The following is a 55128-nucleotide window of genomic DNA, read 5'->3' as shown; positions in this document are numbered from 1 at the left end:
CGTTGATCGAGGACGTCCGCGTGTTTGACGAATTCATCGGCGGCAGTGTGGGTGAGGGCAAGAAGTCACTGGCCATCACCGTACGCTTGCAGCCTTCGGATGCGACCCTGAAGGAAAAAGATATCGAGGCTGTAGCCGAGAAGATCATCGCCAAGGTCTCCAAGGCCACCGGTGGCGTTTTGCGCGGATAATCACACGCAGTATTCGAGTTGAACGCGCCTTTGGGCGCGTTTTTCATTTGGACAGAAACTCGGTCAGCAGATCAAAGACCAGCCGGATTCGGCGGCTGGTGTGCAGCTCGCGATGGGTGGTCAGCCAGACCGGGAACATGATGGCCTCCATCCCGGGAAGAACGCGTTCGACGCCGGGTGTCGCGTCACCCACTTCTTGCGACATGGGGGCAACGCCAAATCCTTGCCTGGCGTATTCCCAGGCGACAATTCCGTTTTGCGAGCCGAGTCGGAAGTTGTCTTCGCTCAGATGAATGCCGAGTGGTTTCAGATAAGTGATCATCTGAGCGGTGTCGCCAAAGCTGATGAACTCGTGCTGCGACAGGTCGCGTTTGGTTTTGGGGCGACCTGCGCGGTTCAGATATTCGGTTGTGGCATAGAAATGACCCGACGCTTCCTGAACCAGTTTGGTGATCAGGTCAGGCTGATCCGGGCGAACGTGGCGGATCGCGATATCTGCCTCGCGCCGCATCAGATCTCGGATGTCATTCGAGGCGATCACGTCAATTCGCAGACGCGGGGCCTGCACCCGGACCTCGCGCAGTAGATCGGGCAGAATATACGCCGACATGACGTCGCTTGCGGTGATGCGGACCAGCCCCTCGATAGACTGCGCCTGTCCCGACGCGGTCAGCGCGATGCGGTTGGCGGCCTCGCCCATGGTCCGGGTATGATCCAGTAACTCCACCCCCGCCTGCGTGATTTCCAGAGAGCGGCCAACGCGCTCGAATAGCATCACGCCCAAGTCGGCCTCGAGCGCGGCGATCTGGCGGCTGAGCGTGGGCTGTGTCTGACCCAATTGCCTGGCAGCGGCAGAAAGCGAGCCCGCTTCGGCTGTCGCCAGAAATGCGCGGATATGGTTCCAGTCGAAATCACCAAGATAAGTCATACGAATATGTATAAGAAACCTGCAAATTTCGGCAATTCCTATTCGATCTACGCATGATTAATTTGGGCCTAAAGGAGATCGCCCATGACGGCTACTGCAAAATTCTGGGACGGTGTGGCTGAGAAGTACGCCCGATCACCCATCAAGGATATGGCATCGTATGAGCATACGCTTGAGCGCTCGGCCTCTTATCTGAAGAAGACGGATGACGTCCTGGAGCTGGGCTGTGGCACCGGCATGAGCGCTTTACGACTGTCGGGTTTTGTCAGGTCGATCACAGCCACTGACGTTTCATCCGGCATGTTGGCAGTGGGTCGGAAACATGCTTCCGAACAGAATATCTCCAGCGTGACATTCGTTCGGGCCGATGCAAACACGCCACCAGAGGGGCCCTTTGACGTCGCCTTGGCATATAATCTGCTGCATCTGGTCGAGGATCTGGAAGGCAGTCTCTTGCGGATAAACTCAGTTCTAAAACCGGGCGGGTTGTTCATCTCAAAGACGTTTTGCCCGCCGTCGCACGGCGCAAGTTGGCGTTTTCGTGCCATTCGGCTGGTTTTGCCGGTCATGCAACTGTTGGGTAAGGCTCCGTTCGTGCGGTTTCTGTCCGAGGCAGATTTGGATAACGCGGTTCAACAGGCTGGGTTTGAACTGGTCGAGCAGGATAGCTTTCCCGCTCGTGATGCCCGTCGCTATCTGGTTGCCCGCAAAATCTGATCAATGCCTGAACAGCAAACGTTCATTTCACGTTGGGCTTTAACCGATCGCAGTTTAAGTAACCTGTGAAACAATTGCGGAGGTTGCTATGGGCTTGAACGTTTATCTGTCCGGAGAAATTCACACCGATTGGCGCGAACAGATCATCGAAGGATCAAAGGGGTTGGATGTGACGTTCAACAGCCCGGTGACCGATCACGATGCCAGTGATGATTGCGGGGTTGCAATTCTGGGCGCTGAGCCGAACAAATATTGGCACGACCACAAAGGCGCGATGGTCAATGCGATCCGCACCCGCAAGGGCATAGTGGATGCAGACATTGTAGTGGTTCGGTTCGGCGAAAAATACAAACAGTGGAACGCGGCCTTTGACGCAGGATATGCGGCCGCGCTGGGCAAGTCGATCATCGTGCTGCATGGCCCGGATCATCAGCATGCCCTGAAAGAGGTTGATGCAGCAGCCCTCGCCGTCACCGAGGAGCCACGTCAGGTGGTTGAAGTCCTGCGCTACGTTCTGACTGGAAAGCTTCCGGGCTGAATTGACCAGTGGATGCAGGTGCCTGCATCCACTACTTTGCTTTGCCGTTCAATCTCGCGCCGGGATCGAAAGGCCCCTTTGCACGGCAGGGCGCTCGAGAAAGCGCCCGAGATACGCTGCGACATGTGGATAGTTGTCCCATCCCAGCAAGTCTTTCGCATCGTAGTAGTCCAGCCCGCGCAGCCAAGGTGCGATTGCGATATCGGCAATCGAGTAATCCCCGATGATCCATTCCTGCCCGTCCAGTTGCGTGTTCAGGACATTCAGCAGACGTTTCGCCTCGGCAACATATCGGTCGCGAGGGCGGGGATCTTCAATTTCGCTGCCGGCGAATTTGTGAAAATAACCCAGCTGACCGAACATCGGACCAACGCCACCCATCTGAAACATCAGCCATTGGGTTACGCGGTATTTGTCAGATTTGGACCGGCCAAGAAACTTGCCGGACTTTTCGGCGAGATACAGCAAGATCGCCCCGCTTTCGAACAGCGTCAACGGAGCTCCATCAGGGCCATTCGGGTCAATAATCGCCGGGATTTTGTTGTTGGGATTCAGTGACAGAAATTCGGGGCTTTTGACATCTGCATCCGCCAGAGTCACCAGGTGGGGTTCATAGGGCAGGCCGGTTTCTTCCAGCATGATCGAGGCTTTGACGCCGTTGGGTGTGGGATAGGAGTAAAGTTGAATCCGATCAGGTGACTGGGGCGGCCATTTGGCCATGATCGGAAACGAGGTGGTATCCAGCATGTGGGGCTCCTTGATCGGTCTGATGTTCGCCACTCTGCCAAGTTCGGACCATGTTGTCAGGTCCGGGAGTGTGCATGGCCGGTCAGCTGCTGTTTACTGAAGAACAAGAGGGGGAAAAGTGAGGAAACACGCACCTAGACCCGGTCGAAAATTTGGCTCAAAATACCTTGATCCCCGCGCTAAAAGCGCGGGTTTGCTTTTGGTGCAGAGGAGACGTTCGTGGAAGACGTTGTAACGCAGGTGGGTGCGTATAGCCCACTGATTATTAGCGCAGTCAAAGCGTTGATCGTTCTGGTGCTGGGTTGGATTGTGGCCGGTGCGATCAGTGGGATGTTGCGCCGCCGGATTAATGCGACGCCGCATATTGATCCCACTCTGGGCAATTTTGTCGCCAGTTTGGTCAAGTGGGTACTACTGGCGATCGTGTTTGTCGCGGTTCTTGGCATTTTTGGGATCCAGGCAACCAGTATCGTGGCGATCCTTGGTGCGGCTTCGCTGGCCATCGGTCTCGCCCTGCAAGGTACGCTGAGTGATCTGGCTGCCGGTGTCATGCTGGTTGTGTTCCGCCCTTATAAGCTGGGACAATATGTCGATATTGGTGGCACCGCCGGGACGGTCAAAGACCTGAACCTGTTCACAACTGAACTGGTCACTCCGGACAACGTGCAGATCATTGTGCCGAACGGCCAATCTTGGGGATCGATCATCACCAACTATTCGGCGCATGAAACGCGCCGGGTCGATCTGGTGTTTGGTATTGATTACGGGGACAGCGCAGATCAGGCGATGCAGATCATCCTGGACGTCGCCAAGGCGGAGGAGCGCATCATGAGTGATCCCGAGCCTTGGGTGAGGGTCACCAATCTGGGTGACAGCTCGGTAGATCTGACGGCTCGTTTGTGGTGCGTCGCAGACGACTATTGGGATTTGAAGTTCGAACTGACAAAGGCAGTGAAAGAAGCCTTTGACGCCAACGGCATATCCATTCCCTATCCCCATTCTGTCGAGATCCAGAGAAAGGGCTGATAGCTCCCGCCCCCCGAGCGGGCAAAGGAAATGCCCTTCTCCGGTTGGGTCTGGCGCCGCGCAAATCGCGCGGCGCCTTTTTTTTGAGTCTGAAGGGAAGCCCCGCACCTCGCTATTTGCGCGGCGCGGGGCCCAACTCTGCGCTATACTCGCTTAAAACGGCGCTTTGAGAGCCGAGAAGTTTTAAGACTTGATGACTACGGCCGGCGAAACAACGTCGATTCCCAGGGCCTTACCAACAGCATAGTAGGTCAATTGGCCTGCGTGGACGTTCAGCCCGGCCAAAAGGTGCGGATCGTCCTGACAAGCCTGTTTCCAGCCCTTATCGGCAAGAGCCAGCAGGAAAGGCATCGTCGCGTTGCCAAGTGCAATGGTCGATGTGCGTGCTACGGCGCCTGGCATATTTGCCACGCAGTAGTGCATGATGCCGTCGACTTCGTAGATCGGATCAGCATGCGTGGTCGCCTTGGAGGTTTCAAAGCAACCGCCCTGATCGATGGCGACGTCTACCAGAACCGCACCGGGTTTCATGGTAGATAGCTGTTCGCGCGTGACCAGCTTGGGTGCAGCCGCACCGGGGATCAGGACCGCGCCGATGACCATGTCCGCGTCACGGATCAGTTCGGCTGTGGCACCTGCGGTCGAGTACTGATTCTTGAACTGTCCGCCAAACACATCATCCAGATAACGCAGTCGGGGCAGTGAACGGTCCAGCACAGTGACGTCTGCACCCATGCCCGCCGCGATCTTCGCCGCATGAGTACCGACAACACCTCCGCCGATCACAACAACTTTGGCTGGTCCGACGCCTGGAACGCCACCCATCAGAACACCGCGCCCGCCGTTGGCCTTTTGAAGTGTCCACGATCCGACCTGTGGTGCCAGACGGCCAGCCACTTCGGACATAGGTGCCAGAAGTGGTAGCCCGCCATTGGCGTCCGTGACGGTTTCGTAAGCAATCGCCGTGCAACCGGATTCCAACAGGTCGTGAGTCTGATCCGGATCGGGCGCCAGGTGCAGATAGGTGAACAGCAGCTGGTCTTCGCGCAGCATCTTACGCTCGACGGCTTGCGGTTCCTTGACCTTGACGATCATGTCTGCCGTAGCAAAAACCTCGTCAGCCGTATCTACGATACGGGCGCCGGCAGCAATATAAGAGTCATTGTCAAAGCCAGACCCCATGCCGGCCCCGGTCTCGATAATGACCTCGTGACCACGCGCAACGGCTTCTTGCGCGGCATTCGGCGTCATGCCGACACGGAACTCCTGAGGTTTGATTTCCTTGGGGCAACCGATTTTCATGTGTCTCTCCGTACATAAACTGCCTAAATTATGGGCATTCCGCGGCGCAATTTCTGTGAAACCCTGCTTGCCAAAGCGTGATTTAGTGGGAGAATATTCGACAAATTCCAATTCACACGCAACGGATGTGCGCAGATGAGTATTGATGCAACTGATCGAAAGATTCTGGCGGCCCTTCAGCGCAAGGGGCGGTTGTCGAATGCAGAACTGTCCGATCAGGTGAATCTGTCCCCGTCAGCCTGTCATCGGCGCGTGCAACGGCTCGAGGCGGATGGCTATATCAAGGACTATGTCGCCTTGCTGGACGCCCGGAAGATGAACGTTCCGACCACGGTTTTCGTCGAGATCACATTGCAAGGCCAAGCCGAAGAGGTGCTGGATGCCTTTGAAAAGGCCGTGGCTCGCATCCCGGACGTATTGGAATGCCACCTGATGGCGGGCACAGCGGATTACATCCTGAAGGTTGTCGCTGAAAATACCGAGGATTTCGCCCGTATACATCGGCAATACCTGTCGCGCCTGCCGGGCGTGGCACAGATGCAAAGTTCGTTTGCTCTGCGTACCGTATTCAAAACAACGGCTCTTCCGGTTTGAGCCTATTCAGGCCGGGCCGGGATAAGTGAACAGAGTCAGATGCAGGAAATTGAACGCGAAATGCATCAGGACTGGCACCCACAAGCGACCTGTTGCGAGATACCCCAACCCGCATGCCAACCCAAGCAGAGCGGCATACCCCATTAGGACAAGGCCACCGCCCATATGGGCTGCGCCGAACAAAACACTGGTCACGACCAATCCGGCCGACGGCCCCAGCCGCCCGCTAATCACAGATTGTAAGTAGCCGCGGAAGAAAGCTTCTTCCGCGAGGCAGGTCAGGAACAAGTTCGATACAGCGAAGACCAACCACCAGTGTGGCAGGCTGAATTCGGGACGCACCGCCCCTGACACCACGCCCAATAGCAACAGGGAGGGCAATAAGATCAAGCCAGCCACAAGCGGCCAAACTCTGATAGACGTGCTATGGGTCAACATAACGGGCCACGCCAGCAGCACCGCGAAAAAGACCATCGGTTTGTCCAGATTGAAATACAGCGTGAATGGCGCGCTACCCGGTCCTGCCTGAACCTGATCCAGAACCAAAAGATTATGAACCCCTGGCAGCAGGTGCGCACCCAGAATGACGCTCCAGACAATCAGCGCAATATGTCCGATGAACGCTGCAGTGCCATGCAGCCTTGGAATGTAGGCCGCGCCCAAAAGCCCAAGACCGACGATCAAAACGGCCACGCCGGAGGTCAAGCCTGTGGTCAGCGCCATCATGGCAAAGACACTGACCAACCCTGCGGTGAGGGCGCGGTTTCTGGTCAACGCGGCGACTTGAGCGACGATCAGGATCAGCCACGGCCAAATTGTTGGCAGCAATGAGAAAAAGAATGCCACAATGACCTCCTGTTTGCCCGGGCATAGATGCAGGAGTAGCGAGCGCAATTGCAAGCGCCTGTTTTAGGACGCAAGATGTGGCCTTGCGTCAATTCCGCCGCTTGTATCCCACGCCGGACCGGGTCACATTCAGGTTTTGCAGCATATATATTTGTCAGATGGCAGTCCGGGATTCAGGCACCATCTGCGGGCACGGTGACATCTGCCGGTTACACCGCCCGGATACGGTGCGAGCCCGAAGAAAGATAAGGAGCAGACCTTGGCACACTACGTGAATGACGCCCCGAAAGATTGGCTGGAAGCCGAGCTGGAAGATACGCTGGACGAAGATTTCGAAATCGAATTCAGCGAGCCGATGCTGTCGATGGAGGTCCGCAAGATCTACAAAGATCAGCATCCGAATATGCTGGATCGCAAAGTCTATTTTCGTAATCTACTGCGTTTGCAAGCCGAATTGATCAAGGTTCAGGATTGGGTTCAGCACACCGGTGCCAAGGTGTGCATCCTGTTTGAAGGGCGCGATAGCGCGGGCAAGGGCGGCGTGATCAAGAGGATCACGCAGCGCTTGAATCCTCGGGTGGCCCGCGTGGTTGCATTGCCAGCACCCAGCCGTCGTGAGCAGAGCCAGTGGTATTTCCAGCGTTATGTTCCGCACCTGCCTGCGGCCGGTGAAATCGTGTTTTTCGACCGTTCCTGGTACAACCGCGCCGGGGTCGAGCGTGTGATGGGCTTCGCCAACGAAGACCAGGTTGAACAGTTCTTTCAGGACGTTCCCGAATTCGAACGCATGCTGGTCCGTTCGGGGATCATTTTGTTGAAATACTGGTTCTCGATTACGGACGAAGAACAGCAGTTGCGATTCCTCATGCGCATCCATGACCCGATGAAGCAATGGAAACTGTCACCCATGGATCTGGAATCGCGCATCCGCTGGGAAGCTTACACAAAAGCCAAAGAGGATATGTTCTTCCGCACCAACATCCCCGAGGCACCTTGGTATATCGTCGAGGGAAATGACAAGAAACGCGAGCGTTTGAATTGTATCGAACACCTGTTGACTAAAATCCCCTACGATGACGTTCCCCAGGACAAGGTCAATTTGCCAGATCGTCGTTACAACCCGGAATATGAACGCCGCATTCTGCCCGACGAGTTGTACGTACCTAAGATTTATTGAGGTCCGGAATCGGATGTGCGGGGGCAAACAAGCCCCCGCACAATATTGGTTAGGCGACATCCATCATGCACGTCGTCTGAAAATAGACGAAACCACAGAAATCATCCGGGGTCATATCGACTTCGTCTGAGACGGTGGTGATGTCCTCGTCATCTGCTCCGGTGTCAGTCACCAGTTCAAAATCGTCCGCCTCGGGTTCGGGCTGATAGGGATTGTCCCAATCGAACTGATCAAGGCTGGCCTGCAGGAACTCCACGAACTCCTGAATCTCATTCAGGAAGGCCTGAACATCAAAGCAGTCTGCATCGGGTGTCGCCGTGTCGGGTGTTTCCACTTCGGCCACGTCGTCACCAGGTGTTTCTACATCGACGTCCGGATCGTCGGTTTCCGCGACCGGAGTTTCCACTTCGGGAGTTTCATCGTCGGGTGTTTCCACATCGACAACCTCTTCTCCGGGAGTTTCTTCGTCGACTTCCGGATCATCAGTTTCCGCGACCGGGGTTTCTACTTCAGGATCTTCATCGTCTGGAGTTTCCACTTCGGCAACGGGCTCATCTGTGTCCGTTCCCGGCTCCTCACTATCCGTAACGTCCGGTGCTGGGGTCTCATCCACGGGTGTCACGGGGGCGGTAACGTCCGGATCGGGTACCTCGGTTTCTGGGTCTACGGGCTGTGCCACGTCTTCGTCGGTAGGGGGTTGCGGTGATTGGGGCGACCCGTTGTCCAACAGAACGGCCGCGTCGGTCTTGGCAAAGTTTTGCGTGACCATCACGGCATCGAATCCCTGCATGTCACCGGTCTCGATACCAATGCCAATATACTTGAATTCGGGGTTCAGAATGTTGGCGCGGTGGCCGGGGCTGTTCATCAGGTTTTGGTGCAATTGCGCGACATCATCGCTGATGCCGGGTGCGCCGCGTTCGGATTGCCAGGCAATATTCTCACCCGACCGCCAATTGCCCGAGAAATCGAACCCGGCCGCTTCCATGCGCTGTGTTGCGGAAGATCCGCCCGATCCGGTGTGGCTGAACCTGTCGGTATCCAGCATCCACATGCTGTGATCTTCGGACGAGTCGTTCAGTTGCGTCTCAAGTTGCAAAGGGTTTAGCCCGCGGGACGTGCGCTCTTGGTTGATCAGCGCGAGCATTTCCTGCTCGACCGTGCTTGCTGTAGACATGTTTTGCCTCCGTATATTGTTATGTCTGAGTGGACGGCATCAGTTACCGAGCAACACCAAACACTGAACAGAGGGGTGGAAGCGCCAGGCGTATTTCGGCGACGGAATGCAACTGGACGGGGATTCGCTGTGCTGTAATACGCCGACCAAACCGGTGGGCCTGCGATCGGCAGGTTGCCGCGTTACATATCCGGATAACCGGCAAATTCTGACTTACCCAGAAACGACAAACCCCCGGGCGATGCCTCGGGGGTCGTCAAATAGTGTCATCCAAAGCTGGACGAGTCAGGCAGCTATTAGAGCAAACCTTCGCGCTGTGCTTTCTTACGTGCCAGTTTACGGGCACGGCGGATCGCTTCAGCTTTCTCGCGCGCTTTTTTCTCGGACGGTTTCTCGAAATGTTGCTTCAGCTTCATTTCACGGAACACGCCTTCGCGCTGCAGCTTTTTCTTCAGGGCACGAAGCGCCTGATCGACGTTATTGTCGCGAACACTAACCTGCATGTGGTTGTCACCACCTTTCTAGATAGAGTTGCAAGGAAATTGCAGGAATTGGCCGTATAGCAAAGCGCTCCTAACTTGTCTAGTACTGGGCCCGAGAACCGGAGAACCGTCATGACCGTGACCTATGAAGATGCGAAACAGCAGTTGTTGAATGCCATGCTGGACCATGTGCCGTTTGACGGTTGGTCCGAAACCAGTTTTCGCGAGGCGATTGCCGACAGTGGTCTGGACGACGGGTTGGCGCGCGCCATCTGCCCGCGTGGCGCTGTAGACTTGGCGCTCGCCTTTCACGCGCGCGGTGACGCGATGATGCTGGAGCGAATCGAATCCGAGGATCTGAGCGGTTTGAAATTCCGCGACAAGATCGCCGCTGCGGTCCGCTTCCGCTTGCAGGCTGTTCAGGACAAAGAGGCCGTGCGCCGCGGCGTGACGCTGTTTGCACTGCCGATGTATGCGGCTGATGGGGCAAAAGCAGTCTGGGGAACGTGTGATCTTATCTGGAACGCGCTGGGCGACACGTCGGACGATGTGAACTGGTACACGAAACGTGCCACGCTGTCCGGCGTGTATTCCTCGACCCTGTTGTATTGGCTGGGGGACGACAGCGCTGATCAGCAGGCCACGTGGGAGTTTCTGGACCGGCGCATCGAAGGCGTTATGCAGTTTGAAAAGTTCAAGGCGCAGGTTAACAGCAATCCACTGCTGAAACCGTTTCTTGCCGCTCCCAACTGGCTGGCGGGTCAGGTCAAAGCGCCGGCCAAGACTGGTGCGGGCTTGCCGGGATCGCTCACCCCCAGAAAATGACCTGAAAATGCGGCTGGGCCTTTGAACCGATGCCTGCTAGGCAACGGACAAAGGAGACCTGCCAATGACCCAGATGATGCGCGCCGTTGAAATCACTACGCCGGGTGGTCCGGACGTATTGCAGTTGGCCGAGCGGCCTGTGCCAGAGCCCGGAAACGGTCAGGTTGTCCTGAAGGTCGCATATGCCGGTGTGAACCGCCCGGATGCCCTGCAACGCGCCGGGGCTTACAACCCACCTCCGGGTGCGAGCGAATTGCCGGGGCTCGAGGCGTCAGGTGAAGTGGTTGCTGTCGGCTCTGGGGTCGAAGGCATATCGGTTGGCGATCTGGTTTGCGCTTTGCTCCCGGGCGGCGGTTATGCAGAATATGTCGCAACGCCTGCCGCTCACTGTCTGCCGGTTCCTGCCGGAATGGGCATGAAAGGGGCCGCGTGTCTGCCGGAAACCTTTTTCACCGTCTGGTCCAATGTCTTCACCCGTGGTGGTCTGAAAGCGGGCGAGAGGTTTCTTGTCCATGGAGGTTCCAGCGGGATTGGTACCACGGCCATTCAGCTGGCAAGTGCTTTTGGCGCCCGCGTCTTTGCCACTGCCGGATCGGATGAGAAATGCGCGGCCTGTGTTGATCTTGGGGCCGAAAAGGCCATCAACTATCGTGATGAAGATTTTGTGGCCGCCATGCGGGCTGAAGGCGGTGCCAACCTGATCCTGGACATGGTTGGTGGCGACTATATCCCCCGTAACGTCAAAGCCTTGGCTGAAGATGGGCGTCTTGTACAGATTGCCTTTTTGCAAGGCCCGGTGGTCGAGCTGAACTTTGCCCTGATGATGGTCAAACGCCTGACCCTGACCGGCAGCACGCTGCGCCCGCAAAGCGATCTGGCCAAGGCGAAAATTGCGCAGGACCTGCGCGAGGCCGTCTGGCCTCTGCTTGAAGCCGGAAAGGTTGCGCCGGTCATGGATAGCGAGTTTGACCTGGCTGACGCCGCTGCCGCCCATGCGCGTATGGAAAGCTCGGGCCATATCGGAAAGATTGTCCTGAAAGTTGCGGGTTAATGAGATTGCGCGCGAGCTGATCTCGCGCGCCGTCCAAAGTCAGGCGACAGCCCGACGATACAGATGCCAAGTTGCGTGTCCAAGCACAGGCATGACAACGATCAGCCCCAGCAACATCGGGATTGCGCCCAGCGCCAGCAGCGCGGCGACGATGAAACCCCATGTCAGGATGACTCCGGGATTGTGCCGCAGAACGCGCACCGAGGTAACCACTGCCACCGGTAGTCCCACCTTTCTGTCCAGAAGCAGGGGAAAACTGACGACGCTGATGGCCAATGCGACCAGGGCAAACAAAAATCCGATAGCCGTTCCGACAATGATCATGGTCCATCCCGCACCGGTGGTGAAGACATCTGCGGCAAATGCGCTGAGCGAGGCCGGAGACTCGGGGCCAAGTGTCATAACATAGACGCCCTGCGCGACCAGCAGCCAGACCAGCAGCAGCATGACAAGGTAGAACCCAAGCGCCAGAATTGCGCCGAAGGACGGAGACTGAAAGACGCCGAACGCGTCCAGCCAATGGACTGCGCCTCCCTGTTCCCGCTTTCGGCTGATTTCATATAGCCCTACGGCGGCGACAGGACCGACCAGGGCAAACCCGGCGATCAGTGGAGCCAGCAAGGGGACCATGTCCATATTCATCCCGATACCGAACATCAACAGACCGGCAATCGGATAGATCAGCACGATGAAAATCGCATCGGCACGGGTCTCGAGGAAATCCTGATACCCGGCCTGCAAACAGGCACGCAAATCCTGCATGGTCAATGTTTGCACCATCGGTAGCTGTTGCGTGTCCGAACTGCCAATGGTGGATACGCTTTCGGCCACATGATCGCTGGTCGCGCCGAGATGGCGTGCGACCCAGCTGATAGGATTACCGATCGTCTTGTCCATCATCATCCCCTTCCCGGATTTGGGTACGAAGCGGGATGCATCCGGCATACGAATTGTCCGTGACCGGATGATCCGGCAACGCCTGAAACAACCGTAGCACAATTTCCGTTATTTGTCTGCTCATTGATGCGTGACCGAGTGCATTGCTCTGTCGTGCAGGCGTGTTAGCTTTGCCTCGAGCCAGAAGGGAGAGCATGATGCAGCAAACGGCGAGAACCGTAGTTATCCATGAAACCGGCGGTCCTGAGGTCTTGCAGGTCGAAGACCGTATGGTTGGCGATCCAGGACCGGGCGAAGTGCGTATTCGGCATTACGCTTGCGGGCTGAATTTCATTGATGTTTATCAACGCAGCGGCCTGTATGCGATGGACTTGCCCCATGCGTTGGGGATGGAGGCTGCCGGTGTGATCGAAGCCGTCGGCGAAGGCGTCACGCATCTGGTGCCGGGCCAGCGCGCAGCTTATGCCGCTGCACCGCCGGGCGCTTATTCGCAGGCTCGCGTAATGCCGGCCGCGCAGGTTTGTCCATTGCCTGAAAGCATTTCCTTTCGAACGGCTGCTGCGATGATGCTGAAAGGGATGACCGTCGAATACCTGTTTCACCGCACGACACCCCTGAAGCGCGGCGATACGGTTCTGTTTCACGCTGCGGCAGGTGGCGTGGGCCTAATTGCCTGCCAATGGGCCAAATCCGAAGGCATCACTCTGATCGGCACCGCCGGAACGGACGAAAAGTGCAGTCAGGCCCAATTCAACGGTGCCTCGCATTGCATCAATTACCGAACAGAGAACTTTGTCGAGCGCGTGGCCGAGATTACTGGCGGCAAGGGCGTTGACGCAGTGATGGACTCGGTCGGAGCTGACACGTTTCAGGGCTCGCTGGATTGTCTGAAACCCCTCGGCATGATGATTTCGTTCGGTAATGCCTCGGGTCCGGTGCCGCCGCTGGATATCGGGGTTTTAGCGCAAAAAGGTTCGCTCAGGCTGACGCGGCCGACCCTGTTTACGCATATTTCCGACCCCAGCGTCTGTCAGGCTATGGCCCGGCGCCTGTTCGGCAAGGTGGACGGGCGCGAAGTCAAGATTCATGTCGAACAGACATTCCCGCTGGAACAGGTTGCAGACGCGCATCGCGCTCTTGAGGCACGTCAGACCACTGGCAGCACGATCCTCGAACCATGACTGATACGGCCCCGGCGGCCTGCGCCGGGGCCGTCTATTTCAGTTAGAAACGGTATGCTGCCCGAATCTGGAATGTGGTTGCGTCTACATCCACTCCAGTGGAATTGAAATTGTCGAATTCGTGGTACAGAATCTCCCCGGCGATGCTGACATTTGGTGCTACGAATTGCTCATAGCCAGCACCGATGAACCAGCCATCGTCACTGCCCAGTGTATCAGTATCTGCATCGGCATAGCCGGCCGTTCCGTACAGCAGACCTTGCGGATTGATCTTATAGCCGGCGCGCGCTTTGAGGCGCCATACATTTTCGACAGTGGCCGCGCCAGACAGATCAACATCGGTCCAATCATAGTCGAAGCCACCGCCGACAACCCAATCGCCCAGGTCATAATCGTAACCCAGAATGATACCGCCGATCACATCATCGCCATCAACACCAGAGATGTTGGTGTCGATATCCGCATATCCGATTTGCGCACCGCCGTAAAAGCCGGTCCAATTATCAGACGATTGTGCCATTGCCGAACCGGCCGTCAAAGTTGCGACAACCGTGGCCAGAGCCAATTTTCCTGTCATCTTGTTTTCCTTCCGATCTAAAATCGGCTGCGGCGCCAATCCGGCGACAGCCTTGTGTTTAGGCATACGGTCTGGCCCTGAGACCAGATCACTGATTTTTTTGTATTCCGACCCGTATGTGCGTGACCCGTTACTTTGGCGACGCTGGCCCATTGCAATTGGATCCTTATCTGGCAGTACAGATAGGTCCCGGGCCTCATGTCTTCAAATGATAGACGGCGGCGGATACGATCCGCCGCCGACCTACTGGAATTATTCAGCGGATTATTGCTGTTGCAGTTCCGCAGGTGTTTTTTCGGCGATGGTTTCCCAGTTTGTGCTGGCCTGCTCGATAAAGCCCGGGATGTCGCCTTCCCAGCGTTTCTGAATGCCCTCGGACAGGTTCAGATACAGCTTGTTGTCGACGATCTTCCAGTAGTTCGGATCGCCGTCAAACTTAAAGCCCATCGCGGCGCCAAATGCACAGTATCCGCCGTATGCAGGCAGGTAAGCTTCGGGGTTTTCTTCAAACGCGGCTTTGTTTTCCTCGTTGGCAAAACGGTACATTGCGTCGTCGTGGATCGAGGTGATTTGCCAGTCGCCTTTGGTCGGCGAGCCTTCGGTAAAATAGGCAACAGGGTCATAGCCCTGCAACGCCAGACCAGTGGTTGAGGTGTTGAGTTCAACACCAGCGGCCAGAGCCGAGCTTGCGATTGCGACGGACAGCGCCACGCCACCGAGGATGGATTTGATCTTGTTCATGACTTCACCTTTCGTGAACAGGGCCGCTTGAAAGCAACTGAATTTTGCCCGGGCGGCCCGGATTTGTTTTCTGCGCCGCCGGTAATTGGCGATCACAAATCCCCAATTGGGCAGCGACCCGTTCACGTTCAAAGCAATCAATTGTGAATGTGCGGCAGTGAATATCCGGTGTTCATTTCCGCACGTCGGTCTGTAAGGCCATCACAAAGTCGACAACCTTTTCAGCAGACATTTCACAGGGCCGCAGTAAGGCCCTGCCGCTCTGAGTCAGATACAGGTTGAGGCTGATATAGTCCGAACCGCCCAACTCGTGCGCCACCAGTTTGTGCGACCTGCCGTCCACCTGAGACGTACGCGTTGCGATATATCGCCGAGATCCGGCATGCCCGGTGAATGTTCCCTGCGGCAAGGTAAAAAAGGCGCTTAGAAACCGGTCTGATGCCGTCACGAATTGCCGATCTTGGGCTCTGTTCCGGCCTTGATCCGGGCCAGATTTGCGCTGTGCCGCCAATAAACCAAAGCGGTCAGGAGAAGACCAAGAACAAATGTCGATCCGTTCGTAAGCACCATGACCCAGGTTGTTGACAGTGCCGCCGCCGCCAGCGCGCCCACGGACGATATTCGCCAGATCGCAGCTGCAGCCAGCCAGGTCAAGCAGCAGGTAACGCCGACGCGCCAGTCCAATGCCAACCACAGACCCAAAAAGGTTGCGACTCCTTTGCCGCCCTTGAAACCCAACCAGATCGGAAAGCAATGGCCCAGAAATGCGGTCAAAGCAGCGATCTGTGCGGCGTCTTCTCCGGCAAAGGTACGGGCCAGCAGGACCGCCGCCGCGCCCTTGGCTGCGTCACAAATCAGCGTCAGCGCGGCCGCGCCTTTGTTACCCGTGCGCAGCACATTCGTCGCACCGATATTGCCGGACCCGATGTTTCTTAGGTTACCCAGCCCCATGATCCGTGCGATGATCATCCCGAATGGGATCGAGCCCATCAGATAGCCGAAAGCGGCCCACAGGATCAGCTGTTCAGTGGTGCTGTCGAGTAAGGGCATCATGCTCTCCGGTATACTTCTTTGCCAGCGACATAGGTTGCGGTGACCTTACCTTGCATCCGCTGGCCGTCAAACGGCGTATTCTGCGACTTCGATTTCAGCGTGAAACGGTCCAGAACAAAGGGTACGTCAGGATCAAACAACACCAGATCGGCAGGCGCACCCTTGGACAATCGGCCAGTTTCCAGGCCAAGCCGTTTTGCGGGGTTCAGCGCCATTGCGCGGAACAGCGCCGGTAAATCCAAGTGTCCTGCGTGGTAGAGCCGCAAGGCCGCTGGCAACAGCGTCTCAAGTGCTACAGCACCCGAGGCAGCCTCTTCAAATGGCAGGCGTTTGCTTTCTTCGTCCTGCGGTGTGTGCATAGAACTGATCGTGTCGATCAACCCGCTGCGTACCGCTTCGATAACAGCCTGCCGGTCGTCCTCGGACCGCAACGGCGGCTTGACCTTGAAGAAGGTGCGATAGTCCGCAACATCCAGTTCATTTAAAGTCAGATGGTGGATCGATGTGCCCGCGGTAATGTCCAACCCATTCCGCTTGGCCCGTTCCAGCGCGGGTAAGGCACGGGCAGTGGTGATCTGGTCTGCGTGATAGGCGGCGCCTGTCATCTCCAGCAGTGCGATATCTCGGTCCAGCCCCATCCGCTCGGCCATCGGCGAAACTGCGGGTAATCCGCGCAAGGCGGCGAATTTACCGCTGGTTGCGGCGGCGCCGTTGCTAAGTCCGGGCTCTTGCGGGTGTGCGATGACCAAGGCCCCGCAGGAGCGGGCATACGTCAGAGCGCGAAAAAACACCTTGGTGTTGGCAACGACATGATCGCAATCGGTGAAGGCTACCGCTCCTGCGTCCTGCAGGAATCCGATCTCGGTCATCTCGCGCCCCTCACGACCTTTGGTCAACGCGGCCATGGGCAAGACATTGACCGGCGTGTCAGCTTGTGCGCGGCGGGTGACAAATTCCAGGCTTTCCGGCGTGTCGGTTGCCGGGCTGGTGTCCGGCCGCGTGACGATGGTGGTTACACCGCCAGCTGCGGCGGCGAGGCCAGCCGATTTGTAGCTTTCCTTATGCCGCTCACCGGGCTCGCAGACCTTGACACCGATGTCGACAATGCCAGGAGCGAGGCAGTGGCCACCGCAATCGACAACCGGCGCGTCTGTAGCCACATCATTCCCGTCTCCGCACGCCACAATGCGGCCCGCCTCAACTTTAAGCCAACCAATGTTGTCGGTGCCGGTTTCTGGGTCGATCAGGCGGGCGTTGGTGAAGATAAAATTGTTCATGCCATAGCCCTTTCGATTGCGGCTTTGGTGGCGGCCGGGTCCGCCTGATACTTGATCAGGTGTTTGTCGCCACTTTTGGTGACAATCTGGACAAAACTGCCGATGATCTTGACCGCCTCGATCTGGTTCAGTGGTACTTTACGCGCACCGGGGCCGCTGAGGGTGGTGTCGGTCATCTCCCAAGTGGCAACCAACTCTTCGGAGGCTAGATACCAGGCGCGAATACCAATGGCGGCAAGACCTGCGGGCGCACCTGTCCAAACGTAGGGATTTCCGATCAGCCAGAGCACGATCATCGCCCCCGCCATGGCCACAGCGGCGAGCCACGCATTGGTGCGTACATAGGCGCTTTTGTCGGCGGCGAAAATTACAGGATCAGCCACAGGGCGCCTCCTATGGCCAAAAGGATCACTAGGGCCAGGGTGGCCGAACCCAAGCGGCGCGGTTTATTGTTCTCTGGTATGGCCTGTGGCGCCGAAAACGGTTTGGCGCTTTCAGCTTGAATAACGCCGCCGGTCCAATTCGTTGCTTCTTCGGTGTACAGGCCGATCAGGCGCACCCGGCGGTCGGGTATCAACGTGGCCGCGCGCCCGCCAAAGGCAGCGCTGCGCAGGACCAAGACCCACCCTTTAATGGCCTCCAATACAGTGCGATCCAATTGATCCTTGGATACGCCGCAGCCGTCGTTGAGATAGCCGTACAAGCCGAGATCTTCGAGGTCGGAGACCGGGAAAATGTCAATCTGTTCAGGGTCCAGCCCTGCAACGCCCAGCACTTGGTCAACAGCGCCGGGTTCGCGCAGGAATTTTGCTTCTTCCGGACGCATGTCCAGTGCGAACAGGCGCAATACGCCGCGTTCATGGGGGGCGATGGTCAGATCGCTCATGCGGCCTCGCGTTGGTTGCGGGCCAGCAATTCCATTGCGGCCATGCGGACGGCGACGCCCATTTCAACCTGTTCCTGAATGACAGATCGGTTGATGTCATCGGCTAGCGTGCCATCGATCTCGACGCCACGGTTCATCGGGCCGGGGTGCATGACGATGGCATCCGGTTTGGCCAGCGCCAGCTTGGCGGCGTCCAGACCATAGCGGTGGTAGTACTCACGCTCGGAGGGGATAAAGCCGCCATCCATCCGCTCTTTCTGAAGGCGCAGCATCATGACGACGTCGACGTCCTTCAAGCCCTCGTTCATGTCGTCGTAGATCTCGGCCCCGAATTCGGCGAATTGCGATGGCACCAGCGTTGGCGGACCGATCAGGCGGATGCGGTTCTCCATCTTGCCCAACAGGATCAGGTTCGACCGGGCAACGCGGGAATGCGCGACGTCTCCGCATATTGCGATGTTCAGCCGGTGCAAGCGCCCCTTAGCCCGGCGGATGGTCAGCGCGTCCAGCAGCGCCTGCGTTGGGTGCTCGTGGCGCCCGTCGCCGGCATTTAGCACCGCGCAATTCACCTTTTGCGCCAGCAGGTCCACCGCGCCGGAATGGGGGTGCCGGACTACAAGCAGATCGGGATGCATCGCATTCAGCGTCATCGCGGTGTCGATCAGCGTTTCGCCCTTTTTGATTGAACTCGCCTGCATCGCCATGTTCATCACATCTGCGCCAAGCCGCTTGCCTGCAATTTCAAAGCTCGCCTGCGTGCGTGTCGAATTCTCGAAGAACATGTTGATCTGGGTTAAGCCTGCCAGCACATCCGAGTGTTTAGCCGCCTGCCGGTTCAGATCGACGTATTTCTCTGCCAGATCAAGAATGGCGGTAATATCGGATTGCGACAGACGCTCGATGCCAAGAAGGTGACGATGGGCGAAACGCATGGGGCGGGCTCCTGTCTGACAATCGGGCCGCTTATAGAAAGGACAGCGCGTCGAGGCAACCTAAGGTTCGGTTCCCTCGGGCAGTTTCTCGCAACCGCCTTCGGGCAGGCACTGCTCACCGGGTTTGCACCATTTGCCATATCCGCAGTCGATGGCCTTGATCGGAACGCAGCCCTGGTTTCGCGAGCACTTAAACCCCGGGCGGCATTGTGATCCGGTTTTTTCGCAGAAAAACCAGCCGGGGCGCGAACATCCACCACCCGGCAGGCACGATGATCCCGACGCGCAGGTCAGGCCACCTTCGCATCTGATGGGTGGTGCCGTGTTGAACTCGGGCGTTTGCTGTTCACATTCACCGCGCCCATTGCAGAAACTGCCGCCAGGGCAGTCAAGGCGCGAGGTGCACTTGTTCGCTCCCGCGGGTGCACAACGTGTGCCGCCTGCCACGCAGCGCTCAAACGGTCCGCACGTCCGACCACCGCCACAATAAGTATGACCCAAAGGGATGCATCGGCCGTCAAAACTGCATCTCTGACCGGCAGGGCAGCAGTTTCTGCCGCATTGCAGCTGACCCGCTGGGCATTGTCCGTTTTTGTTATGGAAATGGGCCACAACTGGCCCGCTGTTTGTCACAGCAAGCAGCAGTCCGATTAAAAGGATTCGCAAGGCCAACAACATGAATATGCTCATCGTCGGTGCGACCGAGCGACATGGCAAGGTCTATTCGCTTCCCCTCAGCCGTCAGGCGAGTAAATTGATCGTATGGAATCGGGTTTGGACTATCACACAGCGCGGGCCCTGCTGGAATGGCAGGTCGAACTGGGCGTGACCGATGCGATCGGAGACGTTCCGATTGATCGATACGCGCTTCCGGACACCGCACCGAAGGTTAAAAAGCCGACGGTCGCAGCCGCGGCGCCTCCCAAACCCAAAAAAGTTGATTCTGCGGCGCTTGCCCAGCAGGTTGCGAAATCAGCGGGATCATTGCCTGAGTTGCGCGATGCACTGGACGCGTTCGATCTCTGCGAGTTGAAACGCGGCGCGCGGCAACTGGTTTTCGCTGACGGCACGCCGGGTGCCCGGGTGATGATCATTGGCGAGGCACCCGGCCGCGACGAGGATCGTGAAGGAAAGCCATTTGTCGGCCGTGCCGGTCAGCTTTTGGACCGGATGCTGGCAGCGATTGATCTGGATCGCGGTCAAAATGTCTATATCACCAATGTCTTGCCCTGGCGGCCCCCTCAGAATCGTGATCCCAAACCTGAAGAGATCGGGATGATGAAACCGTTTCTGGAACGGCACATTGCGCTGGCAAAGCCCGAAGTTCTGGTGGTGATGGGAAATATCAGCTGTCAGGCTGTTCTGGGCAAACGTGGAATAACGCGTCTGCGCGGGCAATGGGATCAGGCCTTGAACCTGCCAGTGATCCCAATGTTCCACCCTGCCTATCTGCTGCGCCAACCGCAGATGAAGCGGCAGGCGTGGGCCGATCTTCTGGAGCTGAAAGCAAGGTTGGAGACCATCGCATGAGGATTTTGGCTTTTTCAGACCTGCACATGGCACGCAACCGGGCTGCGGATCTGGTCGCCGCAAGTGTCGAAGCGGATCTGGTGATCGGAGCCGGGGATTATTGCAACATGCGTCAGGGTCTGGACGAGGCGATGATCATGCTCTCAGGCATTTCGGCTCCGTTGGTGTTGGTGCCCGGCAATGCCGAAAGCGCTGGTGAGCTGACCGAGGCCGCACCCGAAGGGGTGCATGTCCTGCATGGCTCGGGCATGACAGTGGATGGGCTGCGCCTGTTCGGATTGGGTTATGGTGTACCGGTTACGCCATTCGGAGATTGGTCCTGTGACCTGACCGAGTCAGAGGCTGCTGAGATGTTAGAACGTTGTGATGCTGCAGACATTCTGATCGCCCATTCACCGCCCAAAGGGTATGGCGATACGACATCACAGGGCTTATCCGTAGGTTCCGTCGCGGTGAGGAATGCAGTTGAGCGGATACAGCCGCTTTACGCTTTCTGCGGCCATATTCACGACAGCTGGGGCTACAGCGGTATGATCGGGCGTACACAGGTGACCAATCTGGGGCCGACAATAAATTGGTTTAAGGTCGACCTATGATCGAAACTGTAACGTTGCTGGCCTTTGTGCCGGCCACCGTTGTCCTGAACTTAACTCCCGGGGCGGACATGATGTTCTGTGTCGGGCAAGGGCTGAAGTCCGGGGCCAGACCTGCTCTGTTGGCCAGTGCCGGTATAGCAGTCGGTTCGCTTGTGCATGTCCTGTTGGCCGGGCTTGGCTTGGGTGCGGCGGTTTCCACAATGCCATGGTTGTTTGATGTCATTCGCTGGTTGGGAGTCGTTTACCTGCTGTATCTGGCGTGGGGCGCAATCCGGAACGGTGCAGTGTCGGCTGATGGTCAGGCCAGGCCAAGCCGGTTCGCCTTCCGCGATGGATTTGTGGTGAACCTGACCAACCCCAAGGTCATCCTGTTTGTTCTGGCCTTCATCCCGCAATTTGTCGATCCGACACAGGGTTCGATCCTGTTACAGTTTCTGATTTTCGGAGCCGTCATTTCGCTGGGTGGTTTGGTAGTGAACGGGCTGGCCGGTGTCTTTGCCGGGGGTGCGGGTAAAGCGCTGATCTCAAACCCCCGTGCGTCACGTATAATCGGTTGGGTCTCCGGCGGTATTTTCACCGCTTTGGCGATCCGGCTTGCCATCATGGAAAGGGCCTGATGCCACATGTCGCGTATTGATGAAACCATGGACTTCATACCCGTCCGGATTGCCGTTCTGACTGTATCGGACACAAGGTCGATTGAGGATGATCGCTCGGGCCAGACGCTGGCGGACCGGATTGAGCGTGCGGGGCATGTGCTGGCGGATCGTCAGATCATTCAGGATGAACGCACGGAAATTGCGGCTCAGCTGCGCCTTTGGATCGCGGACCCGGATATTGACGTGGTGATTTCCACCGGCGGGACCGGTCTGACCGGCCGCGACGTGACGGTAGAAGCGCACAGAGACGTCTATGAAAAAGAAATCGAAGCCTTTGGAACCGTTTTCACCATCGTGTCGATGGAAAAGATCGGTACTTCGGCCGTGCAATCCCGCGCCACGGGCGGCGTGGCCGGAGGGACCTATCTGTTTGCTCTTCCCGGCAGCCCCGGCGCTTGTAAAGACGCGTGGGACGCAATCCTTGAAAAACAGTTTGATTACCGTCATCGCCCCTGCAATTTTGTGGAAATAATGCCCCGATTGGACGAACATCTGCGACGGAAGTAGACTGTTCCAGCGTTTAACGCATCATAACCGCTTTGTGGCTTGGCATTTTTTGCCACCCGGCTACCATTTGAGCAAGCCAGCGTTTTGCGACCGGAGTAAGTGATCGATGCGATTTCTGCGACAGAGCCTAGTAGGCGTTTTCCTGGCGTTTATGACACTGGGATTGTTGCTCGTGGCCGCTCAAATGATCGTCGGAGCGGTGCAGGATGTATTAACGCGTGACACTCAGCAACCTGATGCGCGAGAACGAGTTTTTGCTGTCGTGGTTCAAACTGCTGAACCTGAAACGGTTACACCCTACCTTGAGGCTTTTGGTCAGATCCAAAGTCGGCGCAGGCTGGAGCTGCGCGCCGCCTTGGGCGGACGCGTCGTGTCTTTGGCCGAGGATTTTGAAGATGGGGGTACGGTCTCGGCCGGCGAATTGCTGGTCGAACTCGATCCGGCGGATATGCAGTCGGCGCTGGATCGCGCTAAGTCTGATTTGCTGGACGCACAATTTGAAGAACGTGACGCCGAACGCTCGTTGCTTTTGGCTCAGGACGAGTTGAAATCTGCTGAAGCACAGGCTGAGCTGCGGGAACGTGCCCTGCAGCGCCAGCGCGACTTGCAATCGCGCGGTGTCGGAGCCGCAGCCAGTGTTGAAGAGGCTGAACTGGCCGCAACCTCTGCTCAGCAAGCTGTATTGTCCAGTCGTATCAATTTGGCGCAGGCGGAGTCGCGCGTTGATCAGGCGACTACACTTCTTGCCCGTGCTCGGATCGCGCTGGACGGGGCCGAGCGCGATCTGGATGACATGACCATTCACGCGCGCTTTGCCGGTACTTTGACCGGTGTAACTCTTGTCGAAGGGCGGCTTGTTTCGGCCAATGAAAAGCTGGCAGAGCTGGTCGATCCAAGTGCGCTTGAGGTCGCCTTCCGGGTTTCAACCGCGCAGTTCGTGCGATTGTTGGACGATGAGGGCGATCTGATCCCCGCGCCGGTTACCGTTTCGTTGGAAGTGACCGGTACTGATTTGGTAACCAAGGGTCGAATCAGCCGTGACAGTGGTTCGGCTGGTGAAGGGCAGACCGGACGTCTGATTTATGCGCGCCTGGAGGAAGCGCCGGGCTTCAAGCCAGGAGATTTTGTTACCGTTTCAGTGGAAGAGAAGGCGTTGGACAACGTAGTGCGACTGCCTTCGTCGGTGCTGGACGCGTCGAGCAGTGTGCTGGTGCTGGGACCGGATGACCGGCTGGAGCCCCTGCCGGTTCAGCTGATCCGCCGGCAAGGTGACGAGGTTTTGTTGCGAGGGGAGGGGCTGGCCGGTCGCGAAGTCGTGGTTGGCCGCACACCCTTGCTCGGTTCGGGTGTGAGGGTACGCCCGCTGCGGGTTGAAGCCAGTGCTGATCCTGATCCGGACATGGTCGAGCTTTCAGACGAAAAACGCGCTCAGTTGATGGCGCAGGTAGAGGCCAGCGATGCCATGCCGCAGGCCGATAAGGACAGGGTTCTGGGGCAACTTCGCGAAACCAGCGTTCCCGCAACGCTTGTACGGCGTCTTGAAACCCGGGCTGGGGGATAGCGGCCATGATCCGCGAAATTCCCGGAGCGGCGGGAGGCATACTCAGTTATTTCACCCGCCATCGTACAGTGGCCAACTTGCTACTGCTTGTCATGTTGGTGTTGGGCGCCGCAGCCATTCCGAACATGCGCGCGCAGTTCTTTCCGGATGTGATCCTGGAACGGGTTAACGTGAATATCCAATGGGACGGTGCAGGTCCTGAGGATGTGGACAACGGCATTATTCAATTGTTGGAGCCCGCTCTTCTTGCGGTCGAAGGGGTTTCGAGAACCGAGTCGACCTCGCGTGAAGGCTCAGCTGGTATCGAACTGGAATTCGAACCCAACTGGGATATGGCCCGCGCGGTTGAAGAGGTCCGGACCGCAATCGACAGCGTGACCAACTTGCCCGATGACGTTGAAGAGCCAACCATTCGGCGGGCGGCTTGGCGGGATCGTGTAACAGACGTGATCATCACAGGGCCAATTGAATCGGAACAGCTGGCGAAATTCACCGATGAGCTGATCAATCGCCTGTTCGAAGCCGGTGTGACACGGACGACTATTCGTGGCCTAGCGGCCCCACGTATCGTTGTAGAAGTGCCCACCGTTCAATTGATAGCCAATGACATTACGATGTCCGAGATTTCTTCGGCCATCGCCGCCGAAGTTACGGCTAGCCCAGCCGGGGATGTGACCGGCGCAAACGCACGCATTCGGACCGGCACCGAGAAACGTACACCTGAAGAATTGGAAGGGGTTGCGCTGCGTACATTCCCCGACGGCTCGAAACTTGTTGTGGGTGATGTCGCGCAAATCCGTGTTGAAGGGGTCACCCGCAACAGAAGCTATTTTGTCGGCGACAACCCGGCCATGTCTATTCGCGTGGACAGATCCAATCTGGGGGATGCAATCGGCATTCAGCACACAGTTGAAGACGTTGTTCTGGACATGCAGGCCAGCCTTCCCGAAGGAATAACGGTCGAGTTGATCCGGACCCGGGCGCAGGCCATCACCGATCGTCTTGATATTCTGATCGACAATGGCCTGGTTGGTTTGGGGCTGGTTGTCTGCCTTCTGTTCCTGTTTTTAAACGCGCGCATTGCCTTCTGGGTGGCGGCGGGTATTCCAGTGGCCATGTCCGCCGCAATTGCTCTGATGTATCTGGGTGGGCTGTCGATCAACATGGTGTCTTTGTTTGGCCTGATCATCACGTTGGGCATCGTGGTGGACGATGCCATCGTTGTGGGCGAACACGCCGATTTCCGCGCCCGCCGTTTGGGCGAAGCGCCAATGGTTGCCGCTGAACGTGCTGCGCGCCGTATGGCGATGCCAGTTTTCGCCGCAACCCTGACCACCGTAATCGCCTTTTTTGGCCTGACGGCAATTGGCGGGCGGTTTGGGGAACTGATCCGCGATATTCCGTATACAGTGATTGCTGTTCTGATTGCCTCGTTGATCGAATGCTTTCTGATTTTGCCAAACCACATGGCCCACGCCATTGCGCATTCGACCAAGGAACACTGGTACGACCTGCCCAATCGGGTGGTGAACAGGGGCTTTCGCTGGGGGCGCGATAACCTGTTCCGCCCGTTGGTCGCCTGGGTTGTCTGGGCACGCTATGTCGTTGTTGCGATTATGTTGGTGATCCTCGCCAGTCAGATTTCTCTGTTCATCAAAGGCGAAGTGAACTGGCGGTTCTTCAATGCGCCCGAACGCGGTTCGGTCACCGGCAATTTCATCATGGTCGAAGGGGCAACGCGCACGGAAACGCTGGAAATGATGCGCATGGTCCAGCGTGCAACCGAAGAACTGGGCCAGATTTACGAAGACCGCCATGGTCGCAATCCCATTGACTATGTCTTGGCTGAAGTTGGCGGATCCGCTGGATGGGGTCTGGCCGCAGCTGATGGAAAGGATGCTGACCTGTTGGGTGGCATCTCGATCGAGCTGATCGACGCCGATCTGCGGCCTTATTCCAGCTTTGAGTTCGTGGGTGAACTTCAGGATTTTGTGCCCCGCCACCCCAAGGTAGAATTACTCAGCTTCCGGGGCTGGCGCTCGGGTCCGGGTGGCGATGCAATTGATGTTCAGTTCTACGGCGCGGATGTGAACACGCTGAAATCCGCGTCCGAGGATTTGCAAGCCGCGCTATCTAAATACCCCGAGGTTTCTGCGCTCGAGGACAACCTGGCCTATGACAAGGAAGAGTTCATTCTGGACCTGACTGCTCAGGGCGAGGCGCTGGGTTTCCGGATAGAAACGCTGGGTCGCGTGTTGCGGGATCGTCTGAACGGAATTGAGGCTGCAACCTTCCCCGACGGACCGCGCAGCACCGAAATCCGGGTGGAACTGCCCGAGGATGAGCTGACCGCAGATTTCCTGGAGCGAACCCTGATGCGCTCGCCCGATGGGGTGTATGTCCCGCTGGCCGATATTGTCGCGGTAGAGCGTAAGTCGGGCTTTTCGTCAGTCCGTCGCGAGAATGGATTGCGGATGATAGGAGTGAACGGCGACATTTCCGAAGATGACCCGGCTCAGGCCGCAGAAATCGCACGGGCTCTGCAGGAGGAAATCCTGCCCAACATTGCGGCAGAGCGACAAGTCGAATGGCGTATGGAGGGGTTGAGCGAGCAGGAGGACGAATTTCTTTCGGAGGCGCGCACCGGGCTGATACTGTGTTTGACCGGCATATATCTGGTATTGGCCTGGGTGTTTGCCAGCTGGACTAGGCCACTGGTGGTGATGGCGATTATCCCCTTTGGCCTGGTGGGGGCGATTTGGGGGCATTACCTGTGGGACGTCCCGCTCAGTATGTTCACCGTTGTCGGCCTGCTGGGAATGACGGGTATCGTCATCAACGATTCGATCGTTTTGGTGACAACCATTGACGCATATCAACAGGAGCGCGGGCTGGTGCCTTCGATTATCGAAGGCACTGCGGATCGGTTGCGCCCGGTCATGTTAACCACCCTGACTACGGTCTTGGGCCTGACGCCACTGATGTACGAAAGCTCGCAACAGGCCCAATTTCTCAAACCTACGGTGATCACGCTGGTTTACGGGCTTGGTTTTGGAATGCTCTTGGTGTTGCTTCTGGTTCCTGCGCTGCTAGCCATTCTGAATGATGTCTCGCGGCCAATGACCGCCATGCGCCGCGCAATGCGGGCGCCAGACCAGGTTGTGCGAGGTGCGGTGACAGCCACCGGTTTCGCGTTGGCAATCTGGTTGGGTGTGTCGATGGTTTGGCCCGCATTTACCGGTGTTCCATTCGCTCCGCTCGCAGAGTTTTATCCTGGCGAAGATGGGCTAAACGCGTTGAAGATGGGGTTTGGTGTCTTCGCCGCCGGGGCGGCGGTGATCCTGGTGGTAGGGGTTGCGGCGTCGGGGCTGCTTTACGCGCGCTTGTCCGGGCGGGCCAAAGTCTGATCAAACCGTAACGCCGTTTCCAGAAGTTCCGGGACACGGGCGCTCATCGGTATACTGTTGCGCAGAATTTGCTCGGTCGGAAACCACCGGGCGTCGCGCGCATCGTCACCTGCCATAGGTGTCCCTGACTGGTACTGACAAGCGACACCAACCAGCAGGTAATGCGTACGCACCGCTCCTTTTTCGTCGTGATGCAGCAGGTCGAGATTGTCGAGATAAGACAAAGGGCGGGCCGCAATGCCGGTTTCCTCACGCAATTCACGTACCGCCGCCTGTTTCACTGTTTCACCCCATTCGACATGGCCGCCCGGAAAGCCCCAGAGACCTGCGTCAGGTTGCTTTCCACGCTGTACCAGCAATACCTGGTTTTGATGCACAACAACGGCCAATGCACCGATTTTTGGGGTTTGGCTCATATCGTCAGCCGGCACTGCACCCGAGTATGTCCACGGCGTGCTTGGTACCCAATATTGTGATCCGCACTTCTGACCGATCCAATGCAAACGGTGCGCCTGAGGCATTGATGACCTCGGTTCGGGCAATCAGTGTGCTGCCTCGCCGTTCAGCGTCAGATTGCGATGCCCAGAGTGTTGGGTTGCCGGGTTCGATGACGGCAACTTCGGTGCCGCCTGCCGATGGCATCGTAATATGTGCTTCTATCTGCATTCCGTCTTTCGTGGGTGTCAAATGACATGCAGCCCCGGCAACCCCGGCCTCGCGCGCAGAATAGGGCCGTTGCGCCAGAGCAGCGGCAATTGCCGGATTACGGTTTGCCTCGGGGTCCAGCGTGTGATCGAATCCCAACCGACCTGGTACACAGACATCCTTGCAGACGCCCAAATCCATTTCTCCGCGCAACCTTACCGGCTTGGCCGGGTTATTCGGTGTGATTTCTACAGGCAGCACCAGTTGGTCTTCATACCCGATGGAGCGCAGCCCATTTTGGTCAAACACATGCGGAGCGGGCCAGGTGATCGCGATATCGCCTACATTGCGGGAACGGCTCCAGTCGAATTGCGGGGGAATGCCTGCATCTCCCGGCGCGCGCCAATACGTCTTCCAGCCGTCCTTCAACGTCAGGCGCAACGCCCCCTGGTAGGTGCCATTGACGGTTTTGCCGCCATCCAGAACCTCAAGCTGCACGAGGTTATCCACGCCCTGACCAAACGAAGGAAAGGCCAGACTCAGGCTGGCGATCAGGGTGGCTGCGGCGGGTTTCCAGAGCGTCATCATAGCTTATAAATGCGCCTTACAGGCCGAATTGCCAAGTCACGTTCGGGTCACTGTAGTGAAATCCAAAGGAATCGCCTCTGATCCCTTGCCAATACCCATCGCACGGGGCCATTGTTGTGGGGTAACAGACCCAAGAGTTGTCTCCTTATGGACCTGACCGGAAAACTGTTAATTGCGATGCCCGGCATGGGTGATCCACGTTTCGAACACTCGGTGGTTTATGTTTGTAGCCACGAGGATGACGGGGCGATGGGGTTGATTGTCAACAAACCGTCAGATTTGCGAATCAAGACGCTGTTGGAACAGCTCAACATTGCGTGCCGTATTCCGGTTGTTGGCGAAAGGCTGGTGCATTTCGGCGGCCCGGTCGAAATGTCGCGCGGCTTTGTCCTACATTCCGCGGATTACGAAGCCAATCTGCACTCGATGCAGATCAGCGACGATTTCAGCATGACTGCAACCATGGATGTACTTGAAGATCTGGCCTCGGGCCGAGGGCCGCTGAATTCGATGGTGACGCTGGGCTATTCGGGTTGGGGACCCGGTCAGCTTGAGGACGAGATCGCCCTGAACGGCTGGCTCACGACGGAATCTGACCCGAAATTGGTCTTTGACTTGCCCGATGACGAGAAATGGGAGGCGGCTCTGGCGACGCTTGGGGTCGACCCGCTGACACTGTCGGCGAGCGCAGGCCGCGCCTAGTTTCGAGGGGCGGCGGCTCGGCGCAGCCGGTCGTTGATTGCTGCTCCCAAACCTTTAACGGGGATTGGCGTTACGGCGATCGGGCGGCCGGATTTATCCAAATCGTGTAGGGTTGCGAACAGATTGGCCGCAGCTTCGACCAGATCACCTTTGGCAGACAGATTTACGTCACAGTCGACTGAACCGAAGCCCAGGACGATCTCATCGCCTTGCCGCGTCTCTGCATTCAAACGCACCGGAGCTTCTGGCGCGTAATGCGATTGCAACTGGCCCGGTGCGGTCAACAGATCGTGCGATTGGTGGTGATGCAGCCGAGTGTTCAGAACTTCCTCAATCTGATCCAATGCTACGCCTCCTGGGCGCAGCAGCGTCGCCTCTCCGGCCAATCCGACTATGGTTGACTCCAAACCCACCCCGCAGGGGCCGTCGTCCAGAACCGCAGCGATCCGTCCGTCCAACCCAGCGCGCACATGTTCTGCTGTAGTGGGGCTGATCCGGCCTGACGGATTGGCGGAAGGTGCCGCGACGGGGCCGTCAACAGCCTGTAACAAGGCGCGCGCCGTTGGGTGCGCAGGAACTCGAATCGCCAGCGTGTCCAGCCCGGCTGTGACCAGAGACGACACTCCATGCCCCTCAAGCAGTGGCAGAACCAGAGTCAGCGGGCCAGGCCAGAAGGTATCGGCCAGTCGCTCTGCCTGGTCGGACCACTTAACGAAACGTCGGGCGGCCTCGACCGAAGCGATATGCGCAATCAGCGGGTTGAAACTGGGTCGTCCTTTGGCGGCGTAGATTGCCGCCACCGCCTCGCCATTGAGGGCATCACCGCCCAGCCCGTAAACGGTCTCGGTCGGGAAGGCGACCAGTTGCCCCTGCCGCAGCAGATCGGCGGCCTGTGCCAGCCCGGCTGGATCGGCGGATAAATACTCGGTACGGTAGGGGATCATTGGTCGTGACGCCGCGTTTTGGTTGCTTGCAACATGAGGAAGGTTAGGTAATCGTTCCAGCCCAGATGATTACCGGTGCGGCTTGCGGATTCCAAGCCCGCACGTAAAAACCTTCAGATAACCCTCGAGGGAAGCCATGCCGTATCGCGCTCCGATTTCTGACTATCAGTTCCTGCTGGACCATGTGGTTGGCTTTGACCAAATCGCCGCGACCGAGAAGTTCTCAGAGGCGACCGGCGATGTCGTCGGCGCGATCCTGAACGAGGCGGGCAAGTTGTGTGAAGAGGTGATGGCGCCCCTGCAGGTCCCTGGCGATAAGACCCATCCCCGGCTTGAGAACGGCGTACTGCGCACTTCGCCCGGGTATTCGGAGGGGTGGAAATCCATTGCCGAAGGCGGCTGGATCGGCATGAGCGGTGATCCGGAGTATGGCGGCATGGGACTGCCGATGACAATAACCACCGCCGTGAACGAGATGATGAGCGCGGCGTGTCTGTCATTGCAACTGGCGCCGCTGATGTCGCAAGGGCAGATCGAAGCATTGGAGCATCACGCCAGCGACGCGCTAAAGCAGCTTTACCTGCCCAAGCTGATGGCGGGTGAATGGTCGGGCACCATGAATCTGACAGAAGCGCAGGCTGGTTCGGATGTGGGTGCTTTGGCTTCTAAGGCTGAACCCAATGGGGATGGAACCTATGCCGTGACCGGGCAGAAGATCTTTATCTCCTGGGGTGACAATGACTTTACCGAGAACGTCTGCCATCTGGTTCTGGCGCGTCTGCCAGACGGTGTGCCGGGGACCAAAGGGATTTCTTTGTTCTTGGTTCCGAAATACCTCCCGGATGAGAATGGTAACGCCGGTGCCGCCAATGACCTGAAGGTTGTCTCGCTGGAACACAAGATGGGCCTGCACGGCTCGCCCACGTGCGTGATGCAGTATGATGGGGCCAAAGGTTGGCTTGTGGGTGAGGAACATGGCGGCATGGCAGCCATGTTCACCATGATGAACAACGCGCGCCTTGGCGTCGGCGGGCAGGGCGTTGGAGCAGCCGAGGGAGCGTATCAACACGCGCTGGCCTATGCGCTGGAGCGTAAACAGGGAAAGACCCCTTCGGGCACGATCATCGATCACGCGGATGTTCGCCGGATGCTGATGGATATGCGAGCCGATGTTTTTGCAGCTCGGGCAATTTTGTTGGCAAACGCGGCAGCGATAGACATGGCGCAGGCCACCGGTGACGTCGAGTGGAGCACGCGTGCTGCTCTGCTGACACCGATTTGCAAAGCGTTTGGAACCCATACTGGAATGCGCGTTTCCGAAACCGGCGTTCAGGTGCATGGCGGCATGGGGTTCATCGAAGAAACCGGTGCGGCCCAATATTACCGCGATGTACGCGTTACGGCGATCTATGAAGGCACCAACGGCATTCAGGCCATGGATCTTGTGGGGCGCAAGATGATGGACAGCGGCGACGCCGCCTCGCGCCTGTTGGATGAAATCGAGGATCAGGCCGAACAGGCTCGTGCGACGCTGCCTGACCTGGCAGGGCCGGTCTGGGAAGCCACCGAGTCCTTGCGTGAAGCAACTGAATGGCTGGTGTCGCAGAGCGATATGAATACTCGCTTTGCCGGCGCGACCGCCTATCTGGCCGCGTTCGCACGTGTTCTGGGCGCGCATTACCACCTGTCTGCAGCTCTGGCTGAACCGGAAGGGCCGCGCGCCAAGCTGGCTCGGTACTACATCAATGCCTTGCTGCCCGAGCACATGGGCCTGTTGGTACAGGCGCAGAAAGGGGCGGATGACCTTTATGCGTTCACTGTTGAGGAGTTGGCAGTCTGATGGACGGTGATATGGGGCAGACCATCCGGTATCCGTGGAGCGAACCTCCGGCAACGGGCGATGCAACCGAGATTGCCGAGGGTGTATTGTGGATGCGCCTGCCGCTGCCAATGGCGCTGGACCATGTGAATGTATATGCGCTGGATGACGGAGACGGCTGGACGGTGATCGACACTGGGCTGTCGTCGAAAAAGACACGAGCCATCTGGGATAGCCTGATGGTCGGGCCGCTATCAGGTAAACCGATCAAGCGGGTCGTGGTGACGCATCACCACCCCGATCATGTCGGCAATGCAGGCTGGTTCCAGACCGAGCATGGGGCCGAGCTGGTGACGACTCGCACCGCCTGGTTGTTCGCGCGGATGCTGACGTTGGACGTGCAGGAAAACTGGCCGCAGGAAACGCTGAATTTTTACCGTAGCGCCGGTATGGCCGGGGATGTTCTGGCCAAACGAATGGCCGAGCGCCCCTTTAACTTTGCCGATGTCGTTTATCCGATGCCGCTGGGCTTTACCCGGGTCAAGCAGGGCGACGTAATCCGTATGGGCGGACGCAACTGGGATGTGCATATGGGCAACGGCCACGCCCCCGAGCATGCAACCTTCTGGAGCCGCGACGATAATCTGGTGCTGACCGGCGATCAGATTCTCAGTTCGATCAGTTCAAATCTCGGGGTCTATGCGACCGAACCCATGGCCGATCCGGTTGCTGACTGGCTGGAAGCCTGCGAACGACTGCGACCACTGGCACGTCCCGATCATCTGGTGCTGGGCGGGCACAAGCTGCCCTTTACCGGTCTGCCGATGCGGATGCGCCAACTGATCGACAACCACCATGGCGCGTTGGATCGTCTGATAAACGAACTGAACCAACCGATGACTGCCGCCGAATGCTTCACGGCTTTGTTCAAACGTTCGATCAAGGAAAGCGAATATGGCCTTGCATTGGTCGAGGCGGTTGCACACCTGAACCATCTCTACCACATTGATGCTGTAACCCGGACGCGGCGCGCGGACGGAGCGTGGGAATATCAACGCAGAGGGTAGCGAGATGCAGGATCAGATCGAAACTACGGCCGAAGCCGCCGAAGCAGCAGCTTTGCCTCGTTGCTATGAGGTGCATTCCAATCCCGAAGCGGAATCCGGCACGAAGAAACTGCCGGAGCCCTTGCAAAAGCCGGTTGCCACCAAAAGCCCTGCTCAATGGGCCTATGAGCGGCTGATCCTCTATATCCAGAATTTCGAAAAGACACTGGACGGCGATCACGAGGTCGCCATGGGTTTTACCGGTGGTGATGCTGGTGTGATGCGGATCGAAGGGATGGGATATTTCGACCCGGATATGATCACGTTCTATGGCTCCGACGGAAGCGGGGCGCGGACTCAGCTGGTGCAACATGTGAGCCAACTGAACGTAATGCTACGCGCATTACCCAAATCGATCGAAGACAAGCCTGCCAACCGCATCGGTTTTCGTCTGGCGGCGGATCTCGAGGAAAGCTGACGCTCTGACTTGCAATTCACGTTTTCGCAGCCTTGAATGAGCGGATTATTCAGGAGGCCGCCGCGTGACTCATTTCTCAGCTGTTACAGATGCCTACGCAGGTGCGTGGGCGCGGCGTCGTGTCTTTGTCCCAATCTATTTTGCGGTTAGGCTTTTGCTGATCGCGCTGATTGCACCTGGTGTCGCCGTGGTGGTGAACCTGGCTGTTTCGTTGTCGAACCAAACAGCCCTGACAGATCAGGACATCGCTATGTTCCTTCTGTCGCCGGCCGGTTTCATCGCCGGTGTTGTAATCCTGAGCCTTTTCATTCTGGCCGAAGTTTTCGTCTTTTCCGTCATGGCCGGATCGCTGCGCATGGGTGAAAGCGACCCGTGGCGCGCGGGTAGCGCTGCGATTGGGGCGATCCTGTCGCGCTTGCCCGCCTTGTTCGGGTTCGCCGTGCGACTGGTTCTTCGTGTCCTTCTGTTGGCATTGCCGTTCGTCGCCGTTGCGGCCTTGATCGCGTGGTGGACTTTGACGGAATACGACATCAACTATTACCTGACCTTTCACCCTCCGGCCTTTTGGGTTGCGGTTGTCCTGATCGGTTTGGTCGTTCTGGCCATGGCGTGGGTTCTGATCCGCAGGTTATCCGGGTGGGCACTTGGTTTGCATCTTGTGCTGTTCGAAGGTGTCGCGCCGTCCGCAGCCTTCGCTGAAAGCGACAGCCGGATGGAGGGCAAGCGTGGACGGCTCAAAATCGAATTGGTCCTGTGGCTGGCTGCGCGCGTTGCGATTGCAGCAGCCATAGCATTTGTGGCCGGGCTGTTGTTTGCGATCGTTCCTTTGCAGGACGGGGGCAACCTGAAATTTGCCCTGATGATCAGCCTGCTTGTTGCCGGTCTTTGGTCACTGGCTGGCCTCGTGTTGGCAGCGTTGGCTTTGGGTGCGTTGGCTGTCCTGTTGGATGGTTTTTTTGAACCCAGGACCAAGGCGGTGCCCCATCCTGAACCCGGTAACCTGCGTGCTCCGGTCCTTGTGACGGTTGGAGTTGCCGTGGCAGCATTATTGATCGGTCTGTGGTTCGGACAGGGATTGCTGGAGCGTGTTCAGGCGCCCGACCATGCGGATGTCATTGGGCATCGCGGCGCGGCGGCGCTGCGACCGGAAAACACGATGGCATCCGTGCTCAAGGCCATAGAAGACGGCGCCGATTGGGTCGAGATCGATGTGCAGGAAACAGCGGACGGTGCCGTGATCGTCGCCCATGACAGTGACTTCATGAAGCTGGCAGGTGTGAACCTGAAAGTTTGGGATGCCACAATGGAGGATGTTGCCGAGATTGATATCGGCAGCTGGTTCGACCCTGAATATGCCTCGGAACGAACCCCAACCCTGCATGACGTCCTGAGTGCGGCCAAAGGCAAGGCCAAGGTCATTATCGAGTTGAAATATTACGGGCACGACGTCGATCTCGAAAACCGTGTCGCAGCGATTGTCGAAGAGCTGGAGATGCAGGATGACATTGCCACCATGTCTCTGAAATACCCGGCGGTGCAAAAAATGAAGACCTTGCGCCCTGATTGGCGTGCTGGCGTTCTGGCGGCAACTGCTGTGGGAAACCTGTCGGGACTCGATGGCGATTTTCTTGCCGTAAACGCAAATATGGTCACGCCCGGCCTGATCCGTTCGGTTCATGAGGCGGGCAAGGACATCTACGTCTGGACGGTGAATGATCCGCTGCAAATGTCGGCCATGGCGTCGATGGGGGTGGATGGGTTGATCACGGACCGCCCGGCCATCGCCCAAGAGGTTTTGCGCGTGCGCGCCGAAATGGGACCGGGAGAGAGGTTGCTTCTGTGGCTGGCAACCACGTTTGGGATGTCAGTCGATACGTCGGATATGCGCGATGAGAGCCCTTAAGATCGCGGCCATACTGGCTGGTGTTACGATGCCTGCTTTTGCGCAAGACCTGATGCGCAACGTCGAGATGCCCGCACATCGCGCTTTGATGGGGAGCCGCGGAAATGCCGAGCCTATCCCGTTCGAAACGGATGGCTGTTCCGGCGGACTTTCTTCAAGTTGGCGGCTGGTGGCGGATACGTTTCCCAAGTTTGGTGCGCTTTACGAGGTGCATCCACCCTGGGAATACTGCTGTGTCACACATGACAAGGCCTACCATAATGCCGGCGGCGCGCTTGACGCCGAGGCCAGTTTTGACGCGCGCCTGTCTGCGGATGACGCGCTGCGCGCCTGCGTGAAAGAACACGGCGAAACCCATTCGGACGAATATGCCGCGCGCTATGAAATGACGCCGGATCAGGTTCTTTCGGTTCATTCGATAACGGCCGAGGCGATGTATATGGCCGTGCGGTTTGGGGGCGGGCCCTGCAGCGGGTTGCCGTGGCGTTGGGGTTTTGGCTATCCCGGATGCTCGGTCTTTGCTTCACCTGTGCGCGAATGACGTCGTGACAGGGCCGCTTTTTTGCATTATCCACCATCTTAAACACGCGAATTGGGATTCTTAGACACATGGCTGAATATAAACACGGCGAGATGGACATCACCGTTCAGACCAAAACCTTTGACGGGTTCATCAAATTCACCACATGGTGTGTGGTGGCGATCGCACTCCTCTGTCTTTTCCTGGCGGTCTTCGCTGCGTAATCTGGGCCGGGGGGTTCCGTGTTCAGGATTCTGATTGCCTGCCTGCTGGCAGCAACTGTGGCTGGCTGTGCCGGGTCAAATCGTCCCCAGGCTGATCAGACACAGATCATTTCCCGATCCTACCGTGATCCGGGACCATCGACACTGACGCTCTACACGATGATCAACACGCGCACCGGTTCCGGGGCGCACACCTCGCTTATGATTAGCGCCAGCGAGCGGGTTATCTTTGATCCGGCGGGTTCGTTCCGGGCAGACGTGGTACCGATCAAGGATGACGTTCTTTACGGCATCACGCCGGCGGTTGAGCGCGCCTATCGCAGTTCACACGCGCGCGAAACGCATTATGCGCTGGTTCAGAGGGTTGAGGTTACTCCGCAGCAGGCCGAGATTGCGTATCAGCTGGCCAAGCAGTCAGGTCCGGTACCAGGGGCGTACTGCGCCAACTCGACCGCCCGGATATTGCAGCAGGTGCCCGGGTTCGAGCAGATTGACGTCACTTTTTATCCAGTCAAACTGGCAGAGCAATTCGGGCAAATTCCTGGCGTTGTGACCTCGGAATACCGCGAGAACGATGATGCGGATCTGCAAAAGGGGCTTGCTGCGAACAACGCGCAGCTCAACCAGTTGGATGCGGTCTCAGCCAATTAAATACAAAAGGCCATAGAGCGTAGCGGCCCCTGTAAAGATGGCCGCCAACACGTTCTTTGTGACCAACCCGACAGTCAGTGCAACCGCAGCGGCCGCCATGCGCGGTACATCTGGCTGCCCTTCGGTGGCCGAAGGCCACACGACCAGCGGTGCGATCAATGCAGGCAGGATGGCCACTGCCGTGTATCGCAGGTGGCGCAGCAACCATGGTGGCATGGGGCGATCCCCAACAAAACCGATAAACACGAAACGCAAGGTAAAGCTGCCAACAGCCAGCCCCACAATGATGGTCCACATGGTGGTCGGATCGACTGGGGTCATAGTTTGGCCTTTCTGCGTTCCATAAACAGTTCCGCCTGGGCACCTGCCATCATTCCGGCACAACCGGCGATCAGTAGACCCAAATTGTAGGGAATGGCGACCATAAGAAGTGATACGATGATCGCAACCAATGCTGCCGCTACATGGGCCAAGGTCCGCATCATCGGCCCAATCATCGCCAGAAACGTGATCGGCAGCGCAAAGTCCAGCGCCCAACTTTCAGGGATTTGCGTGCCCAGAACCGCTCCCAAATAAGTGGCCAGGATCCAGAGCGGCGTAATCGGCGTTACCGAGCCAAAAAAGTATGCCATGCGCTGCGGTATTGTCAGGTCAGGCTCTTTCTCAAATTGGACAATCGAACAGGCGTAGGACTGATCCACAGTCAGATAGGCAGCTATGGCGCGTTGCCACATTGGTGCGGCGCCCAGATACGGCGTCAGCGAGGCCGAATACATGGCCATCCGCAAGTTTACCGCCAAGGCCGAAACCAGAATGATGGCTGTGGGCGTGTTGTCCTGTAGCAGTTGCAGGGCTGCGAATTGGGCTGCACCTGCGAACACGGTTGCGGTAAACGCCATGGTTTGCACGATATTCAGCCCTGCTTCGGTCGCGAAGACACCGAATAGCGTACCGAACGGAATCGCGACGAAAATAAACGGAGTTCCGTCCCGAAAACCCCTCCAGAAGTATGACTTGGATGTGGTGAATGCCATGGCTAAATCCTATGGTGTTGCCAGCAGCAGTAGCTGGCTTGGGAAAGGGTTGCAATTGGCCACGGAAACGGACCTGTCAGAATACATTATCGCTCCCGACCCCGGATCGGCACGTTTGACCCGCGCGGTCGATGGTGTGGATCAGAATGGCGAGGTCAGTCGTATATCGGTTGTCGAAGAACGCCCGTTGACGATTTTCCTGAATTCTCAGGAGATCGTGACCGCGATGACCATCGGCGACTACCCCGAATATCTTGCGCTGGGCTTTCTGCGCAATCAGGGGATGCTGCTGGTCGATGATGAGATCACGCAGGTCGATTATGATGACGATCTGGAGACTGTCGTGGTCCGCACGGCGCGCGAAACTTCTTACGAGGACAAGTTGAAGAAAAAGACCCGCACCAGTGGCTGCGCGGTCGGAACGGTCTTTGGCGACATGATGGAAGGGCTGGAAGACGTTCGCCTGCCGCAGGTGCAGGTCCGTACCTCTTGGCTTTATGAATTGGCGGCCAAGATCAACCGCACCCCGTCGCTGTATCTTGAGGCGGGCGCAATTCATGGCACGGTCTTGTGCCGTGAAAACCGGCCATTGGTCTATATGGAAGACGTCGGCCGTCACAATGCGGTGGACAAGATCGCAGGCTGGATGTTGTCCGAAAGCGAACCTGCTGCAGACAAAGTTCTATACACTACGGGTCGTCTGACTTCGGAAATGGTGATCAAGACGGCGATGATGGGTATCCCTGTGCTGGCGTCCCGGTCCGGTTTCACCGCCTGGGGCGTCGAGATCGCGCGCGAGGTCGGCCTGACCCTGATCGGTCGTATGCGCGGGCAGCGGTTCGTCTGTCTGTCTGGTGAGGACCGACTGGTTCGCGATGTGGACCCGGCAACGGTTGCAATTGAGGACAAAAAGCACCGGCGAAAGAGTGCTGAAACTTAAAATCGATTCCAACGCAGCCGTAGAGCAGGGTTGGTTTAAATTTTTTCCATGAAATTTCCGGGATTTATCCTAAAGTGGTGCTTAGTTTTTACAGAATGCGCAGGTGGTGGTCCCTAATCTGAATGGAACTCATCAATCTCATAGCTCCTGTTTTTGCGGTCATTTTGACAGGCTATGTGTTCGCCTGGACAAACCTATTGGACAAAAACACGTCTGACTATTTGGTTCAGTTTGCGGTCTATGTCCTGATCCCTGCGATCATGTTTTATCTGATCGGTCAGGAAAAGTTCGAGAATCTGCTCAATTACGGTTTCTACCTTGCCTATGGCGGGACGCTGGTCATTCTCTTCGCTGTTTTGTTCCTGGGGTTGAAAAGTGTCCTGAACTTGTCAATCGGGTCGGCAACTGTCGCCGCGTTTGCAGCTGTTGCATCCAACACTGCACTTGTTGCCCTGCCCATCCTTCACGCCATCTTTGGATCAAGCGGAGCGTTGCCAGCCGTATTGGCAAATCTGGTGGTCGCCATTTTGCTTTTGATCCTGACCACAATTCTTGAAAGCTCAGCAGGGCACGCAGCAAAGGAAAAAACATCGGTTTTCAGGATAATCCTGAACGTACTGAAAAACCCGATCATTGCAGCAACGTTGCTTGGCCTTGCCTATTCATTCACCGGTATAGGGTTTGCCGACTCAGTTTCGGATTACCTCGAACTTCTCAGTCAGGCATTGGCGGCGGTTGCGCTGTTTGCCATTGGTTTTACCACCAGTGTACGGACGATTGTTCAGACCGGCCCGTTGATTCTGTTTTTAACGCTCACCAAGTTGATTGTGGCACCCGGGCTGGTGCTGCTGGCCGCACACCTTATCGGGCTTGATCCGCTGTGGACAATTGCCGCCACCGTCTCGGCCGCTGTTCCCACCGCCAAGAACATCTTTTTGTTGGCAAAACACTACAATCAAGAACCGCAGCTTGCCGCCCACACCGTTTCAGCGACGTCCTTCTTGTCGGTCGGGACTTTAATTATGTGGCTATTTGTCCTCCACCACCTTTACCCAAGCGCGTTCCAATTGAGCTGAGTAACACTTAGAACGTTGAAAATGTGCGCTCTGGTCTTCGGAAGTGGTAAGGAAAAAAAAATGAAATACCCTTTGGGCGTGATACTCGCAGGCGGGCTGGCCACGCGGATGGGCGGGGGCGACAAGGGGCTGTTGCATCTGGGTGGGCGGCCTCTGCTGAACCATGTGATCGACCGGCTGAACCCGCAGGTGCGCGGCGTGGCTCTCAACGCCAACGGTGACCCGACACGGTTTGAAGATCTGGGGTTGCCCATTCTGCCAGATACGATCGAGGGATTTGTTGGACCGTTGGCCGGCGTACTGGCCGGACTCGACTGGGCAGCGGAGCAGGGGGCCGATAGCATCGTGACCGCCGCTGCTGATACACCGTTCTTCCCGCGCGATTTGGTCGATCGGCTGGTTCAGGCTGCCGAAGGACAGGCACAGCCGCTGGTTCTAGCGACAACTCCGCGTACCGGAGATGAGGCGCTGAAATCAGGCGGGAGTAAGCGGGTTAACCGGCACCCGACTTTCGGGCTCTGGCCGGTCGCATTGCGCAACGACCTGAGGGCGGCATTGCAGGACGGGCTTCGCAAGGTTGTTCTTTGGACCGATCAGCACGGCGGGCGCGAGGCTTTGTTTCCGGCTGACCCGTTCGATCCCTTCTTCAACGTCAATACTCCCGAAGATTTGGCGCGGGCGCAAAAAATGCTGGAGCAGGTATGAAAGTCTACGGCGTCACTGGCTGGAAAAACGCGGGCAAGACCGGCCTGATGGAACGTCTGGTGGCAGAGATCACCGGCCGCGGCTTTGAAGTCTCGACGATCAAGCATGCGCATCACGCTTTCGATGTGGACCAGCCCGGTCGTGACAGTTATCGCCACAGAACAGCAGGTGCGTCCGAGGTTCTGCTGGCCTCTGCCCATCGCGTAGCGTTGATGCAGGAATTGCGCGGGGCGGAGGAGCCGAAGCTGAGCGCGCTTCTCGCCCGTTTGTCGCCGGTCGATCTGGTGTTGATCGAGGGGTACAAGCGGGAGCCTCATCCCAAGGTCGAGGCCTACCGATCCGAACCGGGTAATCCGTTGATCGCGACGGGCAATGATAGCATCCGTGCTGTGGCCAGCGATACTCCGCTGGAACTGGATCGGCCCGTGTTTGGCCTGAACGATACTGTGGGCATTGCCGACTTCATTTTGCGTGAAGTTGGATTGCAGGGGGGGCACGACAGTGAAACAGCCGCAGAATAAGCCGAACATCGCACCGCCTCCGCTTAGAAATGACTGTTTCGCACTGCCCGCCGGGGTGGAATGGACGCCGGTTGATGACGCGCTGGCCCTGTTGCGCGACAGGTTGCGGCCTGTGACCGGGGCCGAGACGATGCCGATAGCTAAGGCTTTGGGCCGAGTTCTGGCCGAAGGCGTCCTGGCGCAACGATCCAACCCACCACAACCTAACACGGCTGTGGACGGCTACGGGTTCGCAGGGGCTGTGCCCGAGGGGGCACACGTGATGCCATTGGCGCAAGGCCGCGCGGCAGCGGGTCTGCCTTTTGATGGAATTGTTCCCGCAGGGCAGGCGCTGCGGGTTTTGACCGGTGCGGCCCTGCCGAGTGGGGTGGATACAGTCATTCTTGAGGAAGACGTGACCGCTCAGGATGGCCACATCGCATTTCGGGGGCCTTTGAAGCAGGGTGCAAACACCCGGCTCGCCGGCGAAGATGTAACGAAAGGCGACCCGGCATTGCTTGCCGGACGCAAGCTGACACCGGCCGATCTGGCCTTGTTGACGGCGGTGGGTGTTGCCGAAGTTTCGGTTCGGGTCCCGCTTCGCGTGGCAGTTCTGTCGACAGGTGACGAACTTATCGAGGCGGGCGAGGCCGCGGAGCTGGGCCAGATATTCGACGCCAATCGACCCATGTTATTGTCATTGCTCGAAAGGATGGGTTTTCAACCCGTTGACATGGGGCGTGTGGCAGATGACCGCGAAGCGCTCGGCACGCGATTGGATGAGGCCGGAGCGCTGGCAGATGTGATCCTGACCAGTGGCGGCGCTTCAGCGGGGGACGAGGACCATGTTTCAGCCCTTCTGCGCGAGGCTGGAGCGATGCAGCAGTGGCGCATTGCGCTGAAACCCGGACGCCCCTTGGCGCTGGGTATGTGGCAAGGGGTTCCGGTTTTTGGATTGCCGGGTAATCCGGTTGCGGCGATGGTCTGCACCTTGATTTTTGCCCGCCCGGCTTTGGGTTTGATGGCGGGTGTAGGCTGGCAGGATCCGCAAGGGTTTGAACTGCCTGCCGCATTTGAGAAGCGAAAGAAACCAGGTCGGCGCGAATACTTGCGCGCGCGTGTGCGCGACGGGCGGGTCGAGGTGTTTCGGTCAGAAGGGTCTGGTCGGATCAGTGGCCTTAGCTGGGCCGAAGGTCTGGTCGAGATAGAAGATGGTGAACGTCATATCAGGCCCGGTGACCCGGTGCGTTTCATTCCTTACAGCAGCTTTGGTTTGTAATTAGTCGAAGGTACCGGCAACTCGCCCTACCAGCATGAAGGCGCGTGCGGTGCGGGTTTCTCCCAAAGCGGTCAGGTCGGCGTCACTGGCCTCGGGTTCGAAATCCACGATCATGTGGTCGAAACGGCGAAGGAAATGATGGGCCGCATCGCGAAAGATCGGATCCTGTTTCATCCGCGCCGCTGTCAGTGCAAGTGACGAGCGGTCGCGGATACCACCCAATGCGGCAACTGCACGTCCACGCTCGCCCTGCGCGAACTGGCGCCAGACCTCGGGCCGGGCCATGTCAGGGCGCAGGTCGTCCATATAGATGCCTTCCTGGCTGAGCAGGGTCAGAACATCTTGCGAAGCCTGCACAATTTGCGCTGCCTTTCGATCTTTGAGTGCCAGCCGCAAGGCTGTGAAGCCTTCCGCATCTTCCTGCGTTTCCGGGAAGTTCAGGGCGCGGATAAACACCTCGGTCGGCAGCGGCGGTGCAATCTCTTCGGCGGGAGTTCCAAGTTCAAGCGAAGTCTGATCGCCTTTTGTGGGGTCCGGTGCATTGGCGCGAAGGGGTTCAGCCCTGTGGTGCGAAAACGTGGCTTGCGCGCTTTCGGTCTTTTTCACTGTTGCGGCGATTTCGTCCAGCTTCCGGCCAACTGCCGGTTCATAGGTACTGGTGGCGCGTTGCTGTTGATTAACATAGGCGTTGCGGATTGCGTCGATGGCGGTCTGCAGTCGGGCGCTTTCTTCTCGCATGATCCGGCTGGCACGCATGGCCATGGCCGCAACCCAGATCATTGCTACCGGCATGAAAACCGCCAGCAAGGTGACGATGAACCCTCCGCCTTGCTGTTGACCGGGCAATACCAGAAACACGACCGACACCACCAGCCAGATCACGCTGAGCACGACAGCCGCAATCTCGATGCCAGTGACCGCAGGGTGCCCTGGGCGGTCATAGATGCCCAAGGGCGTCGGACGCTCGGCTTCTTGATCTGGCTTTGGCTCCGACATGATAAACGCTCCGGTCAGGCGTACTCGACACTCAGAATTTCATAAGACCGCACACCTCCGGGCGTGCGTACTTCGACACTGTCACCCTCGTCCTTGCCGATCAGCGCGCGGGCGATGGGCGATTTGATGTTCAGCAGGCCGTTTTCGATATTGGCTTCGTATTCGCCGACGATCTGCCAGGTCTTTTCTTCGTCAGTATCTTCGTCGACCAAGGTGACCTTTGCGCCAAACTTGACAGCACCTGCCAATTTGGCCGGGTCAATCACATCGGCCAGGGACAGGATGCCTTCCAGCTCTTTGATCCGGCCTTCGATAAAGCCCTGCTTTTCACGGGCCGAGTGGTATTCGGCGTTTTCTTTTAAGTCGCCAAGCTCGCGGGCCGTTGCGATTGCTTCGATAATCGCCGGGCGTTCGACGGACTTCAGGTTCTTCAGTTCCGCCTCGAGCGCGGCATTGCCCGAAGGCGTCATTGGAATCTTTTCCATTTTCTTGTCGTCCACGCATAAATTGATGCGCCCCGCCGCATGGGACAAGCGTCGGGGCGAATTGATGGGTTGGCAAATACCTGACCCAAATGAGGCGTGAATTGCAAGGGCTCAGGCGCGACTTACCTGTGAATTCGCGACATTACGCCGTTTAAGGCAGCGCGGGTTTCAGCGTTTGAACGGACCGTCTCGCGGGCCGCTACACCTACGGTTGGACGGGGTGGCGTGCCAGAGCATTTCAATCATACTGAACCACCTCGAATTCAATGCCGTTGTCGTCACGGAAGTAAAACCTTTTGCCGGGTTCGTAATCGGCGTGGTTGTGCGGTTTGAACCCTGCTGCCAAAACACGCGACTCGGTCGCATCAATGTCTTCAACAAGAACGCCAACATGGTTCAGCCCGCCGACCACGTCATAGCTGCTTTCGCTGGCCGGTTTGGGGTCGTCAGGGGTGTAAAGCGCCAGATAGGTGTGCGCGCTGCCCACATGGACAGTGTAACCTCCGGCGATGGCAGGGCCTTCCCAGCGGGTTTTCCATCCAAAAACATCCTGCATCCAGGCTGCCGAGGCCTTGGGGTCGCGCACGGTGAAATTGGTATGTTCAAGCGTTGCCATCATGGGATCTCCTTCGCGATTTATGGCTTGTCTCGAATCACCGTAATTTCTAAACCTAACTTTAGGTCAAGATATTTTTTGGGAGAGTTCGCAATGCCAGCATCAGATGGTTTGCCAATTGGCGCGCTGGCCCGTCGCACCGGGTTGGCTGTCTCGGCGATCCGATATTACGAAGCGCAAGGTCTGATTGCTCCCTGGCGCAACCCCGGGGGGCAGCGGCGGTATCAGCGCGCCGACATCCGGCGCCTGAGTTTCGTGATGATCGCTCAGCAATTCGGTCTGACTTTGCCAGAGATCCGCGAGGTCCTGAAAGATCTGCCGGGAAACCGCACCCCGACGCCGCAGGATTGGAAAGAGATCAGCGTCCGCCTGCGCGCCCGTCTGGATGAACGAATCGATACTTTAACCCGGTTGCGTGACAACCTTGATGGCTGCATCGGATGTGGGTGTCTCAGCCTGCCGAAATGTGCGCTTTACAACCCAGATGACCGGGCGAAATCCAATGGTAGCGGTCCCAGGTACCTGATGGGGGACCGACCGGACTAGTGAACTGCCGTATTGCGACAGTTTTACGCCGTGTTTCGATTGACCAAGGTCTTGCTCAGCATGTAATCAGCCGTGAAACAATATTGCGCCGACCGCGCGTGAAAAGCGCCAATTCTGAAAGATAGCCAAGGAGCCCGCGATGGCCGAGATTGAACGCGAAGCGATGGAATACGACGTGGTGATCGTAGGCGCAGGCCCTGCAGGTCTGTCGGCTGCCATCCGTCTGAAACAACTGGATTCCGATCTGAACGTTGTCGTTCTGGAAAAGGGCTCAGAAGTTGGTGCACATATCCTGTCCGGCGCAGTGCTGGACCCTTGTGGTCTGGACGCGCTGATCCCGGACTGGAAGGAAAAAGGCGCACCGCTCAACGTGCCGGTGAACGAGGACAATTTCTATATGTTGGGTGAGGCGGGCAAGCTGCGCATTCCCAATTTCCCGATGCCGCCGCTGATGAACAACCACGGCAATTACATCGTCTCGATGGGCAATGTCTGCCGCTGGATGGCCGAGCAGGCCGAGGAGCTGGGCGTCGAAATCTTCCCCGGCATGGCCTGTTCCGAATTGGTTTATGGCGACAGCGGCGAGGTCAAGGGTGTCGTCGCCGGGGTGTTCGGCTTGGAACCCGATGGCTCCTACGGTCCGCAAACCGAACCGGGGATGGAACTGCACGGCAAGTATGTCTTCCTGTCGGAAGGTGTCCGCGGTTCACTGTCCAAGGAAGTCATCGCCAAATACGACCTGTCTGCCGGTAAAGAGGTGCAGAAATACGGCGTCGGCATGAAAGAGATCTGGGAGATCGACCCGGCCAAGCACAAAGAAGGCACCGTCACTCACACCATGGGCTGGCCGCTGGGCAGTAACGCGGGTGGCGGATCGTTCATCTATCACCTCGAAAACAATCAGGTCTATGTCGGGTTCGTGGTTCACCTGAACTACAAGAACCCGCACTTGTACCCCTACATGGAGTTCCAGCGTTTCAAGCACCACCCGATGGTGGCCGAGTTGCTGAAAGGTGGTAAACGCGTGGCTTACGGCGCACGTGCGATTACCGAAGGCGGCTATCAGTCGATGCCGAAACTGGTCGCACCGGGCGTGGCGCTGCTGGGTTGTTCGGCGGGCATGGTCAACGTGCCGCGCATCAAGGGCAACCACAACGCGATGCTGTCGGGCAAAGCAGCGGCCGAAGCGGCGTTTGACGCCATCAAGGCCGAGCGTTCGGGCGACGAACTGTCCGCCTACGAAACCAATGTCCGCGAAGGCGCCATCGGCAGCGATCTGAAAAAGGTCCGCAACGTCAAGCCGATGTGGTCGAAATGGGGCCTGATCCCGTCGCTGGCGCTGGGCGGTCTGGACATGTGGACCAACACGCTGGGCTTTTCGTTCTTTGGTACCCTTGGCCACGGCAAGAACGACGCCGAGTCGACCGAAGAGGCCAGCAAGCACCAGCCGATCGACTATCCCAAACCAGACGGCACGCTGTCCTTCGACCGCCTGACCAACGTCTCGTTTGCGATGACCAACCACGAGGAAAGCCAGCCCTGTCATCTAAAGCTGACCGATCCGGAAATTCCGGTAAAGGTCAACCTGCCAAGGTTCGACGAACCAGCGCAGCGCTACTGCCCGGCTGGCGTCTACGAGATGGTTGAGGATGAAGGCGAGCCGCGATTCGTCATCAATTTCCAGAACTGTGTTCACTGCAAGACGTGTGACATCAAGGATCCCAGCCAGAACATCACCTGGACCACACCGCAGGGCGGTGACGGGCCGAACTATCCCAACATGTAAGCAAAAACAGGGGCACTGGCAGGGTCGTGAAGGCTCTGCCATTGCCACTTGCATGCCAAGGCCCTAGCTTGACAGGCAGTCAACGACAACAAGGCAGGATTTTGGTGTTTTCTCGGGTTCGCCGGGCGGCATTGGCCGCGTTTCTCACCTCGACCGTAGCAGTGTCTGCATTTGCGGATACTGGCGCGGGGGCATATTTGGCCGGGCGTCAGGCCATCTACGAAAGCGATTACAGCGCCGCGGCCCGGTACTATGCCAAGGCCCTCAGATACGATCCGGAAAATGACAAGTTGCAGGAAAGCGTGCTGCTTGCGCGTCTTGCCCTAGGCGATGTCACCGGAGCCTTGCCGATCGCGCAGGCGATCGAAGAACGCGGCTTACCGAGTCAGGCGGCGCGTATGACCAGTTCGGCAAACCTGATCGTCGAAAACAAACTGGATGAGTTTTTGGCCCGCGATCCGGAAACGCAGGGCGTGGGGCCGCTGGTTGACGGCCTGATGGTGGCATGGGCTCATATGGGTCAGGGGGCAGTGTCCCGTGCAATGGAGCAATTCGATTCCGTCGCCACGCAGGAAGGCTTGCGGGACTTTGCGTTGTACCACAAGGCGATGGCGCTGGCATCGGTTGGCGATTTCGAAGGTGCCGAGGCTGTGTTTGCGGCGAATGAGGGCGCTGTGTCCCGCTTTTCACGCCGGGCAGCTCTGGCACGGACCGAGGTGTTATCGCAACTCGATCGCAACGAAGACGCGGTGCAGTTTCTGGACGAGGTTTTTGCTGTCGGAAGTGATCCCTTCATCGAAGACTATGTTGCCCGGCTGCAGGCTGGTGAAGTTTTATCCTTTACTCATGTCCGTTCAGCGCAGGACGGTATGGCCGAAGTCTATTTTTCGGTCGGTGCAGCCCTGAACACCGAGGCAGCACCAGATTATGTGCTGTTATACACGCGTATCGCCAATTTTCTTCGCGCCGATCACATCGACTCAATTCTGCTTAGCGCCGAACTGCTGGAAGGGATGAACCAGTTTGATCTGGCGGTCGAGGCCTATCGTATGGTCCCCCCGGACAGCATTGACCATCACGCCGCTGAATTAGGGCGCGCCGAAGTACTTCGCCGTTCGGGTAAAACCGACGCCGCGGTTGAGGTCTTGCAAAACCTTGCCATTCAGCAACCTGGCCTTCCTGGTGTACATGTGGCGCTTGCTGATTTGCTGCGCCAGCAAGAGGACTATGCCGCAGCCGTCACGGCCTATGACACTGCCATTTCACTCACTGAAGAAGATGCAGGCAACAACTGGTTCCTGCATTACGCACGGGGCATCTCTCATGAACGTCTCAAGAACTGGGAGAAGGCCGAGACCGATTTTCGCCGCGCACTGGAGCTAAACCCGGATCAGCCTCAGGTGCTGAACTATCTTGGCTATTCCCTTGTCGAACGGCGTGAAAAGTTGGACGAGGCGCTGGAAATGATCGAACGCGCGGTCGCGGCACGCCCGGACAGCGGGTATATCGTGGACAGTCTCGGCTGGGTTCTGTTCCGCCTGGGGCGCTATGACGAAGCGGTGGACCACATGGAGCGCGCTGTAGAGTTGATGCCGGTCGACCCTGTCGTGAATGACCATTTGGGCGATGTTTATTGGGCCGTCGGCCGTGCGCGCGAGGCTGAATTCCAGTGGAAGCGGGCCCTGTCCTTTATCGACCCCGATGACACTGATGGCGAGGCCGACCCGGAGCGTATCCGCCGCAAGATCGAGGTTGGACTGGACGCGGTGCTGGTTGAGGAAGGCGCCGAGCCCCTGAAGGTCGCCAATGAAGGCTGAGGCATTTGCGCCCGCCAAGATCAACCTGACCCTGCATGTGACCGGACAGCGCCCGGATGGCTATCACTTGCTGGACTCTTTGGTCGTCTTTACGGATGTCGGGGACCGGTTGGCTTTCACTCCGGGTCCGGATCTTGCCATCGATGTGAAAGGTGAGTTTGCCGACGGCGTTCCGACAGATCACCGAAATCTGGTCTGGCAGGCAGCGCAGGCCGCAGGTTGGACCGGTAGAATTGATCTGGACAAAGGGCTGCCCCATGGCGGCGGCATTGGTGGTGGTTCGTCCGACGCGGCAGCAACTTTGCGCGCCCTAAGGGATCAGGGGATGGACATCCCAACTTCTTTGCCCTTGTCGATAGGAGCGGATGTTCCCGTGTGTGTGTTCGCCAAAGCCGCCCGGATGCAAGGAATTGGAGACAGGCTCACACCCGTTGACCTGCCAGATCTGTATGCGTTGCTGGTCAATCCGGGAGTCGAGGTGTCCACAGGTGCAGTGTTCAACGCGCTGAAAACACGCAACAATCCGGTTATGCCTGAAGAAATTCCCGTTTTTGAGACGCCACAAACCTGCGCCAGCTGGCTCAACGGCCAACGCAATGATCTTGAGGCTGCAGCCAAAACGATCGCCCCTCAGATCGCGCGGGTTCTGGACGAGTTGGAGGCGACCCGAGACGTTTTGATGGCGCGAATGTCCGGATCGGGCTCGACCTGTTTTGCGCTGTATCCCACGATGAAAGCGGCGCACTTTGCTGCTTATGAGATTGGCGCCGTCTATCCGGAATGGTGGTGCCGCGCGACTCAGCTTAACTGAGACGCGAAACCACATAATCGGCCAGTTCACGCAGCAGGGTGCGGATTTCGTGATCCGGCAATACCTCTAACATCGCTTTTGCCTTAGTGGCCCACTCCAACGCATCCACGCGGGTTGCTTCAAGCGTGCTGTACTTGTTCATCAGGCTCAGAGCGTGATCCAGATCACCTTCTTGCTGGCGACCTTTCTCGATCGTTCGCTGCCAGAAAGCATGTTCTTCGGGCGTAGCCTGTGCCACGGCCTTGATCACCGGCAGGGTCAGCTTGCGCTCGCGGAAGTCGTCGCCGACATTCTTGCCGGTTGCTTTGCTGTCGCCTTGATAGTCCAACAAGTCATCGGCGATCTGAAAAGCGATACCCAAAGCGTCGCCATATGCAAACAACGCCTGAACCTGAGCCTCGGACGCACCGGCGATTACGCCGCCAACCTCGGTCGCGGCCGAGAACAATGCCGCTGTCTTGCCGCGTACAACCTGCAGGTACACGCTTTCATCCGTCTGCAGATCGGTAGCTGCGGTCATTTGAAGTACTTCGCCTTCAGCAATCGTCGCCGAGGCATTGGCTAGGATATCCAAGACCCGCAGCGAGCCTGTTTCCACCATCAACTGAAAGCTGCGTGAAAACAGATAATCGCCCACCAGAACGCTGGATTTGTTGTCCCAAAGCAGATTTGCTGTCGGACGACCGCGCCGTTGCGCGCTTTCGTCCACCACATCGTCATGCAGCAGGGTCGCGGTATGGATGAATTCAACCGTAGCGGCCAGGCGAATGTGATGATCACCCTGATAGCCAAACAGGCGTGCCGCAGCCAGTGTCAGCATCGGCCGCAAACGCTTGCCACCCGCCTCGACCAGATGGGCCGTCACCTCAGGGATACGGGGCGCATGTTCGGACGCCATGCGGGTGCGGATCAATTCGTTAACCGACGCCATTTCCTCGGTGAGAATTTCCGCCAGTCGCTCATGCGGTTTCGAGATCGTGCTGATATTCATCACACTCCTGATACAAGGCTCGACTTTCGCCTTACCTTGCCCTTACATCCATCCCCATGAAAGAACTTCTGCGCAGCACCGATCCAACTATCCTGGCCTTTGCATCTGCTCTTCTTGAGGGCGAGGATATAGACTGCTTTCAGATGGACGTAAATATGAGCATCCTAGAAGGTGGCATTGGAATCTTTCCCCGGCGCCTGATGGTCCGCGCCGCAGACCTGACCCGTGCGGAGCGAGTGATGCGCGATAACGAGATTCCACTGGACCGATGAGCCGGTTTGCCGACAGTGACCTGACCTGCAACGATTTTCTGGGGGGGCGTGTCCGTCTTTGGCAACCCCGTTCGGGGTACCGAGCGGGGGTCGATCCGGTTCTGCTTGCTGCTTCGGTCCCGGCGACCGGTGGCCAATCCGTGCTGGAACTTGGCTGCGGTGCCGGAGCTGCGGTTCTTTGCCTCGCTGCGCGCGTTGAAGGATTGCAACTTGCGGGCGTTGAACTTCAAACGTCGTACGCCGAGCTGGCGCGTCGCAACGCCATTGAGAATGGTGTGCAGCTTGAGGTGGTCGAGGCCGATCTGAGTGCCATGCCGTCCGATCTCAGGCAGCGACAATTTGATCACATTATTGCCAACCCGCCTTATTATCGCGCCGGGGCGCATAGCCCCGCTGAGGACGACGGGCGCCGTGTCGCGCTGGGCGAGCAGACGCCGCTGACCGACTGGATCGATGTGGCGGCCAAACGCATGGCGCCGCGCGGATATCTTCATATGATCCAAAAAGCTGATCGGCTTGCAGACATGCTGTCGGCTTGCTCCGGGCGGCTGGGCTCACTTGAGGTGCTCCCGTTATCTGCGCGCAATGGGAGAAACGCCGAGTTAGTGATCCTGCGGGCGCGCAAGGGCGGCCGGGCGGCTTTTCGTTTGCATGCGCCGCTGATTTTGCATGCAGGTGATCAGCATGAGCAAGACGGCGAGAGCTATACGCCCGAACTGACAGCAGTGTTGCGAAATGGGGCTGCACTGCCAGGGTTTTAGTTTCAATAGGCAATGACCAGCCGAAATTGTCGGATTTATGACAGAATCTGTGCATCTGCGGCGTGACAGGGTGGAAACGATGTGATCAACTTCCTAGGTGGAATATACACACCAACGAAGGAGGATCGCCATGAGCGTGAGCGCACATCTGACGGAGCTGAAGAAGAAACACGAAACTCTCGGCCATGAAGTTGAAGAAGCCCAACGCTCGCCAGGCATCGACGATCTCCACATAGCACAACTCAAGAAACAAAAACTGAAGTTGAAAGAAGAGATCGAACGTCTGTCGGCCTAAGACTTCAGGCTGGCGCGTGCCGCGATTAAGGCACCGCATGTGATCAACACCGCCGCGATCGCCAGGCCCCAGGTTGGGGCGGCGATCCCGGCAATGACAAGCACCACTGTCGACAACAGGGGCGCAGCGTATGAACTCGTGCCAAGCATCTGAATATCGCCCTGTTTCACTCCGATATCCCATACGTAGAATGCAAGGCCAACGGGGCCCAGTCCGAGCGCAAGGGTCGATGCCCAGCCAAGGGGTGTTCCGGGCCAGACCGTGTCTTCCAGCGCGAAATGCAAAGCCCATGATGCAATCGCTGTCAGAGTGCAGAAAACAGCGACCGTGCTGGTAGGGGTTTCACCCAACCGCCGGGACAAAACGGAATATCCAGACCACGTCAGCGCACAAAGAAGGGCCAATGCATATCCCGGTAAGTGACCGGCTTGAAACCCAGAGCCACCTCCACCGGTAATGATCAGGGCGGCCCCCGCAAAACCCAGACATGCGCCGATCAGATGACCAGGGCGCAGGTGTTCGCCGGGCAACAATCCTGAGAACAGCACAATCAAAAGCGGCCAGAGATATGCGATAAGCCCAGCTTCGGCGGCGGGTGCCATGCGCAGCGCCGAAAAGTACAACGCGTGATAGCCGAACAGGCCGATGGTGCCAAAAACATAAACGCGCCAGTGAATGGTTCTGAGTTGGTTCAGACCACCTGCTTTCCACGTCCAGATCAGGCCCAGCGAGCCGCCCAGCGTGAAACAGATGGCATTTAGCAGCAATGGAGGCGTCGGGGCGGATCCAACCGTCAACAGGGCCAGAAGGGACCAGAGGAGAACAGCAACGAAGCCGATGGAAGTGGCACGGTTTCTGGTCATTTGGACAGGACGTCCTCGACTGGAATTATCCTAAACGCATCCGAGATGTGCGCGGTTTTTTCGATCTCGGCTACAAACCAGTCCCGGAACGCCGCGATCTGTGGTCGGTTTTCTGATCCGGGCAGGCACAGAAATCGAAAACGACCACGTGTTTCGATAGCCACTTTGAACGGGGCGACGAGACGCCCTTCGGTCAAATCTTTGATGATCATCGCGCGACGCCCCAAGGCGACGCCCACACCTGCTACAGCAGCGTCGATCGCGTGATCGGCATGAGAAAACCGTGCTCCGTGCGTTGGAGCAAAATCCACCCCTACTGAACGGAACCATGTCGTCCAATCCGCAGGTGGTTTGAGGAAATTGATCGAGTCGTCATGGATCAGGGGCGCCTCGCGCAGACTCTCGGGCGTTGGGTATTGCTCGGCCAATTCTGGTGTCATCACGGCTGTCAGCCATTCCTTGCGCACGGGCAACGCATACAGCCCTTCATCTGGGCCATAGCCAAACCGGATTGCAACATCGACGTCATCACGCTCGAGATCCATGTTTCGCAGCGTCGCTGAGAACTTCAGGTCAATCTCAGGGTGCGCGCGGGCAAAGTCGTAAAGGCGCGGCGCCAGCCACTTGGCCGTCAGGGCTGGCCCCGCAGTTACTGTCAGGCTGGTATCGTCGCCTTGTTTCCGAACAGTGCGCCAGGCGGATTGCAATGTTGCGAACCCTTCCGCGGCGCCGGGTGCAAGAGTCCGGCCTGCCTCCGTCAGTTCGACTGCCCGATTCAGGCGGCGAAACAGCGGTCGCCCAAGATGCTCTTCAAGTGATTTGATTTGGAAAGATAGGGCGGCAGGCGTGACATGTAGCTCTTCGGCCGCCTTTGCGAAGGACAAGTGGCGTGCCGCCGCATCGAAGGCGCGTAAAGCGGTCAGAGGGGGCAGGCGTTCATTCATTCCGATTAAGTTATTCTTAACTGAAGGATTGAGAAAGCTCGTTTGTCAGGTAGGAAAATAGGGCTCATATTGAGAGAAAGTCAAATAGACCTGATCTGAAAGGGCCGCACCAATGATTGAGATGACGACCAATCCAGCAACCCGCCGCGCCTTTCAGCGCGCGCATGAGGCGCGTGGCATGGCAATCAAATCCCTGTTGAACAGGTTATTCGGTTCCCGCTGAACGCAGCGCGCGCGTTCTTACGGGATAAAGGAAGGGCCGGTCCTGATGGACCGGCCCGTATTCATTGCATGACTGTCTGTTCAAACGAAGAATTGCGCACCGTTGGCCGAAATGGTCGAGCCATTGATGAACTGAGAATCGTCTGAAGCCAGGAACGCGACGCAGCGCGCGATCTCTTCTGGTTCACCTAGGCGGCCTGCCGGGATCTGTCCAATGATAGACTCGCGCACTTTTTCCGGCACCGCCATTACCATCTCAGTAGCGATGTAACCCGGGCAAATGGCGTTTGCAGTGATACCCGCACGGGCACCTTCTTGTGCAAGCGACTTGACGATGCCCAGATCGCCTGCCTTGGTCGCGGCATAGTTCACCTGAGCAAACTGACCCTTCTGACCATTGATCGAGCTGATGACGATCACGCGGCCGAATTTACGCTCGCGCATACCGGACCAGACGGGATGAACTGTGTTGAACACGCCGGTCAGATTGGTGTCGATGACCTGGTGCCACTGCTCCGGTGTCATCTTGTGAAACGGAGCATCGCGAGTGATGCCGGCATTGGCGACGACGATGTCGATCGGGCCAACTTCGGCCTCAACTTTCGCGATGCCTGCCTTCGATTCATCATAGTCGGCGACGTTCCATTTGTATGTGGCTATACCGGTCTCTTCGGTGAAATTCGCCGCGGCTTCGTCATTCCCCGCATAGGTGGCGGCAACGTTATATCCTTCGGCCTTTAGCGCCTTGGAAATTGCTGCGCCAATGCCGCGGGAACCGCCGGTTACGAGTGCTGTACGTGCCATTTAGGAATCCTCCAAATTTAGTCGTCTTGGTAATGCTGTTACTCTGAGAGGTAAGGATGCGCAATATTATTTCGCCATGAATTTCGGTTTCCAAGGTGTCAATATCGTCGCATCCAACAGATAGAGTTTGTTTGTAACAAAAAAGGGCGCCAAAGAGCGCCCTTTTTATTTGGTTGTCAAAGCACTTAATCGCGCTCCACGCAGAGTGCGACACCCATGCCGCCACCGATGCACAAGGTCGCCAGACCTTTCTTGGCGTCGCGGCGCTTCATTTCGAACAGCAGCGTGTTCAGAACCCGGCAACCCGAAGCGCCGATCGGGTGACCGATGGCGATGGCGCCGCCGTTCACGTTCACGATTTCCGGGTTCCAGCCCATGTCCTTGTTCACGGCGCAGGCTTGCGCAGCAAAGGCCTCGTTGGCTTCAACGAGGTCCAGATCGTCAACCGACCAGCCGGCTT

63 protein-coding genes (2 of these 63 running past the window's edge) are annotated in these 55128 nt (G+C 57.7%); 35 read left to right on the top strand and 28 right to left on the bottom strand.

From position 1 onward, the window contains the following. On the top strand, positions 1-191 hold the final stretch of the coding sequence (pheT, locus tag AC2TDA_RS19180) for a phenylalanine--tRNA ligase subunit beta (RefSeq protein ID WP_480880343.1). 2206 nt of this gene lie to the left of the window's left edge; 191 of the gene's 2397 nt are visible here — the last part of the coding sequence; the start codon falls outside the window, past its left edge; its stop codon occupies positions 189-191. 43 nt (positions 192-234) lie between these two features. Here pheT and AC2TDA_RS19175 read toward each other — a convergent pair whose 3' ends face one another. Further along, positions 235-1119: a LysR family transcriptional regulator gene (locus AC2TDA_RS19175; RefSeq protein ID WP_480880342.1), complete on the bottom strand. Its 885-nt coding sequence runs from the start codon at positions 1117-1119 to the stop codon at positions 235-237. Between the two features lie 84 nt (positions 1120-1203). Here AC2TDA_RS19175 and AC2TDA_RS19170 point away from each other — a divergent pair, with 84 nt between their 5' ends. Together AC2TDA_RS19170 and AC2TDA_RS19165 are read left to right on the top strand one after the other, a co-directional pair. Beyond that, the gene (locus tag AC2TDA_RS19170) at positions 1204-1836 is read left to right on the top strand and encodes a class I SAM-dependent methyltransferase (protein WP_480880341.1); all 633 of its coding nucleotides are present in this window, start codon (positions 1204-1206) and stop codon (positions 1834-1836) included. 88 nt (positions 1837-1924) lie between these two features. Next, on the top strand, positions 1925-2374 hold the full coding sequence (locus AC2TDA_RS19165; protein ID WP_480848749.1) for a YtoQ family protein: 450 nt from the start codon (positions 1925-1927) through the stop codon (positions 2372-2374). Positions 2375-2422: 48 nt separating this feature from the next. Here AC2TDA_RS19165 and AC2TDA_RS19160 read toward each other — a convergent pair whose 3' ends face one another. Then, positions 2423-3121, bottom strand: a complete 699-nt coding sequence (locus AC2TDA_RS19160; RefSeq protein WP_480880340.1) for a glutathione S-transferase family protein — start codon at positions 3119-3121, stop codon at positions 2423-2425. A gap of 219 nt (positions 3122-3340) precedes the next feature. Here AC2TDA_RS19160 and AC2TDA_RS19155 point away from each other — a divergent pair, with 219 nt between their 5' ends. Further along, positions 3341-4147, top strand: coding sequence for a mechanosensitive ion channel family protein (locus AC2TDA_RS19155; RefSeq protein WP_480848752.1), 807 nt, complete (start codon positions 3341-3343; stop codon positions 4145-4147). Positions 4148-4330: 183 nt separating this feature from the next. Here AC2TDA_RS19155 and ald read toward each other — a convergent pair whose 3' ends face one another. Further along, positions 4331-5449: an alanine dehydrogenase gene (gene ald, locus AC2TDA_RS19150; protein ID WP_480848754.1), complete on the bottom strand. Its 1119-nt coding sequence runs from the start codon at positions 5447-5449 to the stop codon at positions 4331-4333. A gap of 135 nt (positions 5450-5584) precedes the next feature. Between ald and AC2TDA_RS19145 the strand changes: the two genes are divergently transcribed. Continuing rightward, positions 5585-6043 (top strand): Lrp/AsnC family transcriptional regulator, encoded by a 459-nt coding sequence (locus AC2TDA_RS19145; protein WP_480848755.1) that lies wholly within the window; start codon positions 5585-5587, stop codon positions 6041-6043. A 6-nt stretch (positions 6044-6049) separates the two neighbouring features. Here AC2TDA_RS19145 and AC2TDA_RS19140 read toward each other — a convergent pair whose 3' ends face one another. Continuing rightward, positions 6050-6889: a CPBP family intramembrane glutamic endopeptidase gene (locus tag AC2TDA_RS19140; protein WP_480880339.1), complete on the bottom strand. Its 840-nt coding sequence runs from the start codon at positions 6887-6889 to the stop codon at positions 6050-6052. A gap of 259 nt (positions 6890-7148) precedes the next feature. Between AC2TDA_RS19140 and ppk2 the strand changes: the two genes are divergently transcribed. Then, entirely contained in the window at positions 7149-8066 is a 918-nt protein-coding gene (gene ppk2 / locus AC2TDA_RS19135) for a polyphosphate kinase 2 (RefSeq protein ID WP_480848758.1), read from the top strand. Between the two features lie 49 nt (positions 8067-8115). Here the strand turns inward: ppk2 and AC2TDA_RS19130 are convergent, their stop codons facing one another. Together AC2TDA_RS19130 and rpsU are read right to left on the bottom strand one after the other, a co-directional pair. Continuing rightward, positions 8116-9243 (bottom strand): CAP domain-containing protein, encoded by a 1128-nt coding sequence (locus AC2TDA_RS19130; RefSeq protein WP_480880338.1) that lies wholly within the window; start codon positions 9241-9243, stop codon positions 8116-8118. Positions 9244-9539: 296 nt separating this feature from the next. Then, a complete protein-coding gene (gene rpsU, locus AC2TDA_RS19125; protein ID WP_005614280.1) occupies positions 9540-9746 on the bottom strand; it encodes a 30S ribosomal protein S21 in 207 nt (68 codons plus the stop codon). Between the two features lie 111 nt (positions 9747-9857). Here rpsU and AC2TDA_RS19120 point away from each other — a divergent pair, with 111 nt between their 5' ends. Then, entirely contained in the window at positions 9858-10550 is a 693-nt protein-coding gene (locus AC2TDA_RS19120; RefSeq protein ID WP_480880336.1) for a COQ9 family protein, read from the top strand. 64 nt (positions 10551-10614) lie between these two features. Continuing rightward, a complete protein-coding gene (locus tag AC2TDA_RS19115) occupies positions 10615-11601 on the top strand; it encodes an NAD(P)H-quinone oxidoreductase (RefSeq protein ID WP_480848762.1) in 987 nt (328 codons plus the stop codon). 39 nt (positions 11602-11640) lie between these two features. On the opposite strand, the gene AC2TDA_RS19110 is transcribed toward AC2TDA_RS19115, so the two are convergent. After that, entirely contained in the window at positions 11641-12546 is a 906-nt protein-coding gene (locus AC2TDA_RS19110) for a DUF2189 domain-containing protein (RefSeq protein WP_480880334.1), read from the bottom strand. A gap of 149 nt (positions 12547-12695) precedes the next feature. Here AC2TDA_RS19110 and AC2TDA_RS19105 point away from each other — a divergent pair, with 149 nt between their 5' ends. Continuing rightward, a complete protein-coding gene (locus AC2TDA_RS19105; protein WP_480880360.1) occupies positions 12696-13679 on the top strand; it encodes a quinone oxidoreductase family protein in 984 nt (327 codons plus the stop codon). Positions 13680-13722: 43 nt separating this feature from the next. Here AC2TDA_RS19105 and AC2TDA_RS19100 read toward each other — a convergent pair whose 3' ends face one another. The 8 genes from AC2TDA_RS19100 to AC2TDA_RS19065 all read right to left on the bottom strand — a co-directional run bounded on the left by AC2TDA_RS19100 (position 13723) and on the right by AC2TDA_RS19065 (position 19145). Beyond that, entirely contained in the window at positions 13723-14256 is a 534-nt protein-coding gene (locus AC2TDA_RS19100; RefSeq protein WP_480880332.1) for an outer membrane protein, read from the bottom strand. A gap of 264 nt (positions 14257-14520) precedes the next feature. Next, entirely contained in the window at positions 14521-14997 is a 477-nt protein-coding gene (locus tag AC2TDA_RS19095; protein WP_480848765.1) for a YHS domain-containing (seleno)protein, read from the bottom strand. Positions 14998-15169: 172 nt separating this feature from the next. Continuing rightward, entirely contained in the window at positions 15170-15445 is a 276-nt protein-coding gene (locus AC2TDA_RS19090; protein WP_480880331.1) for a hypothetical protein, read from the bottom strand. Then, positions 15442-16047, bottom strand: coding sequence for a glycerol-3-phosphate 1-O-acyltransferase PlsY (gene plsY / locus AC2TDA_RS19085; RefSeq protein ID WP_480848769.1), 606 nt, complete (start codon positions 16045-16047; stop codon positions 15442-15444). The genes AC2TDA_RS19090 and plsY overlap by 4 nt, the downstream gene beginning before the upstream one ends. Then, positions 16047-17327: a dihydroorotase gene (gene pyrC / locus AC2TDA_RS19080; RefSeq protein WP_480880329.1), complete on the bottom strand. Its 1281-nt coding sequence runs from the start codon at positions 17325-17327 to the stop codon at positions 16047-16049. The genes plsY and pyrC overlap by 1 nt, the downstream gene beginning before the upstream one ends. Further along, positions 17324-17710 carry a hypothetical protein gene (locus AC2TDA_RS19075; protein WP_480880327.1) on the bottom strand — a complete coding sequence of 129 codons (387 nt, stop codon included), beginning with the start codon at positions 17708-17710 and terminating at the stop codon, positions 17324-17326. The genes pyrC and AC2TDA_RS19075 overlap by 4 nt, the downstream gene beginning before the upstream one ends. Next, entirely contained in the window at positions 17695-18213 is a 519-nt protein-coding gene (locus AC2TDA_RS19070) for a hypothetical protein (protein ID WP_480880325.1), read from the bottom strand. The genes AC2TDA_RS19075 and AC2TDA_RS19070 overlap by 16 nt, the downstream gene beginning before the upstream one ends. After that, positions 18210-19145, bottom strand: coding sequence for an aspartate carbamoyltransferase catalytic subunit (locus AC2TDA_RS19065; RefSeq protein WP_480848775.1), 936 nt, complete (start codon positions 19143-19145; stop codon positions 18210-18212). The genes AC2TDA_RS19070 and AC2TDA_RS19065 overlap by 4 nt, the downstream gene beginning before the upstream one ends. Positions 19146-19907: 762 nt before the next feature. On the opposite strand from AC2TDA_RS19065, the gene AC2TDA_RS19060 reads away from it, so the two are divergent. The 6 genes from AC2TDA_RS19060 (at position 19908) to AC2TDA_RS19035 (ending at position 27405) form a co-directional block, all read left to right on the top strand. After that, the gene (locus tag AC2TDA_RS19060) at positions 19908-20675 is read left to right on the top strand and encodes a uracil-DNA glycosylase (RefSeq protein ID WP_480848776.1); all 768 of its coding nucleotides are present in this window, start codon (positions 19908-19910) and stop codon (positions 20673-20675) included. After that, a complete protein-coding gene (locus AC2TDA_RS19055; protein ID WP_480880323.1) occupies positions 20672-21271 on the top strand; it encodes a metallophosphoesterase family protein in 600 nt (199 codons plus the stop codon). The genes AC2TDA_RS19060 and AC2TDA_RS19055 overlap by 4 nt, the downstream gene beginning before the upstream one ends. Beyond that, on the top strand, positions 21268-21888 hold the full coding sequence (locus AC2TDA_RS19050) for a LysE family translocator (RefSeq protein ID WP_480880322.1): 621 nt from the start codon (positions 21268-21270) through the stop codon (positions 21886-21888). Before AC2TDA_RS19055 ends, AC2TDA_RS19050 begins: the two co-directional genes overlap by 4 nt. 6 nt (positions 21889-21894) lie before the next feature. After that, positions 21895-22437 (top strand): molybdenum cofactor biosynthesis protein B, encoded by a 543-nt coding sequence (moaB, locus tag AC2TDA_RS19045; RefSeq protein ID WP_480880320.1) that lies wholly within the window; start codon positions 21895-21897, stop codon positions 22435-22437. Positions 22438-22543: 106 nt separating this feature from the next. Then, on the top strand, positions 22544-23998 hold the full coding sequence (locus tag AC2TDA_RS19040) for an efflux RND transporter periplasmic adaptor subunit (protein WP_480880318.1): 1455 nt from the start codon (positions 22544-22546) through the stop codon (positions 23996-23998). Positions 23999-24003: 5 nt separating this feature from the next. Further along, positions 24004-27405, top strand: a complete 3402-nt coding sequence (locus AC2TDA_RS19035) for an efflux RND transporter permease subunit (protein WP_480880317.1) — start codon at positions 24004-24006, stop codon at positions 27403-27405. On the opposite strand, the gene AC2TDA_RS19030 is transcribed toward AC2TDA_RS19035, so the two are convergent. Together AC2TDA_RS19030 and AC2TDA_RS19025 are read right to left on the bottom strand one after the other, a co-directional pair. Then, positions 27372-27821: an NUDIX hydrolase gene (locus AC2TDA_RS19030; RefSeq protein WP_480880315.1), complete on the bottom strand. Its 450-nt coding sequence runs from the start codon at positions 27819-27821 to the stop codon at positions 27372-27374. The genes AC2TDA_RS19035 and AC2TDA_RS19030 overlap by 34 nt on opposite strands. Positions 27822-27825: 4 nt before the next feature. Next, on the bottom strand, positions 27826-28638 hold the full coding sequence (locus tag AC2TDA_RS19025) for a protein-disulfide reductase DsbD domain-containing protein (protein ID WP_480880314.1): 813 nt from the start codon (positions 28636-28638) through the stop codon (positions 27826-27828). A 147-nt stretch (positions 28639-28785) separates the two neighbouring features. Between AC2TDA_RS19025 and AC2TDA_RS19020 the strand changes: the two genes are divergently transcribed. After that, positions 28786-29340 (top strand): YqgE/AlgH family protein, encoded by a 555-nt coding sequence (locus tag AC2TDA_RS19020; RefSeq protein ID WP_480848788.1) that lies wholly within the window; start codon positions 28786-28788, stop codon positions 29338-29340. Here AC2TDA_RS19020 and AC2TDA_RS19015 read toward each other — a convergent pair. Further along, positions 29337-30284 (bottom strand): L-threonylcarbamoyladenylate synthase, encoded by a 948-nt coding sequence (locus AC2TDA_RS19015; RefSeq protein ID WP_480880313.1) that lies wholly within the window; start codon positions 30282-30284, stop codon positions 29337-29339. The two genes, AC2TDA_RS19020 and AC2TDA_RS19015, sit on opposite strands and share 4 nt — an antisense overlap. A 136-nt stretch (positions 30285-30420) precedes the next feature. On the opposite strand from AC2TDA_RS19015, the gene AC2TDA_RS19010 reads away from it, so the two are divergent. The 7 genes from AC2TDA_RS19010 to AC2TDA_RS18980 all read left to right on the top strand — a co-directional run bounded on the left by AC2TDA_RS19010 (position 30421) and on the right by AC2TDA_RS18980 (position 36925). Beyond that, on the top strand, positions 30421-32124 hold the full coding sequence (locus AC2TDA_RS19010) for an acyl-CoA dehydrogenase (protein WP_480880311.1): 1704 nt from the start codon (positions 30421-30423) through the stop codon (positions 32122-32124). Continuing rightward, positions 32124-33170, top strand: a complete 1047-nt coding sequence (locus AC2TDA_RS19005) for an MBL fold metallo-hydrolase (RefSeq protein WP_480880309.1) — start codon at positions 32124-32126, stop codon at positions 33168-33170. Before AC2TDA_RS19010 ends, AC2TDA_RS19005 begins: the two co-directional genes overlap by 1 nt. A 4-nt stretch (positions 33171-33174) precedes the next feature. Then, positions 33175-33627 carry a DUF6173 family protein gene (locus AC2TDA_RS19000; protein WP_480848794.1) on the top strand — a complete coding sequence of 151 codons (453 nt, stop codon included), beginning with the start codon at positions 33175-33177 and terminating at the stop codon, positions 33625-33627. Between the two features lie 64 nt (positions 33628-33691). Beyond that, positions 33692-35530 (top strand): glycerophosphodiester phosphodiesterase, encoded by a 1839-nt coding sequence (locus AC2TDA_RS18995; protein ID WP_480880307.1) that lies wholly within the window; start codon positions 33692-33694, stop codon positions 35528-35530. Further along, the gene (locus AC2TDA_RS18990) at positions 35517-36071 is read left to right on the top strand and encodes a hypothetical protein (protein ID WP_480880305.1); all 555 of its coding nucleotides are present in this window, start codon (positions 35517-35519) and stop codon (positions 36069-36071) included. The genes AC2TDA_RS18995 and AC2TDA_RS18990 overlap by 14 nt, the downstream gene beginning before the upstream one ends. 68 nt (positions 36072-36139) lie before the next feature. Next, a complete protein-coding gene (locus AC2TDA_RS18985; RefSeq protein ID WP_480848799.1) occupies positions 36140-36274 on the top strand; it encodes an aa3-type cytochrome c oxidase subunit IV in 135 nt (44 codons plus the stop codon). 18 nt (positions 36275-36292) lie between these two features. Then, on the top strand, positions 36293-36925 hold the full coding sequence (locus AC2TDA_RS18980; RefSeq protein ID WP_480880302.1) for a hypothetical protein: 633 nt from the start codon (positions 36293-36295) through the stop codon (positions 36923-36925). Here AC2TDA_RS18980 and AC2TDA_RS18975 read toward each other — a convergent pair. Then, positions 36914-37246 (bottom strand): AzlD domain-containing protein, encoded by a 333-nt coding sequence (locus tag AC2TDA_RS18975; RefSeq protein ID WP_480848802.1) that lies wholly within the window; start codon positions 37244-37246, stop codon positions 36914-36916. The genes AC2TDA_RS18980 and AC2TDA_RS18975 overlap by 12 nt on opposite strands. Further along, the gene (locus AC2TDA_RS18970; protein ID WP_480848803.1) at positions 37243-37959 is read right to left on the bottom strand and encodes an AzlC family ABC transporter permease; all 717 of its coding nucleotides are present in this window, start codon (positions 37957-37959) and stop codon (positions 37243-37245) included. The genes AC2TDA_RS18975 and AC2TDA_RS18970 overlap by 4 nt, the downstream gene beginning before the upstream one ends. Here AC2TDA_RS18970 and AC2TDA_RS18965 point away from each other — a divergent pair. From AC2TDA_RS18965 to AC2TDA_RS18945, 5 genes are all read left to right on the top strand, one after another. Beyond that, a complete protein-coding gene (locus AC2TDA_RS18965) occupies positions 37958-38899 on the top strand; it encodes a formate dehydrogenase accessory sulfurtransferase FdhD (protein WP_480880300.1) in 942 nt (313 codons plus the stop codon). The two genes, AC2TDA_RS18970 and AC2TDA_RS18965, sit on opposite strands and share 2 nt — an antisense overlap. Before the next feature lie 122 nt (positions 38900-39021). Further along, positions 39022-39975 carry an AEC family transporter gene (locus AC2TDA_RS18960; protein WP_480848806.1) on the top strand — a complete coding sequence of 318 codons (954 nt, stop codon included), beginning with the start codon at positions 39022-39024 and terminating at the stop codon, positions 39973-39975. A 60-nt stretch (positions 39976-40035) separates the two neighbouring features. After that, a complete protein-coding gene (mobA, locus tag AC2TDA_RS18955) occupies positions 40036-40680 on the top strand; it encodes a molybdenum cofactor guanylyltransferase MobA (protein WP_480880299.1) in 645 nt (214 codons plus the stop codon). Continuing rightward, a complete protein-coding gene (mobB, locus tag AC2TDA_RS18950; RefSeq protein WP_480848809.1) occupies positions 40677-41201 on the top strand; it encodes a molybdopterin-guanine dinucleotide biosynthesis protein B in 525 nt (174 codons plus the stop codon). The genes mobA and mobB overlap by 4 nt, the downstream gene beginning before the upstream one ends. Beyond that, a complete protein-coding gene (locus tag AC2TDA_RS18945; RefSeq protein ID WP_480880298.1) occupies positions 41182-42459 on the top strand; it encodes a molybdopterin-binding protein in 1278 nt (425 codons plus the stop codon). The genes mobB and AC2TDA_RS18945 overlap by 20 nt, the downstream gene beginning before the upstream one ends. On the opposite strand, the gene AC2TDA_RS18940 is transcribed toward AC2TDA_RS18945, so the two are convergent. From AC2TDA_RS18940 to AC2TDA_RS18930, 3 genes are all read right to left on the bottom strand, one after another. Beyond that, positions 42460-43455, bottom strand: coding sequence for a hypothetical protein (locus AC2TDA_RS18940; RefSeq protein ID WP_480848813.1), 996 nt, complete (start codon positions 43453-43455; stop codon positions 42460-42462). Between the two features lie 14 nt (positions 43456-43469). Continuing rightward, positions 43470-43940, bottom strand: coding sequence for a transcription elongation factor GreA (gene greA, locus AC2TDA_RS18935; protein WP_480848814.1), 471 nt, complete (start codon positions 43938-43940; stop codon positions 43470-43472). Between the two features lie 238 nt (positions 43941-44178). Then, complete coding sequence (locus AC2TDA_RS18930) at positions 44179-44559, bottom strand: VOC family protein (protein ID WP_480848815.1); 381 nt, start codon at positions 44557-44559, stop codon at positions 44179-44181. Between the two features lie 90 nt (positions 44560-44649). Here AC2TDA_RS18930 and soxR point away from each other — a divergent pair, with 90 nt between their 5' ends. The 4 genes from soxR (at position 44650) to AC2TDA_RS18910 (ending at position 49516) form a co-directional block, all read left to right on the top strand. Then, positions 44650-45102, top strand: a complete 453-nt coding sequence (gene soxR, locus AC2TDA_RS18925; RefSeq protein ID WP_480880297.1) for a redox-sensitive transcriptional activator SoxR — start codon at positions 44650-44652, stop codon at positions 45100-45102. A 139-nt stretch (positions 45103-45241) separates the two neighbouring features. Continuing rightward, positions 45242-46888 carry an electron transfer flavoprotein-ubiquinone oxidoreductase gene (locus AC2TDA_RS18920; RefSeq protein WP_480880296.1) on the top strand — a complete coding sequence of 549 codons (1647 nt, stop codon included), beginning with the start codon at positions 45242-45244 and terminating at the stop codon, positions 46886-46888. A 101-nt stretch (positions 46889-46989) separates the two neighbouring features. Further along, the gene (locus AC2TDA_RS18915; RefSeq protein ID WP_480880295.1) at positions 46990-48705 is read left to right on the top strand and encodes a tetratricopeptide repeat protein; all 1716 of its coding nucleotides are present in this window, start codon (positions 46990-46992) and stop codon (positions 48703-48705) included. Then, entirely contained in the window at positions 48695-49516 is an 822-nt protein-coding gene (locus AC2TDA_RS18910) for a 4-(cytidine 5'-diphospho)-2-C-methyl-D-erythritol kinase (protein WP_480880294.1), read from the top strand. Before AC2TDA_RS18915 ends, AC2TDA_RS18910 begins: the two co-directional genes overlap by 11 nt. On the opposite strand, the gene AC2TDA_RS18905 is transcribed toward AC2TDA_RS18910, so the two are convergent. Then, positions 49509-50507 carry a polyprenyl synthetase family protein gene (locus AC2TDA_RS18905; protein ID WP_480848822.1) on the bottom strand — a complete coding sequence of 333 codons (999 nt, stop codon included), beginning with the start codon at positions 50505-50507 and terminating at the stop codon, positions 49509-49511. The two genes, AC2TDA_RS18910 and AC2TDA_RS18905, sit on opposite strands and share 8 nt — an antisense overlap. Positions 50508-50563: 56 nt before the next feature. Here AC2TDA_RS18905 and AC2TDA_RS18900 point away from each other — a divergent pair, with 56 nt between their 5' ends. From AC2TDA_RS18900 to AC2TDA_RS18890, 3 genes are all read left to right on the top strand, one after another. Beyond that, positions 50564-50779, top strand: coding sequence for a putative signal transducing protein (locus tag AC2TDA_RS18900; RefSeq protein ID WP_480880292.1), 216 nt, complete (start codon positions 50564-50566; stop codon positions 50777-50779). Further along, a complete protein-coding gene (locus AC2TDA_RS18895) occupies positions 50776-51540 on the top strand; it encodes a tRNA1(Val) (adenine(37)-N6)-methyltransferase (protein ID WP_480880291.1) in 765 nt (254 codons plus the stop codon). Before AC2TDA_RS18900 ends, AC2TDA_RS18895 begins: the two co-directional genes overlap by 4 nt. 130 nt (positions 51541-51670) lie before the next feature. After that, positions 51671-51835 carry a YdcH family protein gene (locus AC2TDA_RS18890; protein WP_480848826.1) on the top strand — a complete coding sequence of 55 codons (165 nt, stop codon included), beginning with the start codon at positions 51671-51673 and terminating at the stop codon, positions 51833-51835. Here AC2TDA_RS18890 and yddG read toward each other — a convergent pair. From yddG to AC2TDA_RS18870, 4 genes are all read right to left on the bottom strand, one after another. Beyond that, positions 51832-52698 carry an aromatic amino acid exporter YddG gene (gene yddG, locus AC2TDA_RS18885; RefSeq protein ID WP_480880289.1) on the bottom strand — a complete coding sequence of 289 codons (867 nt, stop codon included), beginning with the start codon at positions 52696-52698 and terminating at the stop codon, positions 51832-51834. The two genes, AC2TDA_RS18890 and yddG, sit on opposite strands and share 4 nt — an antisense overlap. Beyond that, positions 52695-53642 (bottom strand): transcriptional regulator GcvA, encoded by a 948-nt coding sequence (locus tag AC2TDA_RS18880; RefSeq protein ID WP_480880288.1) that lies wholly within the window; start codon positions 53640-53642, stop codon positions 52695-52697. Before AC2TDA_RS18880 ends, yddG begins: the two co-directional genes overlap by 4 nt. A 303-nt stretch (positions 53643-53945) precedes the next feature. Further along, positions 53946-54668: an acetoacetyl-CoA reductase gene (gene phbB, locus AC2TDA_RS18875; RefSeq protein WP_480848829.1), complete on the bottom strand. Its 723-nt coding sequence runs from the start codon at positions 54666-54668 to the stop codon at positions 53946-53948. Between the two features lie 185 nt (positions 54669-54853). Further along, on the bottom strand, positions 54854-55128 hold the 3' portion of the coding sequence (locus AC2TDA_RS18870; protein ID WP_480880286.1) for an acetyl-CoA C-acetyltransferase. Its footprint extends 901 nt past the window's final position; the window shows 275 of its 1176 coding nt (coding positions 902-1176); its start codon lies beyond the right edge, outside the window; its stop codon occupies positions 54854-54856.

Source organism: Ruegeria sp. HKCCD6426 (assembly GCF_057221115.1).
This window is presented reverse-complemented; position numbering and strand designations above follow the sequence as displayed.

Coding starts and splice junctions, on each gene's coding strand:
- mobA (WP_480880299.1), top strand. CDS start 40,036: ATGAAATACCCTTTGGGCGTGATACTCGCAGGCGGGCTGGCCACGCGG.
- AC2TDA_RS18920 (WP_480880296.1), top strand. CDS start 45,242: ATGGCCGAGATTGAACGCGAAGCGATGGAATACGACGTGGTGATCGTA.
- AC2TDA_RS19105 (WP_480880360.1), top strand. CDS start 12,696: ATGCAGCAAACGGCGAGAACCGTAGTTATCCATGAAACCGGCGGTCCT.
- AC2TDA_RS19000 (WP_480848794.1), top strand. CDS start 33,175: ATGCAGGATCAGATCGAAACTACGGCCGAAGCCGCCGAAGCAGCAGCT.
- AC2TDA_RS19025 (WP_480880314.1), bottom strand. CDS start 28,638: ATGATGACGCTCTGGAAACCCGCCGCAGCCACCCTGATCGCCAGCCTG.
- AC2TDA_RS18905 (WP_480848822.1), bottom strand. CDS start 50,507: ATGAATATCAGCACGATCTCGAAACCGCATGAGCGACTGGCGGAAATT.
- moaB (WP_480880320.1), top strand. CDS start 21,895: ATGTCGCGTATTGATGAAACCATGGACTTCATACCCGTCCGGATTGCC.
- soxR (WP_480880297.1), top strand. CDS start 44,650: ATGCCAGCATCAGATGGTTTGCCAATTGGCGCGCTGGCCCGTCGCACC.
- AC2TDA_RS19020 (WP_480848788.1), top strand. CDS start 28,786: ATGGACCTGACCGGAAAACTGTTAATTGCGATGCCCGGCATGGGTGAT.
- AC2TDA_RS19115 (WP_480848762.1), top strand. CDS start 10,615: ATGACCCAGATGATGCGCGCCGTTGAAATCACTACGCCGGGTGGTCCG.
- AC2TDA_RS19065 (WP_480848775.1), bottom strand. CDS start 19,145: ATGCGTTTCGCCCATCGTCACCTTCTTGGCATCGAGCGTCTGTCGCAA.
- AC2TDA_RS19010 (WP_480880311.1), top strand. CDS start 30,421: ATGCCGTATCGCGCTCCGATTTCTGACTATCAGTTCCTGCTGGACCAT.
- AC2TDA_RS19060 (WP_480848776.1), top strand. CDS start 19,908: ATGGAATCGGGTTTGGACTATCACACAGCGCGGGCCCTGCTGGAATGG.
- yddG (WP_480880289.1), bottom strand. CDS start 52,698: ATGACCAGAAACCGTGCCACTTCCATCGGCTTCGTTGCTGTTCTCCTC.
- AC2TDA_RS19040 (WP_480880318.1), top strand. CDS start 22,544: ATGCGATTTCTGCGACAGAGCCTAGTAGGCGTTTTCCTGGCGTTTATG.
- AC2TDA_RS19120 (WP_480880336.1), top strand. CDS start 9,858: ATGACCGTGACCTATGAAGATGCGAAACAGCAGTTGTTGAATGCCATG.
- AC2TDA_RS18975 (WP_480848802.1), bottom strand. CDS start 37,246: ATGACCCCAGTCGATCCGACCACCATGTGGACCATCATTGTGGGGCTG.
- AC2TDA_RS19145 (WP_480848755.1), top strand. CDS start 5,585: ATGAGTATTGATGCAACTGATCGAAAGATTCTGGCGGCCCTTCAGCGC.
- AC2TDA_RS18880 (WP_480880288.1), bottom strand. CDS start 53,642: ATGAATGAACGCCTGCCCCCTCTGACCGCTTTACGCGCCTTCGATGCG.
- phbB (WP_480848829.1), bottom strand. CDS start 54,668: ATGGCACGTACAGCACTCGTAACCGGCGGTTCCCGCGGCATTGGCGCA.
- mobB (WP_480848809.1), top strand. CDS start 40,677: ATGAAAGTCTACGGCGTCACTGGCTGGAAAAACGCGGGCAAGACCGGC.
- AC2TDA_RS18990 (WP_480880305.1), top strand. CDS start 35,517: ATGAGAGCCCTTAAGATCGCGGCCATACTGGCTGGTGTTACGATGCCT.
- pyrC (WP_480880329.1), bottom strand. CDS start 17,327: ATGAACAATTTTATCTTCACCAACGCCCGCCTGATCGACCCAGAAACC.
- AC2TDA_RS19165 (WP_480848749.1), top strand. CDS start 1,925: ATGGGCTTGAACGTTTATCTGTCCGGAGAAATTCACACCGATTGGCGC.
- AC2TDA_RS19030 (WP_480880315.1), bottom strand. CDS start 27,821: ATGAGCCAAACCCCAAAAATCGGTGCATTGGCCGTTGTTGTGCATCAA.
- rpsU (WP_005614280.1), bottom strand. CDS start 9,746: ATGCAGGTTAGTGTTCGCGACAATAACGTCGATCAGGCGCTTCGTGCC.
- AC2TDA_RS18900 (WP_480880292.1), top strand. CDS start 50,564: ATGAAAGAACTTCTGCGCAGCACCGATCCAACTATCCTGGCCTTTGCA.
- AC2TDA_RS19110 (WP_480880334.1), bottom strand. CDS start 12,546: ATGCCGGATGCATCCCGCTTCGTACCCAAATCCGGGAAGGGGATGATG.
- AC2TDA_RS19070 (WP_480880325.1), bottom strand. CDS start 18,213: ATGAGCGATCTGACCATCGCCCCCCATGAACGCGGCGTATTGCGCCTG.
- AC2TDA_RS19175 (WP_480880342.1), bottom strand. CDS start 1,119: ATGACTTATCTTGGTGATTTCGACTGGAACCATATCCGCGCATTTCTG.
- AC2TDA_RS18890 (WP_480848826.1), top strand. CDS start 51,671: ATGAGCGTGAGCGCACATCTGACGGAGCTGAAGAAGAAACACGAAACT.
- plsY (WP_480848769.1), bottom strand. CDS start 16,047: ATGCCCTTACTCGACAGCACCACTGAACAGCTGATCCTGTGGGCCGCT.
- ald (WP_480848754.1), bottom strand. CDS start 5,449: ATGAAAATCGGTTGCCCCAAGGAAATCAAACCTCAGGAGTTCCGTGTC.
- AC2TDA_RS19005 (WP_480880309.1), top strand. CDS start 32,124: ATGGACGGTGATATGGGGCAGACCATCCGGTATCCGTGGAGCGAACCT.
- AC2TDA_RS19050 (WP_480880322.1), top strand. CDS start 21,268: ATGATCGAAACTGTAACGTTGCTGGCCTTTGTGCCGGCCACCGTTGTC.
- AC2TDA_RS18960 (WP_480848806.1), top strand. CDS start 39,022: ATGGAACTCATCAATCTCATAGCTCCTGTTTTTGCGGTCATTTTGACA.
- AC2TDA_RS19160 (WP_480880340.1), bottom strand. CDS start 3,121: ATGCTGGATACCACCTCGTTTCCGATCATGGCCAAATGGCCGCCCCAG.
- AC2TDA_RS19015 (WP_480880313.1), bottom strand. CDS start 30,284: ATGATCCCCTACCGTACCGAGTATTTATCCGCCGATCCAGCCGGGCTG.
- AC2TDA_RS19170 (WP_480880341.1), top strand. CDS start 1,204: ATGACGGCTACTGCAAAATTCTGGGACGGTGTGGCTGAGAAGTACGCC.
- AC2TDA_RS18895 (WP_480880291.1), top strand. CDS start 50,776: ATGAGCCGGTTTGCCGACAGTGACCTGACCTGCAACGATTTTCTGGGG.
- AC2TDA_RS18970 (WP_480848803.1), bottom strand. CDS start 37,959: ATGGCATTCACCACATCCAAGTCATACTTCTGGAGGGGTTTTCGGGAC.
- AC2TDA_RS18940 (WP_480848813.1), bottom strand. CDS start 43,455: ATGTCGGAGCCAAAGCCAGATCAAGAAGCCGAGCGTCCGACGCCCTTG.
- AC2TDA_RS19035 (WP_480880317.1), top strand. CDS start 24,004: ATGATCCGCGAAATTCCCGGAGCGGCGGGAGGCATACTCAGTTATTTC.
- AC2TDA_RS19100 (WP_480880332.1), bottom strand. CDS start 14,256: ATGACAGGAAAATTGGCTCTGGCCACGGTTGTCGCAACTTTGACGGCC.
- AC2TDA_RS18965 (WP_480880300.1), top strand. CDS start 37,958: ATGGCTAAATCCTATGGTGTTGCCAGCAGCAGTAGCTGGCTTGGGAAA.
- AC2TDA_RS18910 (WP_480880294.1), top strand. CDS start 48,695: ATGAAGGCTGAGGCATTTGCGCCCGCCAAGATCAACCTGACCCTGCAT.
- AC2TDA_RS19055 (WP_480880323.1), top strand. CDS start 20,672: ATGAGGATTTTGGCTTTTTCAGACCTGCACATGGCACGCAACCGGGCT.
- AC2TDA_RS18930 (WP_480848815.1), bottom strand. CDS start 44,559: ATGATGGCAACGCTTGAACATACCAATTTCACCGTGCGCGACCCCAAG.
- AC2TDA_RS19095 (WP_480848765.1), bottom strand. CDS start 14,997: ATGAACAAGATCAAATCCATCCTCGGTGGCGTGGCGCTGTCCGTCGCA.
- greA (WP_480848814.1), bottom strand. CDS start 43,940: ATGGAAAAGATTCCAATGACGCCTTCGGGCAATGCCGCGCTCGAGGCG.
- AC2TDA_RS18985 (WP_480848799.1), top strand. CDS start 36,140: ATGGCTGAATATAAACACGGCGAGATGGACATCACCGTTCAGACCAAA.
- AC2TDA_RS19130 (WP_480880338.1), bottom strand. CDS start 9,243: ATGTCTACAGCAAGCACGGTCGAGCAGGAAATGCTCGCGCTGATCAAC.